This is a genomic window from Marinobacter salinexigens (assembly GCF_008370345.1).
GTDB lineage: Bacteria > Pseudomonadota > Gammaproteobacteria > Pseudomonadales > Oleiphilaceae > Marinobacter > Marinobacter salinexigens.
On sequence record NZ_VTUU01000003.1, the window covers coordinates 1 to 57,671 of the forward strand.

The 57,671-nt window shown below is 57.7% G+C and carries 47 protein-coding genes and 2 riboswitches (1 of these 49 running past the window's edge); of the genes, 21 read left to right on the forward strand and 26 right to left on the reverse strand.

Features of this window, described 5'->3' with window-relative positions; genetic code table 11:
* Positions 1 to 167: 167 nt before the first annotated feature.
* The 4 genes from FWJ25_RS07415 to FWJ25_RS19865 all read right to left on the reverse strand — a co-directional run bounded on the left by FWJ25_RS07415 (position 168) and on the right by FWJ25_RS19865 (position 2,142).
* Positions 168 to 743: an NAD(P)H-dependent oxidoreductase gene (locus FWJ25_RS07415; protein ID WP_149599639.1), complete on the reverse strand. Its 576-nt coding sequence runs from the start codon at positions 741 to 743 to the stop codon at positions 168 to 170.
* A 101-nt stretch (positions 744 to 844) separates the two neighbouring features.
* Entirely contained in the window at positions 845 to 1,132 is a 288-nt protein-coding gene (locus FWJ25_RS07420; protein ID WP_149599640.1) for a helix-turn-helix domain-containing protein, read from the reverse strand.
* Positions 1,125 to 1,436, reverse strand: a complete 312-nt coding sequence (locus tag FWJ25_RS07425) for a type II toxin-antitoxin system RelE/ParE family toxin (RefSeq protein WP_149599641.1) — start codon at positions 1,434 to 1,436, stop codon at positions 1,125 to 1,127. Before FWJ25_RS07425 ends, FWJ25_RS07420 begins: the two co-directional genes overlap by 8 nt.
* Before the next feature lie 151 nt (positions 1,437 to 1,587).
* The gene (locus FWJ25_RS19865) at positions 1,588 to 2,142 is read right to left on the reverse strand and encodes a hypothetical protein (RefSeq protein ID WP_246166695.1); all 555 of its coding nucleotides are present in this window, start codon (positions 2,140 to 2,142) and stop codon (positions 1,588 to 1,590) included.
* A gap of 620 nt (positions 2,143 to 2,762) precedes the next feature.
* On the opposite strand from FWJ25_RS19865, the gene FWJ25_RS07435 reads away from it, so the two are divergent.
* Positions 2,763 to 3,746 carry an integron integrase gene (locus FWJ25_RS07435; RefSeq protein ID WP_149599642.1) on the forward strand — a complete coding sequence of 328 codons (984 nt, stop codon included), beginning with the start codon at positions 2,763 to 2,765 and terminating at the stop codon, positions 3,744 to 3,746.
* A 52-nt stretch (positions 3,747 to 3,798) separates the two neighbouring features.
* Here the strand turns inward: FWJ25_RS07435 and FWJ25_RS07440 are convergent, their stop codons facing one another.
* The 11 genes from FWJ25_RS07440 to urtA all read right to left on the reverse strand — a co-directional run bounded on the left by FWJ25_RS07440 (position 3,799) and on the right by urtA (position 16,922).
* A complete protein-coding gene (locus FWJ25_RS07440) occupies positions 3,799 to 4,857 on the reverse strand; it encodes a ribonucleotide-diphosphate reductase subunit beta (protein WP_149599643.1) in 1,059 nt (352 codons plus the stop codon).
* A 29-nt stretch (positions 4,858 to 4,886) separates the two neighbouring features.
* A complete protein-coding gene (locus FWJ25_RS07445; RefSeq protein WP_149600049.1) occupies positions 4,887 to 7,667 on the reverse strand; it encodes a ribonucleoside-diphosphate reductase subunit alpha in 2,781 nt (926 codons plus the stop codon).
* Positions 7,668 to 7,794: 127 nt separating this feature from the next.
* Positions 7,795 to 8,014, reverse strand: a riboswitch (cobalamin riboswitch).
* 83 nt (positions 8,015 to 8,097) lie between these two features.
* A complete protein-coding gene (locus FWJ25_RS07450) occupies positions 8,098 to 8,451 on the reverse strand; it encodes a zinc ribbon domain-containing protein (RefSeq protein WP_149599645.1) in 354 nt (117 codons plus the stop codon).
* A gap of 3 nt (positions 8,452 to 8,454) precedes the next feature.
* The gene (fmdA, locus tag FWJ25_RS07455; protein ID WP_149599646.1) at positions 8,455 to 9,687 is read right to left on the reverse strand and encodes a formamidase; all 1,233 of its coding nucleotides are present in this window, start codon (positions 9,685 to 9,687) and stop codon (positions 8,455 to 8,457) included.
* 134 nt (positions 9,688 to 9,821) lie between these two features.
* Complete coding sequence (locus FWJ25_RS07460; protein ID WP_149599648.1) at positions 9,822 to 10,865, reverse strand: AAA family ATPase; 1,044 nt, start codon at positions 10,863 to 10,865, stop codon at positions 9,822 to 9,824.
* A gap of 15 nt (positions 10,866 to 10,880) precedes the next feature.
* On the reverse strand, positions 10,881 to 11,927 hold the full coding sequence (locus FWJ25_RS07465) for an aliphatic amidase (protein ID WP_149599649.1): 1,047 nt from the start codon (positions 11,925 to 11,927) through the stop codon (positions 10,881 to 10,883).
* Positions 11,928 to 11,942: 15 nt separating this feature from the next.
* Positions 11,943 to 12,632, reverse strand: coding sequence for an urea ABC transporter ATP-binding subunit UrtE (gene urtE, locus FWJ25_RS07470; protein WP_149599650.1), 690 nt, complete (start codon positions 12,630 to 12,632; stop codon positions 11,943 to 11,945).
* Between the two features lie 2 nt (positions 12,633 to 12,634).
* Entirely contained in the window at positions 12,635 to 13,393 is a 759-nt protein-coding gene (gene urtD / locus FWJ25_RS07475; RefSeq protein ID WP_149599652.1) for an urea ABC transporter ATP-binding protein UrtD, read from the reverse strand.
* A complete protein-coding gene (urtC, locus tag FWJ25_RS07480; RefSeq protein ID WP_149599654.1) occupies positions 13,393 to 14,592 on the reverse strand; it encodes an urea ABC transporter permease subunit UrtC in 1,200 nt (399 codons plus the stop codon). Before urtC ends, urtD begins: the two co-directional genes overlap by 1 nt.
* A 9-nt stretch (positions 14,593 to 14,601) precedes the next feature.
* Complete coding sequence (gene urtB / locus FWJ25_RS07485) at positions 14,602 to 15,528, reverse strand: urea ABC transporter permease subunit UrtB (protein WP_149599655.1); 927 nt, start codon at positions 15,526 to 15,528, stop codon at positions 14,602 to 14,604.
* A gap of 125 nt (positions 15,529 to 15,653) precedes the next feature.
* Complete coding sequence (gene urtA, locus FWJ25_RS07490; RefSeq protein WP_149599657.1) at positions 15,654 to 16,922, reverse strand: urea ABC transporter substrate-binding protein; 1,269 nt, start codon at positions 16,920 to 16,922, stop codon at positions 15,654 to 15,656.
* A gap of 316 nt (positions 16,923 to 17,238) precedes the next feature.
* Between urtA and FWJ25_RS07495 the strand changes: the two genes are divergently transcribed.
* From FWJ25_RS07495 to FWJ25_RS07505, 3 genes are all read left to right on the forward strand, one after another.
* A complete protein-coding gene (locus FWJ25_RS07495; protein ID WP_149599659.1) occupies positions 17,239 to 20,622 on the forward strand; it encodes a hybrid sensor histidine kinase/response regulator in 3,384 nt (1,127 codons plus the stop codon).
* On the forward strand, positions 20,609 to 21,514 hold the full coding sequence (locus FWJ25_RS07500) for a response regulator transcription factor (protein WP_149599660.1): 906 nt from the start codon (positions 20,609 to 20,611) through the stop codon (positions 21,512 to 21,514). The genes FWJ25_RS07495 and FWJ25_RS07500 overlap by 14 nt, the downstream gene beginning before the upstream one ends.
* A gap of 127 nt (positions 21,515 to 21,641) precedes the next feature.
* The gene (locus FWJ25_RS07505) at positions 21,642 to 22,343 is read left to right on the forward strand and encodes a DUF3047 domain-containing protein (RefSeq protein WP_438616562.1); all 702 of its coding nucleotides are present in this window, start codon (positions 21,642 to 21,644) and stop codon (positions 22,341 to 22,343) included.
* A gap of 10 nt (positions 22,344 to 22,353) precedes the next feature.
* Here FWJ25_RS07505 and FWJ25_RS07510 read toward each other — a convergent pair whose 3' ends face one another.
* From FWJ25_RS07510 to FWJ25_RS07520, 3 genes are all read right to left on the reverse strand, one after another.
* Positions 22,354 to 23,223 carry a substrate-binding periplasmic protein gene (locus FWJ25_RS07510; RefSeq protein WP_246166699.1) on the reverse strand — a complete coding sequence of 290 codons (870 nt, stop codon included), beginning with the start codon at positions 23,221 to 23,223 and terminating at the stop codon, positions 22,354 to 22,356.
* A 31-nt stretch (positions 23,224 to 23,254) separates the two neighbouring features.
* Positions 23,255 to 24,760: a sodium/proton antiporter NhaB gene (gene nhaB / locus FWJ25_RS07515; RefSeq protein WP_149599662.1), complete on the reverse strand. Its 1,506-nt coding sequence runs from the start codon at positions 24,758 to 24,760 to the stop codon at positions 23,255 to 23,257.
* A gap of 162 nt (positions 24,761 to 24,922) precedes the next feature.
* Complete coding sequence (locus FWJ25_RS07520; RefSeq protein ID WP_149599663.1) at positions 24,923 to 25,699, reverse strand: enoyl-CoA hydratase; 777 nt, start codon at positions 25,697 to 25,699, stop codon at positions 24,923 to 24,925.
* A gap of 171 nt (positions 25,700 to 25,870) precedes the next feature.
* Between FWJ25_RS07520 and FWJ25_RS07525 the strand changes: the two genes are divergently transcribed.
* The 5 genes from FWJ25_RS07525 (at position 25,871) to FWJ25_RS07545 (ending at position 30,898) form a co-directional block, all read left to right on the forward strand.
* The gene (locus FWJ25_RS07525) at positions 25,871 to 27,535 is read left to right on the forward strand and encodes an AMP-binding protein (RefSeq protein WP_149599664.1); all 1,665 of its coding nucleotides are present in this window, start codon (positions 25,871 to 25,873) and stop codon (positions 27,533 to 27,535) included.
* A 33-nt stretch (positions 27,536 to 27,568) separates the two neighbouring features.
* Complete coding sequence (locus FWJ25_RS07530; RefSeq protein ID WP_149599665.1) at positions 27,569 to 28,336, forward strand: SDR family NAD(P)-dependent oxidoreductase; 768 nt, start codon at positions 27,569 to 27,571, stop codon at positions 28,334 to 28,336.
* Between the two features lie 28 nt (positions 28,337 to 28,364).
* Entirely contained in the window at positions 28,365 to 29,147 is a 783-nt protein-coding gene (locus tag FWJ25_RS07535) for an enoyl-CoA hydratase-related protein (protein WP_149599666.1), read from the forward strand.
* 24 nt (positions 29,148 to 29,171) lie between these two features.
* Positions 29,172 to 30,311, forward strand: coding sequence for a cyclohexanecarboxyl-CoA dehydrogenase (aliB, locus tag FWJ25_RS07540; protein ID WP_149599667.1), 1,140 nt, complete (start codon positions 29,172 to 29,174; stop codon positions 30,309 to 30,311).
* A gap of 83 nt (positions 30,312 to 30,394) precedes the next feature.
* Entirely contained in the window at positions 30,395 to 30,898 is a 504-nt protein-coding gene (locus tag FWJ25_RS07545) for a MarR family winged helix-turn-helix transcriptional regulator (protein ID WP_149599668.1), read from the forward strand.
* A gap of 26 nt (positions 30,899 to 30,924) precedes the next feature.
* Here FWJ25_RS07545 and FWJ25_RS07550 read toward each other — a convergent pair whose 3' ends face one another.
* Positions 30,925 to 31,671, reverse strand: a complete 747-nt coding sequence (locus tag FWJ25_RS07550) for a 5-oxoprolinase subunit PxpA (RefSeq protein ID WP_149599669.1) — start codon at positions 31,669 to 31,671, stop codon at positions 30,925 to 30,927.
* A gap of 181 nt (positions 31,672 to 31,852) precedes the next feature.
* On the opposite strand from FWJ25_RS07550, the gene FWJ25_RS07555 reads away from it, so the two are divergent.
* Positions 31,853 to 33,919, forward strand: a complete 2,067-nt coding sequence (locus tag FWJ25_RS07555; protein WP_149599670.1) for a TonB-dependent siderophore receptor — start codon at positions 31,853 to 31,855, stop codon at positions 33,917 to 33,919.
* A gap of 56 nt (positions 33,920 to 33,975) precedes the next feature.
* Here the strand turns inward: FWJ25_RS07555 and fghA are convergent, their stop codons facing one another.
* Both fghA and FWJ25_RS07565 read right to left on the reverse strand, forming a co-directional pair.
* Positions 33,976 to 34,821 carry an S-formylglutathione hydrolase gene (gene fghA / locus FWJ25_RS07560; RefSeq protein WP_149599671.1) on the reverse strand — a complete coding sequence of 282 codons (846 nt, stop codon included), beginning with the start codon at positions 34,819 to 34,821 and terminating at the stop codon, positions 33,976 to 33,978.
* Positions 34,822 to 34,874: 53 nt separating this feature from the next.
* Complete coding sequence (locus FWJ25_RS07565; protein ID WP_246166741.1) at positions 34,875 to 35,993, reverse strand: S-(hydroxymethyl)glutathione dehydrogenase/class III alcohol dehydrogenase; 1,119 nt, start codon at positions 35,991 to 35,993, stop codon at positions 34,875 to 34,877.
* A 147-nt stretch (positions 35,994 to 36,140) separates the two neighbouring features.
* On the opposite strand from FWJ25_RS07565, the gene FWJ25_RS07570 reads away from it, so the two are divergent.
* Positions 36,141 to 37,013: a LysR family transcriptional regulator gene (locus FWJ25_RS07570; RefSeq protein WP_149599673.1), complete on the forward strand. Its 873-nt coding sequence runs from the start codon at positions 36,141 to 36,143 to the stop codon at positions 37,011 to 37,013.
* Here the strand turns inward: FWJ25_RS07570 and FWJ25_RS07575 are convergent.
* Positions 36,999 to 37,973 (reverse strand): GlxA family transcriptional regulator, encoded by a 975-nt coding sequence (locus FWJ25_RS07575; RefSeq protein WP_246166700.1) that lies wholly within the window; start codon positions 37,971 to 37,973, stop codon positions 36,999 to 37,001. The genes FWJ25_RS07570 and FWJ25_RS07575 overlap by 15 nt on opposite strands.
* 100 nt (positions 37,974 to 38,073) lie before the next feature.
* On the opposite strand from FWJ25_RS07575, the gene FWJ25_RS07580 reads away from it, so the two are divergent.
* Entirely contained in the window at positions 38,074 to 38,676 is a 603-nt protein-coding gene (locus FWJ25_RS07580) for a cysteine hydrolase family protein (protein ID WP_149599674.1), read from the forward strand.
* Positions 38,677 to 38,763: 87 nt separating this feature from the next.
* Here the strand turns inward: FWJ25_RS07580 and FWJ25_RS07585 are convergent, their stop codons facing one another.
* Both FWJ25_RS07585 and FWJ25_RS07590 read right to left on the reverse strand, forming a co-directional pair.
* Complete coding sequence (locus FWJ25_RS07585) at positions 38,764 to 40,875, reverse strand: TonB-dependent siderophore receptor (RefSeq protein ID WP_149599675.1); 2,112 nt, start codon at positions 40,873 to 40,875, stop codon at positions 38,764 to 38,766.
* Between the two features lie 97 nt (positions 40,876 to 40,972).
* Entirely contained in the window at positions 40,973 to 41,953 is a 981-nt protein-coding gene (locus FWJ25_RS07590; protein WP_246166702.1) for a helix-turn-helix transcriptional regulator, read from the reverse strand.
* A gap of 141 nt (positions 41,954 to 42,094) precedes the next feature.
* Here FWJ25_RS07590 and FWJ25_RS07595 point away from each other — a divergent pair, with 141 nt between their 5' ends.
* From FWJ25_RS07595 to FWJ25_RS07635, 9 genes are all read left to right on the forward strand, one after another.
* On the forward strand, positions 42,095 to 43,897 hold the full coding sequence (locus FWJ25_RS07595) for a DUF3604 domain-containing protein (protein ID WP_149599676.1): 1,803 nt from the start codon (positions 42,095 to 42,097) through the stop codon (positions 43,895 to 43,897).
* Between the two features lie 43 nt (positions 43,898 to 43,940).
* Entirely contained in the window at positions 43,941 to 45,812 is a 1,872-nt protein-coding gene (locus tag FWJ25_RS07600) for a DUF3604 domain-containing protein (RefSeq protein ID WP_246166704.1), read from the forward strand.
* 3 nt (positions 45,813 to 45,815) lie between these two features.
* A complete protein-coding gene (locus FWJ25_RS07605; RefSeq protein WP_149599677.1) occupies positions 45,816 to 46,679 on the forward strand; it encodes a peptidyl-prolyl cis-trans isomerase in 864 nt (287 codons plus the stop codon).
* The gene (locus FWJ25_RS07610) at positions 46,660 to 47,631 is read left to right on the forward strand and encodes a HupE/UreJ family protein (protein ID WP_149599678.1); all 972 of its coding nucleotides are present in this window, start codon (positions 46,660 to 46,662) and stop codon (positions 47,629 to 47,631) included. Before FWJ25_RS07605 ends, FWJ25_RS07610 begins: the two co-directional genes overlap by 20 nt.
* A gap of 219 nt (positions 47,632 to 47,850) precedes the next feature.
* Positions 47,851 to 47,960: riboswitch (guanidine-I (ykkC/yxkD leader) on the forward strand.
* A gap of 55 nt (positions 47,961 to 48,015) precedes the next feature.
* Positions 48,016 to 48,741 carry an urea amidolyase associated protein UAAP1 gene (locus FWJ25_RS07615; RefSeq protein ID WP_149599679.1) on the forward strand — a complete coding sequence of 242 codons (726 nt, stop codon included), beginning with the start codon at positions 48,016 to 48,018 and terminating at the stop codon, positions 48,739 to 48,741.
* A gap of 11 nt (positions 48,742 to 48,752) precedes the next feature.
* On the forward strand, positions 48,753 to 49,391 hold the full coding sequence (locus tag FWJ25_RS07620; RefSeq protein ID WP_149599680.1) for an urea amidolyase associated protein UAAP2: 639 nt from the start codon (positions 48,753 to 48,755) through the stop codon (positions 49,389 to 49,391).
* Positions 49,382 to 52,996: an urea carboxylase gene (gene uca, locus FWJ25_RS07625; protein ID WP_149599681.1), complete on the forward strand. Its 3,615-nt coding sequence runs from the start codon at positions 49,382 to 49,384 to the stop codon at positions 52,994 to 52,996. Before FWJ25_RS07620 ends, uca begins: the two co-directional genes overlap by 10 nt.
* A gap of 31 nt (positions 52,997 to 53,027) precedes the next feature.
* Positions 53,028 to 54,107, forward strand: coding sequence for a putative urea ABC transporter substrate-binding protein (locus FWJ25_RS07630; RefSeq protein ID WP_149599682.1), 1,080 nt, complete (start codon positions 53,028 to 53,030; stop codon positions 54,105 to 54,107).
* Positions 54,108 to 54,200: 93 nt separating this feature from the next.
* The gene (locus FWJ25_RS07635) at positions 54,201 to 54,854 is read left to right on the forward strand and encodes a TetR family transcriptional regulator (protein ID WP_149599683.1); all 654 of its coding nucleotides are present in this window, start codon (positions 54,201 to 54,203) and stop codon (positions 54,852 to 54,854) included.
* Here FWJ25_RS07635 and FWJ25_RS07640 read toward each other — a convergent pair.
* Complete coding sequence (locus FWJ25_RS07640) at positions 54,851 to 56,185, reverse strand: ferredoxin reductase family protein (RefSeq protein ID WP_149599684.1); 1,335 nt, start codon at positions 56,183 to 56,185, stop codon at positions 54,851 to 54,853. The two genes, FWJ25_RS07635 and FWJ25_RS07640, sit on opposite strands and share 4 nt — an antisense overlap.
* Positions 56,186 to 56,333: 148 nt before the next feature.
* Positions 56,334 to 57,671, reverse strand: the 3' portion of a protein-coding gene (gene glnT / locus FWJ25_RS07645; protein ID WP_149599685.1) for a type III glutamate--ammonia ligase. Its footprint extends 21 nt past the window's final position; only the last 1,338 of its 1,359 coding nucleotides appear in the window; its start codon lies beyond the right edge, outside the window; the stop codon is at positions 56,334 to 56,336.

Below are 57,671 nucleotides of genomic sequence, written 5' to 3' on the forward strand. Positions count from 1 at the left end.
TCGATGGGCCTGGTGGCTCCATTCCACCGCCTTGACCTTGAACTCAGTGCTGTATTGCTGTGTTTTCTTCCCCGTGATCATTTCCGGCATCAGTTTTCTCCTGCTTCGGAGTTATCGATGCGTGTCCACTAGATCGGGGGAAGTCCAAGTCCCTCTTGAGGCGTTTGTTAGGCTTTTTCACCTAGCTGCTCTGCTACTTTGAGCCATTTTTCTCTTTGCTCTGGCTTTGAGGACCGTAAAGGGGAAAACTCTGAAATTTTGGTCACTTTAATGCCCGAAAAGCCAAGTATTGTCCGCTTCATCTCATTATGTCCCGGACTTCGATAAACCCAACGAAAGTACCAAGGCGGGGTATCCATTGTCACTATGAGTTGCGCGGTTCGATTAGAGAGAAGCTTATCCCATAATTGGGAGTTCTCACGGTACTTGAAAGCAAAACCCGGGAGAAAAATTCTATCGATAAACCCTTTCATCAGCGAAGGAATTGATCCCCACCAAATTGGATAGATAAAAGCTATATGCTCTGCCCACTGAATGTCCTGTTGAGCTTTAATCAAGTCAGGCTCTAATTCTTGGATTTCACGATAACCCTTCCAAAGAACAGGATCAAAACTCAACTCACTCAGCTTAATGGTACGAATATTTGCGCCTGTTAACTCCGCACCTTTGATGTACGAATTGAATAGAGCATCGCAGAAACTACCTGTATTGGGATGCCCAAGGATCACTAGTATTTTTTTCACGGCTCCTCCATAAGCCTAACGCCCGCCATCACCAGTGACAGAACCGCAGCGAAGCGGAGGTTTTGGCATCCGGTGCATGGCCTGGTTACACCTCACTTTGGTCAGTGAAGCTGATTGAAGACTTCCGGGTGTTGCTCAGCAATGCGCAGAAGCGCAACTGCAGGCCCCTGCGGCTCGCGACGACCCTGCTCCCAATCCTGAAGCGTTCGTACACTCACGCCCATAAGACCTGCAAATGCAGATTGCGACATGTTCAACTTCAGCCTGATCACTTTAGGCGGTGAGGGCTCTGCAAGCTCATGAGTTCGTAGAGCCAATTTGCCCTTCTTGAACTGCTTGATTTCATTGATGCCATCAAGAATCTCTGCCCCAAGGTTCCTGTCACCCATTTTTGATTGCCTCCGCTATCTGCTTGAGCGCATGGCCAGGAATGCTGGCCCGCTCTGATTTACTGTACAGCGTGAGCATCCATATCTCGTGGTCAGACTTCTTCCAATAGTAGATAGCTCTGATACCACCGCTCTTTCCCGAACCCGCTGGTGCCCATCGAACTTTACGAACGCCACCCGAGCCTTTGATTAGATCCCCAGCATCCGGTTTCTGCAAAAGGTAGGTTTGAAGCCCACGGTATTCCTCGTCCGTGAGGTAGTTCGGCAATAGCTTGGTGAACGTTGAGGTTTCGATGAATAGCATTGCCAAAATATACGGCGTTGCCGTATGAGCGTCAAGGCAAGATCAGTGAGGTGTAACGCCGTTGTTCAGCGGCAGCCTTGGCAGAGCTAAGCGGCGACAAGGCTGTCCGGTGGAGGGCCCTTCAGGGCCCGGAACGAACTGGAACTATTGGTTAGATTGAGACTAGCTCCCCAGACAGGGCCTCTATCTTTACACCATTGGTTTCAAGCTGAACCTGGCTTGGCTCGCCAGACCAATTACTTATTCGACCGACGTTAAGAACATTCAATCCTGCGTTCTCAATATGACGGACGACACCCGCCTCATAACGACACCTGAGCAATTTATCCGCTTTTTTATCGCCAGTTTTGGGGAGTTCGGCGAAAAAGAGATGCATATTATCGATAAAATCATTGTTGAATTCTTCGCGGTCAATGTGCGCAAAACGAGGAATCATACCGTCGCCCGGGCGATGCATTAAGATGCTTTGGTTTCGACGTAGCCCGTCTAAGCAGTGAGCTTGATAATTACCTTTCAGGCAATCCCTCAGGTGCCTCTTATGCCGTTGCGCCACATCTAATGCTTCACCTACATAGTAAGCTCGGTAGTAAGAAGGTTTGACTTCAACGCACCAAATATAGAAACCGTTTACCCAAGCTTCCGAGTGATCAAAAATTGAATTCTCGCCGCGAAAACTGAATGGGCCGTGAACTTCCAATGTTTCCATGCAATGCTCCTAATCTAACGCCGCGAGCAGCAGCGCGGCTTTTTGCGTCTGCTGCCTTGCCTGGTTAAGTGGTGACACACCAGCCCACCCAAGGAACAAGATGTGAGCCTGCGAACCAGACTACATTTATGGCACCCCGCAAGGACTCAAACCTTGAAGATACCCCCAACCAGGAATGTGGCCGCCCACAACGAATGGGAAAACCGAGCCACACCCTCTTATTTTTCTAACGGCACCGTAAACTTTGATGGTGACACCGACTCAGAATCTAGCTCTGCCATAAATAAAGCAGAACCATTTAACATTTGTATATGAGTCCCAACGACCACTTTCCCCACGACTCATATCTCAATTTTAATTCTTTCCAAAACTAGGCAGAAAATCCCGTAAGGTCAAATACTTCCGTCGCTTTTTGGGTCAGAATCTCAAAATAAAAATATTCACCAAGACGACTATGCTCCACCCAACAACTAGTTTCTATCCAATTGTTTTGTTTGAAAATTCAACCGATTCAATAACACGCCCCCAGTTTACGGTCATCTCGATCGCTTTCCCGTTGCAGCAACACGCCGGCACAACTAAACTGTACGTACATACAGTAATCAGAAAGGAGCGCTGTCATGGATGACATCCCCACCCCACTACCTGCGGTTCCCATCCGGTTTATGGACCGGTTTCGCGCTTTTATCCGCGCTCGTCAGCTGGCTTACCGCACCGAAAAAACCTACTGCCTCTGGGTGCGGGATTTCATTCGGTTTCACGGTGCCCGCCACCCGGAAGCCATGGGCGCAGAGGAAGTGAACGCCTGGCTCAGCCATCTTGCCAACAATCGAAACGTGTCGGTGAACACGCAAAAAACCGCCCTGAACGCGGTGGTGTTTATGTATCACCAGTTTCTCGGCCGTGAACTTGGCAAGCTGCAGTTTACCAACACCACCCAGGCGCGTCGGCTGCCCACGGTGTTCAGCCATGATGAAGCCATGGCGGTTCTGTCCTACATGCAGGGCACCCATAAACTGTTGGCGAGCCTGATGTATGGTTCGGGGCTTAGGGTAATGGAGGCCACCCGGTTGCGGGTTCAGGACGTCGATTTTTCCGAGCAATGTTTGTTCGTACGGGAGACCAAGGGCGATAAGTGGCGCCGATCCCTGTTGCCAACCTCGGTAACCGAGGGGTTACGGAATCAGGTTGAATTCGCGCTGGCGTTGCATCGGCAGGATCTGGACGATGGGTTCGGGGAGGTGTATCTGCCGAATGCCTTGTCGAAGAAGTATCCCAATGCCGCCCGCAGTCCGGCATGGCAGTACGTGTTCCCGGCACATCGCTTGTCAGTGGACCCTCGCTCTGGCGTCCGCCGGCGCCATCATATTGGCGAGCAACAGGTTCGTCGTTCGGTGAATGCCGCCATCCGCGATGCCGGCATTCGTAAGAAGGCGAGTTGCCACACCTTTCGCCACAGTTTTGCGACCAATCTGCTCAAAAGTGGCACAGACATCCGCAGTATTCAGGAGTTGCTGGGCCACAATGACATTTCTACCACCCAAATCTACACCCACGTGATCGGCAGCCATCAGCGTGGGATCAGTAGCCCCCTGGATCCATGAACTTCTGGCTTGGCGGTGGTGTAGTGGGCTGAGACACCCGGTCGGCCGCAGTTCACCACTCCAACTGCGCCCCGGTCTGGTACTCAATCACCCGCGTCTCAAAAAAGTTCTTCTCCTTCCGCATAGTCGCCTGCTCATCCAGCCAGGGTGACACGTTTTTCGCTCCGGGGAACGGTTCTTCCAGGCCCACGGTGCGGGCACGGCGGTTGGCCACGAAGCGGAACTGTTCGCTGTGGTATTCGGCGGAATAGCCCAGGATCGGGTCCCGCAGGATGTACTCGGCGTAGGCTTTCTCGGCGGCTTCGGATTCGTCCCACATCTCGCGCACGGCTTTCGGGTCGAGGGTGATGTTTTCCTCTTCGAGGATCTGGTTCACCACTTTCAGGCCGAACGAGAAGTGCATGGCTTCGTCTCGCAGGATGTACTGCAGTTGCTCGCCGGTGCCGCGCATCAGGCCGCGGCGCTGCAGGGCAAAGATGGGGCTGAATCCGTTGTAGAACCAGCAGCCTTCGAACACAGCGGCAAAGAACAGGTACGACATGATGAATTCTTCCAGGTCGTCCCGGTTGCGCAGGTTCATGTCGGAGCGCATGGCCGCATCCAGCCGGCGGTTGGCGAGCTGGATTTTGCCGTTGATCTCCGGAACGACTCGGTAGCGGTTGTAGATCTCGCTCTGGTCCAGGTTGAGGGTTTCGATGCAGTGCTGGTAGGTCCAGGTGTGCAGGGCTTCCTCATACACCTGCCTCGCCTGGTAGATCTGCAATTCCGGGGCGCTCATTTTCTCCATCACGGCCAGGCCGATGTTGCGCATGGCGAGGATGTCGGAGGTGGTCAGGTACGCCAGCACGTTTTCGTACACGTGCTTTTCCGGAGCGGTGAGGCGGTGGTGGTAGTCGTGAACATCCTGGGCCATGTTGATGTCCAGGGGGGTCCAGTGGTTTTTGTTGGCGTTCATGAAGTACTCCCAGGCCCAGGGGTACTTGAACGGCGCAAGTTGGTTGATGTCGGTCTCGCCGTTGATCACGCGCTTGTCGTCCACGTTCACCGGGGCCGGTCCGCCGGTGGTGGCGGGTTTGTGTTCGGTTTTTGGTTTGTCGTCCCAGTCCAGCATGGTGTTTGCCTCCTGATAAAAGTAAGTGGTTACTGACAGGCTTCGCAGTCCGGGTTGTCGATGCTACAAACCTGGGGCCCGGGTGCGACAGAAGGCGCTGCGACGGGCGCGGTTTTCTCGGCCGCACCGGTGGCACCCAGAGAGCGCAGGTAGTAGGTGGTTTTCAGGCCACGCTCCCACGCCAGCTGGTACAGGGCGTCCAGTTTTTTGCCGCTGGGTTCGGCCATGTACAGGTTGAGGCTCTGGGCCTGGTCCAGCCACTTCTGGCGGCGGGCGGCGGCTTCCACCAGCCAGCGGGCGTCGATTTCAAACGCGGTGGCGTAGCGGGCTTTCAGCTCTGGCGGGATGCGGTCAATCTGCTGAACGCTGCCGTCGAAGTATTTGAGGTCGTTCACCATCACGTTGTCCCACAGGCCTTCGGCTTTGAGATCACGCACCAGTGAGGGGTTCACCACGGTGAATTCGCCGGAGAGGTTCGATTTCACGAACAGGTTCTGGTATGCCGGTTCGATGGACTGGGACACCCCAACGATGTTGGAAATGGTCGCGGTAGGGGCAATGGCCATCACGTTGCTGTTGCGCATGCCGTGTTTGGTCACCAGTTCACGCACCGGGGTCCAGTCCAGATGGGCGTTGGTGTTGAGGGTGATGTCCCCTTCCCTGCGCGCTTTCTGGAGCAGGCTGATGGAGTCGATGGGCAGGATGCCCTGATCCCACAGCGAACCTTCATAGGTCTCGTAGGCCCCGCGTTCACCGGCCAGGGTGGCGGAGGCACGGATGGCGAAGTAGCTAAGCTGTTCCATAGCCACGTCAGCAAACTCCACCGCCTCCGGGCTGGAGTACGGCAGGCCGAGTTTGTAGAGGGCATCCTGGAAGCCCATCAGGCCAAGCCCAACCGGGCGGTGGCGAAGGTTGGAATTGCGGGCCTGGGGCACGGCATAGAAGTTGATGTCGATGACGTTATCGAGCATACGCACGGCGGTGGACACGGTCTGTTCCAACCGTTGCACGTCCAGTTCGCCATCGCGGATGTGGGCTGCCAGATTCACGGAACCCAGGTTGCACACGGCGATTTCGTCCGCGCTGGTATTGAGGGTGATCTCGGTACACAGGTTGGAGCTATGCACCACGCCCTGATGCTGTTGCGGTGAGCGCAGGTTGCAGGGGTCTTTGAAGGTGATCCACGGGTGGCCGGTTTCAAACAGCACGGTGAGCATTTTCCGCCAGAGTTGCTTGGCGGGGATTTTCTTGAACAGGGCGATTTTGCCTTGCTCTGCCAGTGCTTCGTAGTGCTCGTAGCGTTCGCGGAATGCGTTGCCGTAGAGATCGTGCAGGTCCGGCACGTCGCTGGGTGAGAACAGAGTCCAGTCCCGGTCTTCGCGCATGCGTTCGATGAGCAGGTCCGGCACCCAGTTGGCGGTGTTCATGTCGTGGGTGCGGCGGCGTTCGTCGCCGGTGTTCTTGCGCAGCTCCAGGAACTCTTCGATGTCCAGGTGCCAGCTTTCCAGGTAGGCGCACACGGCACCCTTGCGCTTGCCGCCCTGATTTACAGCTACGGCAGTGTCGTTCACCACTTTCAGGAAGGGCACCACGCCCTGGCTTTTGCCGTTGGTGCCTTTGATGTGGGACCCGAGGGCCCGCACCGGGGTCCAGTCGTTGCCAAGGCCGCCAGCCCATTTGGAGAGCAAAGCGTTGTCCCGGATGGCACCGTAGATGTCTTCCAGGTCGTCGCCCACGGTAGTGAGGTAGCAGGATGACAACTGGGAATGGCGAGTTCCACTGTTGAACAGGGTTGGCGTGGAGGCCATGTAATCGAAGCTGGAGAGCAGGTTGTAGAATTCGATGGCGCGCTCGTTGGGCTTGTCTTCCCTCAATGCCAGCCCCATGGCCACGCGCATGAAAAACACCTGCGGCAGTTCCAGGCGGGCCTCGTTCCAGTGCAGGAAGTAACGGTCGTAAAGGGTTTGCAGGCCGAGGAAGCCGAATTGCAGGTCGCGCTCCGGTTTCAGGGCCGCGCCGAGGCGTTCCAGGTCATAGGCCGCAAGCGCCTCATCCAGCAATTCGTAACGAATGCCTGCTGCCACGAAGGCGGCCAGCGCCTGTGGATAAATCTCTTCCAGCGGCAGGCTGATGGGCAGCCCAAGCGCTTTTGCGTTTTCCAGCCGGAGCTGTTCCAGCAGCAGGCGGGCGGTAACGGCGCTGTAGTCCGGCTCCCGTTCGATCCGGCTGCGCGCGGTCATGATCAGGGCAGACAGCACTTCCCCTTCCGCAATGCCGTCGTAAAGGTTGGTCAGGGCACCGTCTACCAGAGATTCGCCGTCGATACCGTCCAGCCCGGTGGCAGCCTGCTCTACCTGTTGTTTCATCAGGCCCAGATCCAGCGGGGCAATGTCGCCGTTGGCCTTTTTCACGGTCAGGTGTGGGTGGGCTTCCATCGGGTCGTCGTGGGCACGCTGCCGGGCATGTTCTTCCCGGTACAACACGTAGGCCCGCGCCACTTTCTGTTCTTCTGCCCGCATCAGGGCCAGTTCCACCTGGTCCTGGATGTCTTCGATATGCACCTTGCCACCGGCTTTGAGGCGACGGCCAATGGCGTGGATCACCTGATCGGTTACGCGATGAACCGCGTCGTTCACTCGGGCGGAGCCGGCAGCGGAATCTCCCTCAACGGCAAGAAACGCCTTGGTGACAGCAACGCTGATCTTGGACGGATTAAAACTGACAAGGGTGCCGTTGCGTTTGATGACCTGAAGGGTCTCGGTTTGGGCAACGGTGGACGGCTGGGCTTCAGCCAGGGCAGTGGCAGACATCTGGGCTCTCCTGATCGCGACGATTCCTTTTGCCTTCGCGAATGCAGGGGCACACCACAGCCGTAGTACGGGCAGGGAAATACCGGTCTGCTCACCCTGAGTCGCGAAGGTGCAGTTCCGGAGCATGAATTGCTCCGCATCCCTGGCAGGTCTTCGGACTCAGGGGCGTGAATCGTGAGATTCGGCCTCGCGGGGCGACTTCCCGGCGTTTGCCAGTGTCGTTGTGCCTCGCTTGTTCCCCAATACCGCTGCGCGTCAGTTCCGGATTCTCACCGGATTCCCGACTACCGCTGTGTTCACAGAATGATCACAATATCTGGTAGTGAACCAAGGATTTGGACACTATATACGGCAGGGTCAGGGAGAACAAGGCAGGCAATAAAAAAGGCCCCCGAAGGGGCCAAACACGTGATCGTTTCACAACGTTCAGTCAGTGACTGATCATCCATGGCCGCATGGACGGGAACATTTTCTTGCCGTCTGCGGTATAGAACAGCATGTGCTTGCCGTCGGATTTCTTCTTGCAGCCGCAGGCCTTGCGATGCTCGGCGTCATGGGCTCGCTGATCCGCTGTGGAGATGATCGGCTCATGCCGTGCCTTCTCGTTGCGCTCTTCTGCCTTGCGCCGGGCCGGGTCCATGCCCACCAGTTCTGGCGGCAGTACAATCACCCGGGGTGACAGGGCCTTGCAGGAAGGGCATGCGGCCGGGCTGCCTGCCTCTGCCATGGTACCCAGCTCCTGGAACAGGCCGTGCTCGCGGCATTTGTAGTCATACAGTGGCATGGCTTACTCCTTGTCTGGAGACAGGGGTACATCGGTGCCCGGCGTGACCTTTTTGGTCGGTCCTTCCGCGGTTGGGTTGATGTCGAAGTCGAAGATCTCGGTGGGCAGCCAGAGGGTGGCACAGGCGTTTGGCACATCGACCACGCCACTGATATGCCCTTCTACCGGCGCACAGCCGAGCAGTGCGTAACTCTGGGCCGGGGTGTAACCGAACTTGCCCAGATACTCGATGGCGTTCAGGCAGGCCTGACGATAGGCCACGTGTACGTCGAGGTAGTGCTGCTTGCCTTCTTCGTCCACCGAGATGCCTTCGAAGATCACGTAGTCTTCGTAACGCGGCTTGATGGTACTGGGCTTGAACACCGGGTTCTTGATGCCGTACTTGGCCACGCCGTCTTTGATCAGATTCACCCGCAGATGAATCCAGCCGGCCATTTCGATGGCACCACAGAAGGTGATTTCACCGTCGCCCTGGCTGAAGTGCAGATCGCCCACGGACAGGCCCGCACCTTTCACATAAACCGGGAAGTACACCTTGGAGCCACGGGAAAGGTCCTTGATATCGCAGTTACCGCCGTGCTCACGGGGCGGTACGGTACGTGCTGCTTCCGCCGCCGCTTCCTTGGCCGCATCGCCGGCCAGTTTGCCCAGGTGAGCAGTGTCAGCAAATGGCAGGTTGGCCAGGCCGGGTACGCGATCCGGCTCGGTGTCGTAGAGTTCTTTCTCACGCTTGTTCCACTCGTCCAGCATCGCTTTCGATGGCAGGCAGCCAATCAGGCCCGGGTGGATCATGCCGGCGAATTCCACGTTCGGAATATGGCGGGATTTGGTGAACATACCGTTGAAGTCCCAGATGGACTTCTGCGCTTCCGGGAAGTGCTCAGTCAGGAAGCCACCGCCGTTCTGCTTGGAGAAGAAGCCGTTAAAGCCCCACTGTTCGTCCTTGAAGGCACCAATATCGAGAATATCCACTTCCAGCAGATCGCCGGGCTCGGCACCTTCAACGCCCACCGGGCCAGAGAGGAAGTGCACCTGGGTGAGGTCCACATCGCGCACGTCGTCTGCGCTGTCGTTGTTCTTAATCTGGCCGCCGGTCCAGTCGTGACACTCCAGTATGAAGTCGTCGCCGGGCTTGACGGTCACCGCCATGGGAATGTCGGGGTGCCAGCGGTTGTGGACCTTTTCGTTCTCGTATGCAGATTTGGTTAAATCGACCTTGATTAATGTTTCAGCCATAGCGGTTGCTCCTGATTCTCGGCTTTGTCTGTCAAAGCATGGTTACGCAGTGACGAGGGCCCCTGCGCTGACGCCATCCACTATCGGAAATTCACGCCGGGGGCGGTATTCGCGAATTGCCCCCGGCACCTACGTCATTCGACGTATTGGCTCACGACCACTTCGCTGCCTCTGAGGTCCGCGCTGAAATCCGTACAATCCGGATGCGCCAGCAGGGCCCTGGCAACCGCCGGTTCCAGCCGCTGGCGAAAAGCACGCAGCATTTCCCGAGCGCCGTAGCGGCTGTCGTACCCCAGGCACAGGTCGGTCCGCAGTTCCGGGGAGAGCGTGAGCCTCGCATGCTTGCGGGCAAGCCGTTTGTTGAGCCCTGCCAGTTCGATGTCCAGAAGGGCATCCAGCCAGTTGTCGGTGAGGTTGTTGAAGGTGAGGATCTGGTCGATCCGGTTGAGGAATTCCGGGTCAAAGTGGCGGCGCAGGGCGGTGTCCCGAATCCGGTCTCCAGCTCCGGGCGAAAGCCCCAGCCATCGCCGCCAGCCCCGCTGGTAACGGTGGTGATGAGCCTCGGCATCCAGCGCCCCGGCGTTGCTGGTCATGAAGATGAGGGTGTTGCGAAAGTCGATCTCGCGGTTGCCGGAGGGAAAGACCAGGCGACCGGTATCGAGCACGTTAAGCAGGGTTCGTGTGACTTCCTTGCTGGCCTTCTCGATCTCGTCAAAGAGCACGATGCCGGGTTTGCCGAACGATCCCTGCACCTTGTCCAGATCAAACAGGCTGTGGCCTTCCTTGCTGCCCACATAGCCCGGCGGGGCGCCGGTGAGTGCAGCGGCGTAGTGTTCCTGGGCCAGGGTGTTCATATCAATCCGGCACAGGCTATCGCGGTTGCCGTGAATGGCCTCGGCAATCAGCCGCACGGTTTCGGTTTTACCCACCCCGGTCGGGCCGAGGAACAGGTGCACGGCCAGCGGACGGTTCTCCTCCCCAATGTCGGCTTTCACTCGCACCAGCATGGATTCCATGGCAGCAAGCGCATCATCCTGCCCCACAATGTTCGCCCGAAGGCGGGTCATCACAGCCTCTGGCTCAAAGCGAAACCGGGAAACACGAACCGGGCCTGAATCGGCCCGGTTCTTTGCAATGGCATCCCGATTGGCTTCGAGCCGTTCATTGATAAACGGCATCCGAACCTCCCGGGCTTAGGCGCCTGCGGCTTTTTCCTTGCCCTCAACAGGCAGTTCTCCCACAGGGCATTCCGCGGTGCCCACGGTTTTGCGGGTCATCGCTTCTACATTCTCCTGCGCCTTCTGGGCGTCCATAACCCAGGTGCGGTAGAACTCGAACGGGCAGTCCGCCACACCCTTGTCGCCGTCACCGGAGTTGTGAACCCCTGTGTACCCCCGGTGCAACAGTTTGAACAGGTGGTTCTGGGACTGGTCATTGGCCCGGGCATCCCGGATCTGGCTCACGGAAAGCTGGGCATACTGCACGCCCATATCCTCTTCACCACATTCACCGAGCGTGCGGCCGTCGAAACCGACGATGGCAGAGTGACCGAAGTAGGAATACACGCCGTCAAAGCCACTGGCGTTGGCGACAGCCACATAGCAGTTGTTGGCCCAGGCCATGCTCTTGGCCATCATGATCTGCTGTTCCTTGGCCGGGTACATATAGCCCTGGCAGCGGACAATCAGCTCTGCGCCCTTCATGGCGCAATCACGCCAGATCTCCGGGTAATTGCCGTCATCGCAGATGATCAGGCTGATCTTCATGCCCTTGGGGCCTTCGGTCACATAAGTGGTATCCCCGGGATACCAGCCCTCTATCGGGCACCAGGGGATGCACTTGCGGTACTTCTGGACAATCTCGCCTTCGTTGTTGATCAATACCAGGGTGTTGTAGGGCGCCTTGTTAGGATGATCTTCATGACGCTCGCCGGTCAGCGAAAACACGCCCCAGGTATTGGCCTCGCGACAGGCCGCCGAGAAGATGGCGGTTTCGTCCCCCGGCACTGTCGCCGCGGTCTCCATCATCTCGTCGTTGTCGTACATGATCCCCATGGTGCTGTATTCGGGGAACACCACCAGGTCCATACCCGGCAGGCCGACCTTCATGCCTTTGATCATGTCCGCAATCTTGCGGGCGTTGTCCAACACCTCGGCCTTGCTGTGCAGCCGCGGCATTTTGTAGTTCACCACCGCCACGCCGACGGTATCGTTACTGCTGGAAATATCACCGTGTCTCATGGTCAGACTCCTGTGTTACACAGCCAGATAACTGGCAATTTTTTCCTGATCGGCCTCTTCCCGACTTTCTTCGTGAACGATCTTTCCCTTCTCGATCACCAGAATCCGGTCTGCCGCGTCCATCACGAAGCTCAACACCTGCTCCGACACCACAATGGACAGGCCCCGCTCATCGCGAATTCGGCGCAGCGTCTTGGCGATGTCCTTGATGATGTTGGGCTGAATGCCTTCGGTTGGCTCATCAAGCAGCAGCACCTTCGGCCGGGTTGCCAGCGCACGGGCAATCGCCAGTTGTTGTTGCTGGCCTCCCGAGAGGTTGCCGCCGCGCCTGTTCTGCATTTCCTTGAGCACCGGGAAGAGTTCGTAGAGGTCCTCGGGAATCTTCTTCTCGCCCACCGCCGCCAGGCCGGTTTCGATGTTTTCCTTCACGGTGAGGGTCGGGAAGATCATGCGTCCCTGGGGCACAAAGCCGATCCCGGCCCGCACCCTCTGGAAACTCTTCAGGTTAGAGAGATCGGTCCCGTCGAGCGTGACCTGCCCTGCTTTGGTGGGTGTCATCCCCACCAGGGATTTCATCAGTGTGGTTTTGCCCATACCGTTGCGGCCCACCACAGCCACAATCTCGTTCTTGCCCACTTCCAGGTTCAGGTCCTGGATGATGCTGCTCTGGCCATAGGCCACCGAATGTTGTTTAACGCTCAGCATGATCAGTGCCCCAGATAGACTTCGATGACTTTCGGGTCCGATTTCACGTGCTCGATGGACCCCTCGGAAAGAACCTTGCCCTGGTGCATCACCGTGACCCGGTCTGCAATGTCGCCCACAAACTGCATGTCGTGCTCAATCACCAGTACCGTGTGGTCTTTGGTGATCCGCCGCAACAGCTCGGCGGTTTTCTGGCGTTCGGCAACCGACATACCGGCCACCGGTTCATCGAGCATCAGCAGATCCGGTTTCTGGATCAGCAACATGCCGATTTCCAGCCATTGTTTCTGGCCATGGCTGAGCAGCGAGGCCGGCTGGTCAAGTGCGTCACTCAGGAAGATGGTTTCAGCCACTTCTTCCACAGCCTCGATCACCTGCGCATCACGCTTGAACGCCAGAGCACCCATCACCGAGTGGCCCTGTGGATAAGACACCTCCAAGTTTTCAAACACAGTCAGGTCTTCAAACACCGACGGGGTCTGGAACTTCCGGCCCACCCCGGAATGCACAATCTGGTGTTCCTTCAGTCTGGTCAGCTCCTTGCCGGCAAATTTGATGGAGCCCGAGGTGGCCTTGGTCTTGCCGCAGATCAGGTCCAGTACCGTGGTTTTGCCGGCGCCATTAGGGCCGATGATCACCCGGATCTCCTTGGGGTCCAGGTAGAACGAAAGGTCATCCACTGCCTTGAAGCCGTCGAAGGACACGGTGAGTCCTTCCACCGCCAGCAGAAAATCCTTGCTCGTGGTCTTGGCTGCGTTCATCAGGATTTCTCCGGGCTGTATTGATCCAGCATCGGGTCGTAATCACGGCCCTCGTCTTTCTTTTCCACCGGTTTTTGCGACACAGGCTCTGCCTTGTCAGCCTTTGGCTTACGCTTGAACAAACGATCTTCCAGCGGCATCACATAGGTCTGGTAAAGGCCGGCCAGGCCGTTCGGGAAGGCCAGAACCACACCGATAAACAGAGCACCCATGGCGAAAGGCCAGAGTTCCGGGAAGGATTCTGAGAATCCACTCTTGGCCGCATTGACCAGCAGCGCTCCGTACACCGCACCAAGGATCGACAACCGGCCACCCAGAGCACAGAAGATCACCATCTCGATAGAGGAGACGATGCCAATGAACGACGGCGACATGAAGCCAACAATCAGGGTGAACAGAGCGCCGCCGATACCCGCGAAAGCGGCGGCCAGGCAGAACACGAAGATCTTGAAGGCAGCTACGTCATACCCGGAGAAGCGCACCCGCATTTCCTGGGCGTTCATGGCCACCAGGATGCGACCCAGCTTGCGGTTCTGCACAAAGCGGGCGGCAAACAGGCACAGGAACAGCATGCCCACACACACGAAGTACAGAATGGTCTTGGCGGAGTCGGTACGAATGTCCCAGCCCGCCAGCGTTTTCAGATCGGTGATGCCGTTCACGCCACCGGTGTAACCCTGCTGACCGATGATCAGAATGGTCAGGATGGCTGCGATGGCCTGGGTGATGATGGCGAAGTACACGCCACCCACCCGTCGGGTGAACATGGCAAAGCCAATGACGAAGGCAAGGATCACCGGTACCGCGATGATGGCGATGAAGGTGAACGAAAGGCTGTGGAACGGTTCCCAGAACCACGGCAATGCGGTCAACTGGTTCCAGTCCATGAAGTCCGGGATTCCCGGTGTGGACTGGATGGCGGTGGCCTCCGGCGTGGAGGCCTCCAGCTTCAGGAACATCGCCATGCAGTATCCGCCAAGACCGAAGAACACGCCCTGGCCGAGGCTGAGAATACCCGCCTTACCCCAGCACATAACCAGACCGATCGCGACAAACGCATAGGTCAGATACTTGCCCACCATGTTCAGGCGGAACGGGTCCAGGGCCAGCGGCAGGATGACAACCAGCAACAGGGCCAGCGCCAGGTAGTAGAGCCCCTCGCGGGAGGCAAACCATTTCAGTGGGGATGAGTTTTTCATGACAGTCTCCTAGCGACGGACCTTGAGGGCCATGAGTCCTTCCGGACGGAGCATCAGGATGCCGACGACCACCAACAGGGTAAGCACCTTGGCCATGGAGCCACTGAGGAAGAATTCCATGGTGGACTGGGCCTGGGAGATGCCGAAAGCGGATACGATGGTACCGATCAGGCTCTGTGCGCCGCCGAACACAACCACCAGGAAGGTATCGACGATGTAGGCCTGGCCAGAAGATGGGCCGGTGGACCCGATCATGGTGAAGGCTGCACCGGCGATGCCGGCGATGCCGCAACCAAGAGCAAAGGTCATGCGGTCCACACCTGCGCTGTTAATGCCCACGGCTTCCGCCATCGGGCGGTTCTGAACCACGGCACGTACCTTTTTGCCCCAGCTTGAGCGGTACATCAGCAGGTAGACGCCGAGTGCAATCGACAGGGCGATGATCATCACAAACAGTCCGTTGATGGGCAGTTCCACCAGATCGGTTACCTGGATAGCCCCCATCATCCATTCGGGGAGTTCGACACCCACTTCACGGGCGCCGAAAATAGAACGGTAGGCCTGCTGCATGATCAGGCTCAGGCCCCAGGTAGCCAATAAGGTATCGAGAGGGCGGTGATACAGGTGTCGTATCATTAACCACTCAATGAGCGCCCCAAGTGCGGCGCAGATCAGGAACGCCAGGATCATGGCGATAAAGAAGTACCCGCCGAACAGGCTGGGCATATAACTCTGGAAAAAGCCGGACGTCAGGTAGGTGGTGTAGGCGCCAAGGATCATGAATTCCCCGTGGGCCATATTGATCACACCCATCTGACCAAAGATGATCGCCAGGCCCAGTGCCATCAGGACGAACACTGAGAACAGGGACAGCCCGGCAAACCCCTGCATGGCAAATATCGACATCAATTCACTGGTGGTGTAGCCATCAAACATGACCCTTACTCCCCTCAGATAAACACAAACCGGTTACTGGAAATCCTGTCATCGGAAACCCGGTCACTGAAAACCGGTCACTGAAAATCACAGGGCCGGTGCCCGAAGGCACCGGCCAACTACGATTACTGATATCCCTCGGGGAACGGATCCGGCTCCATCAGTTCCTGGGTCTCGTAGACTACGTCGTACTGACCGTCTGTCTTGGCGCGACCGATGCGGGTCTTGGACCACAGGTGATGGTTCTCGTGAATGCGCACGTAGCCTTCAGGCGCTTTGTTGAATTCGATGCCGGCGAATACTTCGCGGATCTTGTCGATGTCGAAAGAACCCGCTTTCTCAACCGCGAACTTCCACAGCCACGGGCCGAGGTAAGCAGCCTGGGTAACATCGCCGATCACCATGTCGTCGCCGTAGGCTTCTTTGAAAGCAGCTACGAAGTCTTTGTTGTTCGGGTTGTCCAGGCTCTGGAAGTACTTCATGGAGGCGTAGATGCCTTCGACGTTCTCACCACCGATGCCACGGATTTCATCCTCGGTCACGGAGATGGTCAGCAGCAGTGGCTTTTCTTCGGTGAAGTCGACACCGGCTGCTTTCATCTGCTTGTAGAAGGCCACGTTGGAGCCGCCAACCACAGAGGCGAAGATTACGTCTGGCTTCTTGAGCTTGATCTTGTTGATTACGGAGTTGAACTGGGTGTGGCCAAGCGGGTAGTACTCTTCACCCACCACTTTCAGGCCCAGTTTGTCGATGTGCTTGCGGGCGATTTTGTTGGAAGTACGCGGCCAGATGTAGTCAGAACCAAGCAGGTAGAAGGACTTGGCACCTTTTTCTTTAACAGCCCAGTCAATGCCTGCCAGGATCTGCTGGGTGGCTTCCTGTCCGGTGTAGATAACGTTCGGGGACTGCTCAAGGCCCTCGTAGAAGGTCGGGTAGTAGAGCATGCCGTTGTACTGTTCCATAACCGGCAGTACGGCTTTACGTGAGGCCGACGTCCAGCAGCCGAAAATGGCGGCGACATCATCCTGGCGCAGAAGCTTGCGGGTTTTCTCCGCGAAGGTGGGCCAGTCACTGGCGCCGTCTTCCTGAACAAACTCGATCTGGCGGCCCAGAACACCGCCGGACTCGTTGATCTGCTGGATGGCCAGCTTCTCTGCCTGCACCGAACCGATCTCACTGATCGCCATGGTTCCGGTGATGGAGTGCAGAATGCCGACCTTGACGCTGTCGTCGGTCACAGCCAAACCAGTGGTATTCACTTCTTCCGTTGGCGGTACCGCGGCCTGAACGGAAGTCGCCAGCATTATGGATGCCGCCAGCGTCGCCAGGCTCTTCCGGAGCCCGATGCCCTTACCCAATGGCCGCCTTCCAGCGGCTGTCGTTGTGGTTCCCATGGTCATTCCTCGCAGTGTTTGAAAACCGGTGCCGCGCTCCGTTCCGGAAGCACAGCGCCCACGTCAAACATTCTGCGCACCCCCTTCATGGGTGCCCATTCGGCAATCGCCCCAGCGCACTACGTCATTTGACGCATTCCGGTACCGCCCGGAAAAGGCTAAAACCGCAGGCATCAGGTTAATGAAGGAACAACGCCCTCTGGCGCTATGGCACGTTTCTTGTTCTGCCTTCCTGATCATGTGCAATTCCAGCCCGGAATGCCCCATCGAAGGGCATCATAAGGGGAGCGACTGAAACAGAAAGGTTCGGGGAGTCATGGCAGTCAGACAGAACATTTTCAGGGTTCGGCGCAGCTACAATCAGTGGGTGGCCAACCAGACACTGGAAGACTATGCCCTGCGCTTCACGGCAAAGAGCGCCCGCCGCTGGTCCGCCGGTAGGGTCAGTAATACCGCCCTGGGCGCCATCTCGTTTCTCGCCATGGAAGCCATCGGTGGCTCCATCACCCTGCACTACGGTTTTGACAACGCTGTAGCCGCCATTCTGGTCGCCAGCCTGGTGATCTTCCTGACTGCCCTGCCCATCAGCTACTACGCGGCGCGATACGGCGTCGACATCGACTTGCTGACCCGGGGCGCCGGGTTCGGCTATATCGGCTCTACCATCACGTCGCTGATCTACGCCTCCTTCACCTTCATATTTTTTGCCCTGGAGGCCGCCATCATGGCGATGGCACTGGAGATGCTCTTTGGCATACCCCTGGTAATTGGGTATCTGATCTGCGCAGTGGTCATCATTCCGCTGGTCACCCACGGCATCACCACCATCAGTCAGTTCCAGGTCTGGACCCAGCCGGTTTTTATCCTGCTCCAGATCACGCCGTTTGCGTTCATCATCTATTCCGATGCGTCTTCGGTATCCGACTGGACCCGTTTTGAGGGTATCAATGCCTCCGGCAGCGACGGATTCAATGTGCTGATGTTCGGCGCCGCCGCCGCCGTGGTGTTCTCGCTGATTGCACAGATTGGCGAGCAGGTGGATTTCCTGCGTTTCATACCCGAGCCCAGGAACCCGCGGGAAAAGCGGCGCTGGTGGGCAGCGGTGATGGCCGGTGGGCCGGGATGGATCATTGTCGGCATGCTGAAAATTCTGGCCGGCTCCTTTCTGGCGGTGCTTGCACTCAATCAGGGCGTAAATGCAGCGGAAGCGGCCGATCCGACCCAGATGTATCTCATTGCTTTCAACTACATCACCCATTCACCCGACATTTCTCTGGCGATGGCGGGGATTTTCGTCATTCTCTGCCAGCTGAAAATCAACGTAACCAACGCCTATGCAGGCTCCATTGCCTGGTCCAACTTCTTTTCCCGGCTGACCCACAGTCATCCCGGCCGGGTGGTGTGGCTGTTCTTCAACGTCGCCATCGCTCTGCTGGTTATGGAACTTGGCGTCTACCACGCACTGGAGGAAACCCTGGGCTTCTACGGCATTGTCGCCATTGCCTGGGTGGGTTCCCTGGTCGCTGACCTGGTGATCAACAAACCCTTGGGGCTGAGCCCGTCCTACATCGAGTTCAAACGGGCGCACCTGTATGACATCAACCCGGTCGGTGTCGGCGCGATGATTACCGCATCGGTGGTGGGGATCACCTGTCACACCGGCATTCTGGGAGCCTACCCCCAGGCCCTGTCACACTTTATTGCGCTGGGTGTGGCATTGATCACCGCCCCGCTGATCGCCTGGAAAACCGGCGGGCGCTACTACACCGCCCGGCCGTTTGTCCCCCTCGCCACGGACCACCAGCTGGTGCAGTGTTCCATCTGCGAGCATCGCTTCGAGCCGGAAGACGTTACCGACTGCCCCGCCTACGACGGCACCATCTGTTCACTGTGCTGCTCTCTGGATGCCCGTTGTGCTGATGCCTGCAAACCCGGGGCGGGCTATCAGGAACAGCTGCAGCAGTTCCTCGGCCGGTTACTGCCAGCACCGGCACTGGCCACGCTGAGTTCACGATTGGGGCACTTTCTGTCTTTGTTGGTGCTGGTGAACGGCCTGTCGGGTTTGCTGCTGTCATTGATCTATTCGAAAACGCCGGTCGCTTCGGCGGCCGAGGCCGCGCTGCTATCGGTGACTCTGTGGAAGGTCTTTTTCATTCTGGTGATTGTGACTGGCGTCATCTGCTGGCTGTTTGTTCTGGCTCACGAGAGCCGGCGGGTGGCAGAGGAAGAGTCGAGCCGGCAGACCCGACTGTTGATGGAAGAAATAGAAGCTCACAAACGCACAGACCAGGCCCTGCAACAGGCCAAGGAGCAGGCCGACGCAGCCAACGGTGCCAAGAGTCGCTACCTCACCGGCATCAGCCACGAGTTGCGCTCTCCACTGAATGCCATCCTGGGCTACGCCCAACTCATGGACCAGGACGACAGCATTCCAACACACCGGAAAGAGGCCATTGGCGTCATTCGCCGCAGCGGTATCTACCTGACGGACCTGATCGAAGGCCTGCTGGATATATCCAAGATCGAGGCCGGTCGCCTGGACCTGCACCGGGACCGGGTGCGGATTGGTTTCCTGATGGAACAACTGGTCACCATGTTCCGGCTGCAGGCGGAAGAGAAAGGGCTGTCCTTTGACTACAGCTGCCCGCTGCCCCTGCCCGAGGTGGTCACCACTGACGAGAAGCGCCTCCGGCAGATACTGATCAACCTGCTGTCCAACGCCATCAAGTACACTGACCGGGGGGGTGTCTCGCTGACCCTGCGCTACCGGAATCAGGTTGCCGAATTTACGGTGCGGGATACCGGGGAAGGCATCGCTGAAGAGAACATCGAACGCATATTCCGACCGTTCGAGCGCATCCGGAACCCCGGGCAAAGCCGCACCGGAACCGGTCTGGGCCTGACCATCACCCGCCTGCTGACGGAGATCATGGGCGGTGATATTTCCGTTGAAAGCGAACCGGGCCGGGGCAGCACGTTCAGGGTCAGCCTGATGCTTTCGACCCTGCACGGTATCGGCCACGGCGCCATTGCCACACCAACCCGGCGGATTTATGGCTATCAGGGTCCCCGTCGCAAAGTACTGGTGGTGGATGACGACGACTCCCACCGCCAGGTCATTCGGGCCCTGCTGTCTCCCCTCGGTTTTGAAATCACCGACACCGGTAATGCGCTGCATGTGCTGGATCTGGTGTCGGCGATACAGCCGGATCTGGTCCTTCTGGACGTCAACATGCCTGGAATGAGCGGCTGGGAGGTGTTGCAGCAGCTACGGGATGACAAACGCTCCATGCCGGTCGTAATGGTCTCCGCCGATGCCAAAGAGGGCTACCACGAGGCAGACGCCCCAAGCCTGCACGACGGCTACATTATCAAGCCCGTACGCCTGACCCGGCTACTGGATACCATGGGCCGGATTCTGGGTCTGGAATGGCGCTACGAGAAAAGCCCGGACCCACTGGCTGACATTGCGGTGCCAGAGAACGGTGATCTTCCGCTACCTGAGGTCCGGCACCTCCAGACCCTGATCGGTCTGGCCAGAATCGGTCATCGCAAGGGTCTTCTGGAGGCCCTGGATGCCCTGAAACACGGCGGTGCGGCGGATGAGCAATTTGTTCGGGAACTGACAACACTCACCAATGATTTCCAGTTCGAGAAGATACTCGTACTGCTCGAGGTACCTGAAAATGAAGTCTCCTGATGACCGGAAAACCGTGGTTATGGTGGTCGATGACTCCATCGACTCCATCCGCATGATCAATGACGCTTTGGAAGAAGCCGGTATGACCGTACTGGTCGCACTGGAAGGTAATCAGGCCCTCACCATCAGCCAGAACATCACCCCGGATGTTGTGCTGATGGATGCAATGATGCCGAACATGGACGGCTTTGAAACCTGTCGGCGACTGAAGGAAAATCCCGCCTTTGCCGATGTCCCGATCATATTCATGACCGGCCTCAGTGATACGGAACATGTGGTGATGGGCCTCAATGCGGGCGGCGTCGATTATGTCACCAAGCCAATCAACACCACGGAATTGCTGGCACGGATGGACGTTCACCAGGCCAATGCGAGGATGACCCGAAGCGCTCGAAGCGCCCTGGACACAGCGGGCCAGAATCTGTTCGCGGTGGACTATCAGGGCAACCTGCTCTGGGGCACGCCACAGGTCAGCCGGGCCCTGCCAGAGAACAATCATCCGGCGTATCCGGATCTCCGGGCACAGCTGGAGGCCTGGCTGAAGCACCAACCGGAGCCAGGGCACAGCCTGCCTCTGGATGTTCTGGATTCACCCCGCTCGGTGGAATTCCTGGCATTAGTGGACGGTCGGGAATACCTGCTGCGGCTGAAGACGCCCCAAAACCAGAACAGCGCAACCGCCGCATTACGGGATCGGTTTGAACTGACTCACCGGGAATCCGATGTGCTGCTGTGGATTGCCAACGGCAAGACCAACCGGGAAATCGGCCAGATCCTCGAAATGAGTCCCCGCACCGTCAACAAGCACCTTGAGCAGGTATTCCGTAAGCTCAATGTGGAGAATCGGACGGCCGCCGCGGCCAGTGCCATTCGTCTTCTGGCCACGCTGTAACCCTCAATGCGCTTGTCACAATCGCCGGGTAAACCCGTTTCCAGTGCCTTATCGTATATGATGGCTCATGCCAAACAGTCCGGCGGAGACAGTCGTGTTTCGAAAAACAGCTCCAATACCCGTCCTTGTGCTCACCTCAGCGATAACCGCGGGACCCTATGTCCAGGCAGAGCCACAGCTACCGCCCTTCTCCGGCTTGCCCGCCCTGGATACTACATCCGGCTGGGAACCTCTCGAATTCCCCAAGATCAAGGAACACTCGCGGTACGAGCTGGTAACCGAGGATGGCCAGCAGGTGGTGCGTTCAGACACCGACGGCGGCGCCTCGGGGCTGATCAGCCGGGTGCGGATTGTGCCGGGCCAGGCGTTGATTCTGCGCTGGCGCTGGAAGGTGTCGAATGTATTTGAGAAGGGGGATGCCAGACTGAAGTCCGGGGATGACTACCCCGCCCGAATCTACGTGGCGTTTGAATTTCAGCCCGCTAAGGCCGGCTTCTTCGAGAAGGCAAAACGAAAGGCGGTGGAGGTACTGTTTGGGGAAACCCTGCCCGGGAATGCCCTGAACTACATCTGGGCCAACCAGCTGCCGCAGGGGGATATCGTGCCCAATCCCTACACCGACCGCACCATGATGATCGCCGTGAACTCCGGGCCGGAACAGGCCGCTTCCTGGGTAACCGTTGAGCGGGATATCGTTGCGGATTACCGCGCCGCTTTCGGCGAGGAGCCGCCACCGGTGATCGGCATTGCCATTATGTCGGATTCCGACAACACCGGAGAACGGGCAACAGCGTGGTACGGTGATATCGAGCTGTTACCAGGCTCCTGAAACCTCTGATTCAGCGATACTTTTCGGGAAATCCCGGAACCACAAAACCCTGATTCAATACCCGCACCGGTGGCACTTCACCGCGTTCCGCAAGCCGGACATAGGCATCGTCAAACTCCTCGCGGAGCAGGGCTGCCCGGGGATTCGCCAGGGAAAACAGCCAGGCCAGGTTACGCGATCGCACTTCGGACTCCCGAATCTGACTGTCACCGGGCATGGTCAGGATGTCCCGGACTGGCTGACGATAATCCAGCAGGTAATCGCCCCGGTCCCGTTTGAGCATTTCCAGGGCTGCCCGGTGATTAGGTGCTTCGGTAACCCGGATGGATGGCTGACCTTCCAACCAGTACAGCAGGCCACCGTAGGTGTAGCCTCCAATCACAATCACTCTCTTGTTCTGGAGCTGATCGAAGTGATTCAGGGCAGATCTCCCAGACAGATACCAGGCGCTCAGCTGAACCGGCATCGGGCTCGCCCAGCTCTCAAGCACATGGCCCATCAGAGCAGGGACCCCGGAAACACCCGTCCAGGCGTCAATCTGGCCATTCTCCAGATACAGGTAGGCTCTGCTGACAGGAAGATAGAGAAATTCCGGCGTGTAGCCGGCCTCAAGCGCCACCTTGCGGGTAATATCGATAAACATCCCGGAAGGTTCACCGTCGTCATTACGATAGGTGATCGGTGGGAACTCGACATAGGCGATACGGACTGTATCGCCTGGGTTGCCATTGCCATGAGCCAGCTGGGCAAGAACTAACATGCCTGCCAGTAACAGCAGCCGCGTCAGCCGGCTGACAATGCGAGGGAAACAACGGTACATGGACACCCGTTTTCGTTGGCCATAATTCCCAAAGAGTATCAGACCCACGAAAAACTGCACTGCCGACCACCGCACACTGCCAGCAAGCCGATCAGACGTGATGCATCACCATGTAGAGACCAAGCCCGCCCATAACCACGGTGTATGGAAGCGCCATCATCACCATGCGCCCGTATGACAGCCGCACAAGGGGCGCAATGGCCGAGGTCAGCAGGAACAGGAAGGCGGCCTGACCGTTCGGGGTGGCCACACTCGGAAGGTTGGTACCTGTGTTGATGGCCACCGCCAGATCCTCGAAATGCTCAAAGCTGATGCTTCCGGCATCCAGGGCCTGTTTGACCTCACTGATGTAAACCGTCGCCACAAACACGTTGTCGCTGATCATCGACAATATGCCGTTGGCCAGGAAGAACATACCGGGCTGCTGTTCAACGGGCAGAGCCAGAACGTAATCAATAATGGGCTTGAACAGATGCTGATCGTGAATCACTGCAACCACCGCAAAGAACACCACCAGCAGTGAGGTAAACGGCAGGGATTCCTGGAACGCCTTGCCAATCTGATGTTCATCGGTAATACCGGTAAACGAAGTAATCAGGATGATCACCAACAGCCCGATCAAGCCCACTTCGGCCAGGTGGAAAGCCAAACCGACCACCAGAATACCGGCAGCAATAGCCTGCACCCATAAAGCCGCCTGGTCTGCCTTGGTGCGCTTGGCGCGTTCATTATCCGCAAATTCTTCCAAAACCTTGCGAACCGGCTTGGGCAAACGACCTCCGTAACCAAACCAGCGCAGTTTCTCCAGCGCCCAGCAGGTAAACAGCCCCGCCGCCAGCACTGGCATACTTACCGGCGCCATCTGCAGGAAAAACGCACCGAAATCCCAACCCACCACCTTGGCGATCAGCAGGTTCTGGGGCTCACCCACCATGGTCGCAACGCCGCCCAGCGCAGTACCGATAGCACCGTGCATCAGCAGGCTTCGCAGGAATGCCCGGAAGTTTTCGAGATCTTCCCGGTGTAGTTCAACCACCTGATCATCGTTGTTGGCATTGTGATCAGCGTGCTGATAGCCCTTGCCCGAGGCCACTTTGTGATACACGGAATAAAAACCCACCGCCACGCTGATGATCACCGCAGTGACCGTCAGAGCATCCAGGAAAGCGGACAGCAACGCAGCCGCGCTGCAGAACAGCAGGGACAACGCCGATTTGGAGCGCACACCTACCAGAATCTGGGTGAACGTCACCAGCAGGAGTTCTTTCATGAAATAGATGCCCGCAACCATGAACATCAGCAGCAGGATAACCGGGAAATTCGTCAGCACCTCGTGATAGACCGCATCCGGCGAGGTCAGCCCGATCAACAGGGATTCCACCGCCAGCAAGCCGCCCGGAAGCAGCGGGTAACACTTGAGCGCCATGGCGAGGGTAAAGATGAATTCTGCAATCAGCAGCCATCCTGCCGTTCCGGCTCCGAATACATACATGACGATGGGGTTGGCGATCAGGAACAGCAGGATGACCTGTTTGTACCAGACGGGCGCCTTGCCAAGGAAATTATGGGTGAAGCCGGAGATTACTGTTGTAGGCATTGCAGGATTCTTCTGAGTTTGCGTGCTGAATAAAGTATGTGGCAGCGAGGCCACATCTTCCTTGATATTTGTGTACCGGATAATCGCCCAAAGGTGTCGGGTAACTACCCTTTTGGTCTTACCACCGGTACAAAGCCGCGCCATTATAGCGGAAAACACGTACTACCGGTGTTTCCACTCAGGTTCACGCTTTTCAACAAACGCACTCATTCCTTCGCCACGATCCTCGCTGGCGAAACTTGCCCACAGCAACCGGCGCTCATAGTCCACACCTGCCTTCAGGGTTGTCTCAAACGCCTGGTTTACAGCTTCCTTGTTCAGCATCGTCGCCATCAGGGAATAACCAGCAATGTCCTTCGCGACCTGCAAAGCGGTTTCCAGAAGCCGATCCGCCGGCACCACGCGGCTAACCAGCCCGCTGTGCTCTGCTTCCCGGGCGTCCATCGTCCGTCCCGTCAGGCAGAGGTCCATGGTCTTGGCCTTACCGATGGCCCGGGCCAGTCGTTGGGTACCTCCGGCCCCCGGAAGTGTGCCGATTTTCACTTCCGGCTGGCCGAAGCGGGCATTATCAGCAGCAATCAACAGATCGCACATCATCGCCAGTTCACACCCTCCACCCAGAGCGAGCCCTGCAACCGCAGCAATGACCGGCTTGCGGCACCGGGTAACAGCCTCCCAGTTGGCCGAAATAAAGCCTTCGCGATAGGCACGTGAAAAGTCCAGCGCCTGAAGCTCGGTGATATCGGCACCTGCCGCAAAGGCGCGGTCGTTTCCGGTGATCACCACAGCCCTGATGGCATCGTCTACTTCCAGATCCTCCAGAACGGCCGAGAGCTCGTTCATCAATGCGTTGTTGAGGGCGTTGTGCACCTTCGGCCGGTTGAGCCGGATCAACGCCACCTCCCCATGCATCTCAAGCAATATATTGTTGTATTTCATCAAAGATCTCCAAAGCCTGGCTGCAACCAGAATCTCAATAAAGCTCTTACCTGAATCATCAACCCCAGATTAAAGCCCAATAATTTTTAAATCAACATGTTGACATATAATTCTGGTGAGGCGTATTTTGAAATGGACCACAACAACAATCAGAGATAACAGGAGCATCAGATGGACACGGGCATCTCCCTCAATCCTGAACGCCGCGCCGCGATGATCGAAAGTGGCGCCTGGAATGACAAGCTCATTACCGATTATCTGGCACAGGCGATTGCCAACACTCCCGACCGGGTAGCCATTGTCGGCTATCAGGTCACTTCGGATACCCGAACGAGCCTGACCTACCGGGAGCTGGATCAGAAGGTCACCCGCATGGCAGCCGGCCTTGCCGGCATGGGCATTGAGAAAGGAGACGTCATCGCCTGCCAGCTTCCCAACTGGTGGCAAACCACCGCCTTGCATCTGGCCTGTATGCGTATTGGTGCCATCCTGAATCCGCTGATGCCGATTTTCCGCGAACGTGAGTTGCGCTTCATGCTCCGACACGGTGAGGCAAAGCTGCTGGTGATTCCGAAAGTGTTCAGAGACTTCGATTACGAAGCGATGGTGGATGGTATCCGCCCTGAACTGGACAAGCTGGAGACCGTTCTGGTCATCGGTGGCGAAGGAGAACGCAGCTTCGAGAATCGCCTTCTCGATACCGCCTGGGAAAAGCAGACAGACACCGATGCCCTGTTCCAGGAACGTAAACTCGGCGCTGACGATGTCATCCAGATTCTCTACACCTCTGGCACCACCGGAGAGCCAAAGGGCGTAACCCACACTTCAAACACCCTGTTCTCCAACGTGCGCCCCTACGCCGACCGACTGCATCTGACGTCAGATGACAAGGTGCTGATGGCCTCACCTCTGGCTCACCAGACTGGTTTCCTCTACGGAATCATGATGCCCATTTACCTGGGCACCACCGCCATCCTGCAGGACATCTGGGACGCAGAATTCGTCTGCCGGGTAATCGCCTCTGAAAGACCTGCCTTCACCATGGCCGCAACGCCCTTCCTTGCCGACCTGGTCAAAACAGCACCCAATCACGAAGGCGAGCTGGATTCCCTGCGTATCTTCGTGTCTGCAGGGGCCCCTATTCCCAGCGCCATCGTCGAGCAGGCCAGCCAGGTGCTCGAGGCAAAGATCGTATCCGCCTGGGGTATGACCGAGAACGGGGCTGTCACCATGACCTGTCCGGAAGACCCGGCAGAGCGTGCAAGCCAGTCTGACGGCAAAGCTCTCCCGTGGATGGACGTCAAAATCACCGATTTTCAGGGCAACGACCTGCCCGCTGGCGAGGAAGGCAATTTACTGGTGCGTGGCGCCAGCCTGTTCGTGGGCTACCTCAAGCGCCCGGACCTCTATGGCGTGGACGATGACGGCTGGTTCAGCACCGGCGACCTCGCCCGCATGGACGGCAACAGCTATATCCGTATCACGGGTCGCACCAAAGACGTGGTGATCCGCGGTGGCGAGAACATCCCGGTCGTTGAGGTCGAAAACCTGCTCTACAAGTACCCCGGCCTTGCCGATGTCGCTCTTGTCGGGTGCCCGGATGATCGTCTGGGGGAGCGCCTCTGTGCCTATGTCACCCTCGACGACAACGCCACGGGCGTCACTCTCGACGAGGTGAAGACCTATCTCACCGAACAGCAGCTTGCGAAGAGCTATCTGCCGGAATACCTCGAGGTCATTGAAGCCATGCCCCGCACAGCCTCCGGCAAGATCCAGAAATTCAAATTGCGGGAACAGGCCAAAGCCGTGCGGCTTGATCCCGCCAAGCGCAGCTAATTCATCCGAATCGAAAAACAGGAGCGAACCATCATGAGAGGCCTCAACGGAAAAACTGTGATCGTAACCGGCGGCGGCGGCGGAATCGGCCGCGCCGTATGCCAGCGCTTTGCCGAAGAGGGCAGTCTGGTTGCCGTGCTGGACCGTGACGAAACGGCAGCACAGACCACTGCAGACCTGATTACTGAAGCCGGAGGCAAGGCCAGAGCCTACGCAGCCGACATCACCGACTATGCCGCTGTGATCGCGACCGTGAATGCCATAGAGAGTGACCTGAGCCTTCCGACCGTGCTGGTCAACAATGCGGGGTTTGATCGCTTCATGCCCTTCCTGAAAACCGACCCGACATTGTGGGAGCAACTGATTGCCGTAAACCTCACCGGCGCCCTGAACATGCATCACGTGGTACTGCCGAAAATGATTGAAGCCGGCGGGGGCAAAGTCATCAACGTGGCTTCCGACGCCGCCAGGGTCGGCTCCTCGGGTGAAGCCGTCTACGCTGCCTGCAAGGCAGGCCTGGTGGGCTTCAGCAAGACTGTGGCACGGGAGCTGGCGACCAAAAACGTATGCCTTAATGTGGTTTGCCCCGGTCCGACTGATACCGCGCTGCTGAAAGGCGTAGCGGAAACCGCTCCTAACCCTGAAAAGCTCCTTGAGGCCTTCCGCAACGCCGTACCCATGAAACGACTGGCGCAGCCCGAAGACTATCCCGGTGTTATTGCCCTGCTCGCCAGTGACGACGCCAATTTCATTACCGGTCAGGTCATCAGCGTGTCCGGCGGCCTGACCATGGCTGGCTAACCCCGAATTCAGCAATCTGGAGAACATCATGAACTACGAAGACATCCTCTACGACGAAACCAACGGCGTCGCCACCATCACCATCAACCGCCCGGATCGCTACAACGCCTTCCGGGGGCAGACCTGCATGGAGCTCATTGATGCCTTCAATCGGGCAGGCTGGAACAAGGACATCGGTGTCATTGTCTTCACCGGCGCCGGCGACAAAGCCTTCTGTACCGGAGGCGACCAGGGCGCCCACGAGGGCCAGTACGACGGCCGCGGCCTGATCGGCCTGCCGGTGGAAGAACTGCAGCGCCTGATCCGCGAGGTTCCCAAACCGGTCATCGCCCGGGTTAACGGCTTCGCCATTGGCGGCGGCCACGTACTGCATGTGATCTGTGACTTGAGCATTGCCTCGGAAACCGCCGTCTTCGGCCAGGTCGGCCCGAAAGTCGGCTCGGTGGACCCGGGCTTCGGCACCGCATACCTGGCCCGTGTGGTGGGCGAGAAACGGGCCCGGGAAATCTGGTACCTGTGTCGGAAGTACTCCGCGCAACAGGCTATGGAGTGGGGGCTGGTAAACGCCGTTGTGCCGCCGGAACAACTCGATGAAGAAGTCCAGAAGTGGTGCGAAGAGATCCTCGGCAAGAGCCCCACGGCACTGAGCATTGCCAAACGTTCCTTCAATGCGGACAGCGACAACATTGCCGGTATTGGCGCCCTCGGGATGCAGGCGCTGAGCCTGTACTACAACACCGAGGAATCCCGGGAAGGCGTGAATGCCTTCAAGGAAAAACGCCAACCCGAGTTCCGGAAGTACTACAAGTAACGGCCCTCTGACCCGGAGAACACCATGAATTTCGCATTCAACGAAGAACAAAACGCGATCCGTGAGGCCGTTGCCCGTTTCAGTGCCGAGGTGCTGGCTCCGGGCTACCGGAAGCGGGATCAGGAAGGCGTGATCGAGCGGGAGGTGATCCGCCAGCTCGGCGAGATGGGACTGCTTGGTGGCGAACTGCCGGAAGCTTTCGGTGGTAGCGGCATGGACTGCGTTACCAGCGGCCTGATCATTGAGGAAATCGCCAAGGGTGATTTCAATGTGGGTTATATCCCTCTGCTGACCTCCCTTAACGGCCAGATCATCGCCAGCCATGCCGAACCGGACCTGGCAAAGGAATGGCTACACGCCATGACATCAGGCGAAAAAGTCGCGTGTATCGCTCTGACCGAACCCCACGGTGGCTCTGACGCCGCCAACCTTCGCCTGAAAGCCGAGAAGAAGGGAGACGTCTATGTGCTCAATGGTGAGAAAACCTCCATCTCCATGGCCGACCAGGCTGACGTGGCCGTGGTCTTCGCCCGCACCGGCACCGTGGAACAGCGCGCCTCTGGCATCAGCGCCTTCCTGGTACCGATGAGCACCCCCGGCATCACTACCACCCGATTTGAGGACAACGGCCAGAGGGCCATCGGTCGTGGCTCGATCTTCTTCGATCATGTGGAAGTGCCGGCCAGCCATCGTATGGGAGAGGAAGGCAAAGGCTTCAAGCAGGTGATGCAGGGCTTCGACTACAGCCGGGCGCTGATCGGCCTGCAGTGCCTGGCGGTGGCCCAGCAATCCCTGGACGAAACCTGGCAATGGCTGACAGAACGCACCGCCTTTGGCCAGAACCTGGCGGCGTTCCAGGGCCTGACCCACCCACTGGCGGAATACCAGACCTACGTTCATGCCGCACGCATGCAGTGCTACCATGCGCTCTGGCTGAAGGACAACAACCTGCCCCACAATGCCGAAGCCGCCATGAACAAGTGGTGGGGGCCGAAACTGGCGTTTGATGTGGTCAAGCAGTGTCTGCTGGCCCACGGTCATACCGGCTACGGTGAGGATCTGCCCTTCGCCCAGCGGCTACGGGATGTAATGGGCCTGCAAATAGGTGACGGTACGGCCCAGATCATGAAAAATATCGTCGCACGCGAATACCTGCCGAACTGATGCGTTCCATGCCATCCGCGATTCGGAACGCCGGCGTCCACCTGCCCGGGCCCACCAGCCCCGGCAGACCGACAGGAGTACAGATGATCGTCAACGAATCCGGTGGCATACCCAACCGACTGTTTTTCCGGTTATTCCAGACCGGCAACATACTGCAGCGCCAGATCCAGAATGAGATGGGCATCAGCGCTGTGCAATGGGCGGTGCTGGGGGCGCTGTCCCGGGAAGGCTTTGAGGATGGCACCTCGTTCAACCAGCTCAAAGAATACCTGTATGTAAGTCGCCAGAATCTGGACGGCGTGCTGAAGCGTATGGAGCGGGATGGCCACGTGATCCGCATCCAGGATCCCCAGGATCGCCGTGCGCGCCTTGTGGTATTGACGGAATCCGGCCGGGCGTTCTGGAACCGCCTGCAGGACACCATTGCCGAGTTCTACCGCCAGTCACTGGATGGCATGAGTTTCGATGACAGCGTCAGTTTTCTGCACCTGCTGAAAAAGCTTCAGAAGGATCTGGTGAACGTTTCTCTGAATTCTGATCTGAATTCTGTAGCACAGACCGAGGCCGCTTCGAAGCCAGAGGAATGACCTTCCCGGCAAGTTGCACCCACCTTTTACGGGAGGGCTTTGATAGCCTCCCGGATCGACTGAATCGCCGCGATGGACTCGTTATTATCCCCATGCACGCAGAGTGTGTTCGCCGCCAGAACGATCTCGCTGCCGTCAATTGCCGTCAGCGCTTCACCTTTAGCGATGCGAACCGCCTGATCGACAATCGTTCGGGCATCCTCATGGACCGCACCCGGTACTGATCTGGATACCAGGCGGCCATTGGCGTCATAGGCGCGGTCTGCAAAGGCTTCGAACCAGAGGGTTACGCCGTAACGGCTGGCAATGTTTTCCTCTCTGCTGGTATCGCAGGTAGCCATAGTCATCAGCGGCAGGCTGGCATCAAAATCCCGAACGGCCTTTACCACCGCCTCAAACAGGTTCAGATCCCGGATCATGTCGTTATAGAGCGCGCCGTGGGGCTTGATGTAATGCACCCGGGTGCCCTCAGCCTGACAGATACCCGCCAGCGCCCCCACCTGATAGAGCACCAGATCCTCCACCTCATCCGGGGAACAGGCAATAGAACGCCGACCGAAACCGACCAGATCCGGGTAGGAGGGATGGGCACCGACCTTCACACCATACTGCTTGGCCAGCCGTACGGTCTTGCGGATGACATGGGGGTCCGAAGCATGGAAACCGCAGGCCACGTTGGCCAGATCAACATGGGGCATCACGTGTTCGTCCAACCCCATGACCCAGGGGCCGAAGCTCTCGCCCATATCTGCGTTGATCAACAGTTTACTCACACCCGACTCCCAGCGTCTTGCCCAGTGACTTTGGTTCAGGATACCAGACCTGCAGGATCACACGATTAACTTAAATGATAGTGGTTTGCATTAAGTTTTAATAAGGAATAGTATTCCGGGACATTTCAGGGTGCCGTCACCCGCCCATCCACACCAACCCACACGACCCGGGATTTTCCACATGTCTGCCGTTTCCTTGCCTACCCCGCTTGTTCAGGCCATCCGCCTGGCACTTGGCGCTGGTATCGCCGCACTCTCCATGCCGCTGCTGGCCGATGACAGCGAGCCCACCAGCCTGAATGCCCTGGTGGTTTCTGCAACCGCACTGAAGGTAGAAGCGCCTCTGGCCGAAACACCGCGGCCGGCCTCTGTCGTTAACGAGGAAGAGCTCAAGGAACGCAATGTACAGTCTCTGGACGAGACCTTCCGGTACCGCGCCGGTGTCCTTTCCGGGCACTACGGCTCCGACAACGACACCGACTGGTTCAAGGTACGGGGCTTTGATCAGTCCACCTATCAGGATGGTCTGCGGATCTATCGTGAAGGTTTCTATCAGTGGCTGCCGGAAGTGTACGGTCTGGAACAGGTGGAACTGCTTAAAGGACCGGCTTCTATCCTTTACGGCGAGGCGCCCCCGGGCGGTGTGATCAACGCCATCAGCAAGCGCCCCACCGATGCCCCGCAGGGTGAGATTCAGGTACAAATGGGAACCAACGCCCAGAAGCAGGTGGCTCTTGATACCTCCGGGCCACTGGGAACAGCCGATAACCTGAGCTACCGTCTGGTTGGCCTGTACAGTGAGGCTGAAGGCGACATCGATTTTACCGAGAACGAACGCTACTACATCGCGCCGAGCCTGACCTGGGACATCAGTGACGACACCTCACTGACACTCCTGACCAGCTTTCAGAAAGACGACGCCGTGCCCTACAACGGCTTCAAACTGGCCTACGGTACGGTTCAGGACACACCATTCGGCAAGGTGGACCCGTCGACCAGTTACAGCGAGCCGGATTACGACACCAACGAACGCGAACAGTCATCCATTGGCTACAGCTTCTCCCACCGCCTGAGCAACAACTGGGAATTCCAGCAGGACCTGCGTTACAGCAAGCTCGATCTGTTGCTCAGAAGCAGCTACATCCTGTTTCAGAGTGGTGACAGGCAAGGTATTCGCGGCCTGACTTACCGTGACGGCACACTGGATAGCTGGACTGTGGATAACCGCCTTATCGGCACCTGGTACACCGATCGTACCGAAAACACTCTGTTGATCGGCGTGGACTATCAGGATCTGGAAAACGATGGTCTGGAGGGTAACAACTACGCCTACGGCGATCCGATCGACCTGTTCGAGCCAACTTACGGCAACTACACACCACTGACTGCCGCGGATCTCACCCGCCGCCTGATCACCAAGGAACAGACCGGCTTGTATCTGCAGGACCAGCTACGCCTGGATGATCACTGGGTGTTCCTGGCGGGCGTACGTTACGACCAGGCCGAATCCGAGAACACAGATCAGGGCACCGGCACCGTTCAGCGCGCCGATGACGATGAAGTCTCCTTCTCCGGCGGCATCATGTACCTGGCAGACAACGGGCTTTCCCCTTACGTGTCCTGGACGGATTCGTTCCAGCCGATCGCCGGTACAGACAGCACTGGCAACCTGTACGAACCACGGATCGGGGAACAGCTGGAATTCGGGGTGAAGTATGCGCCGGATGATCTGGATGGCTATGTGTCTGCCGCGATTTACAACATCAAGGAAGAGAACTCACTGGTAACCTCACCCGGTGGCTTCCAGGTTCAGGAAGGTGTTCGCGAGACCCAGGGCTTTGAACTGGAGACTGTTTCCTACCTGACAGACCAGCTCCAGCTGACCGCCGCCTATACCTACAACGATGCCACCTCCGACAACGAGTCAGATGACGCTCCGGAGAGCCCCGTTGCCCTGATTCCCAACCACATGGCGTCAGCCTGGCTGGATTATGCCTTCCAGGACACGGTTCCGGGACTGAAAGTCGGTGGCGGCCTGCGCTACGTGGGTGGCAGCAAGGACGGCACGATCAACGTGCCCTCCTACACGCTGGTGGACCTGATGGCACAGTACGAATTCATGAACAACTGGCTGGCACAGATCAACGTCACCAATCTGGCTGATCGTGAATACGTGGCAAGCTGTGATTACTGGTGCTACTACGGTGAAGCCCGCAGTGTGGTGGGAACCGTCAGCTACCGCTGGTAAACGAAAAAAGGGGCCTGATCAACAGGCCCCTTTTTCAACGATGCAGTCTTTACCGATCAGGCTTCAACCGTCAGGTAGCCTGCATGGAAGCGCAGGTGTTCTTCGATAAAACTGGCAATGAAGTAGTAGCTGTGGTCGTAGCCCTCATGGCGACGCAGCTCCAGCGGGTATTCGCTGGCAGCTGCCGCTGCTTCAAGCGCTTCCGGCTTCAGCTGTTCTTCCAGGAAGTTGTCCGCCTCCCCCTGATCGACCAGAGCCGGAACCTGCTCCTGTGCATCACGCATCAGCAGGCTGGCGTCATAGGCTTCCCAGGTCGCTTTGTCATCGCCCAGATAGGCACTGAACGCCTTCTGACCCCAGGGACAGTTGACCGGGTTACTGATCGGGCTGAACGCCGATACTGACCTGAACTGCGCCGGGTTCCGCAACGCCAGCACCAGAGCACCGTGCCCACCCATGGAGTGGCCCGCAACGGAGCGCTGGTCGCTGACCGGAAATACGGATTCCACCAGCGACGGCAGTTCCTTCAGCACGTAATCGTACATCCGGTAATGCCGGTTCCAGGGGCTCTCAGTGGCATTCACATAGAATCCTGCGCCCTGACCCAGATCGTAGCCATCGTCATTGGCGACATCCTCGCCGCGAGGGCTGGTGTCCGGGGCCACGATGGCAATACCGAGTTCTGCCGCTACCCGATGAGCGCCCGCCTTCTGCATGAAATTTTCATCGGTACAGGTCAGTCCCGACAACCAGTACAGCACCGGCACCTTCTGCCCGTTCGCCACCTGGGGCGGCAGGTAGATGGCGAAACGCATGGTGCAACCGAGGCTCTCGGATTGATGGCTGTATTGCTTGTGCCAGCCACCGAAGCTCTTGTTACTGCTGAGGTTTTCAATGGTCATTGAACACTCCGTCGATGGTGCCGCCCGCCGCCGTGGGCAGGCGGCTGACCGGATCACTTGTCGTAGTGGATTACGCTGCGGATGCTCTTGCCTTCGTGCATCAGGTCGAAGGCTTCGTTGATGTCTTCCAGACCCATGGTGTGGGTAATGAAGTCATTCAGCTTGAACTCACCCTGCAGGTAACGCTCAACAATACCCGGCAGTTCGGAGCGACCTTTCACACCACCGAACGCAGAGCCACGCCAGACGCGACCGGTAACCAGCTGGAACGGACGGGTGGAGATTTCCTGACCGGCTCCGGCAACACCGATGATCACCGACTCACCCCAGCCCTTGTGGCAGCATTCCAGCGCGGAACGCATCACATCCACGTTACCGATACATTCGAAGGAATAATCCACACCACCGTCGGTCAGCTCAACAATCACTTCCTGGATCGGTTTGTCGTAGTCCTTCGGGTTGATGCAGTCGGTGGCACCCAGCTGGCGAGCCAGGTCGAACTTGCTCTCATTGATGTCGATACCGATGATGCGGCTGGCTTTGGCCATGGTGGCACCGATGATGGCAGACAGTCCGATACCGCCGAGACCAAAGATGGCCACAGTCGCGCCCTCTTCCACTTTGGCGGTGTTCATCACGGCACCCATACCGGTGGTGACACCACAACCCAGCAGGCAGACTTCTTCCAGAGGCGCTTCCTTGTTCACCTTGGCCAGGGAAATTTCCGGCAGCACGGTGTACTCGGAGAAGGTGGAGCAACCCATGTAGTGATAGATCGGCTGACCGTCCTTGTAGAAACGGGTAGTGCCGTCCGGCATCAGGCCTTTGCCCTGAGTTTCACGTACCGCCTGGCACAGGTTGGTTTTACCGGAGGTACAGAACTTACACTTGCCACACTCGGCGGTGTACAGCGGAATGACGTGGTCGCCCACTTCAACGCTGGTGACACCCTCGCCAACGGATTCAACAATACCACCGCCTTCGTGGCCGAGAATGGCCGGAAAAATACCTTCGGGATCGTCACCGGAAAGCGTGAAGGCATCCGTGTGGCAAACACCGGTAGCCACGATGCGGACCCGCACTTCGCCTGCCTTCGGGGGCATAACGTCCACTTCTTCGACAGACAATGGCTGGCCCGGGCCCCAGGCAATTGCCGCTTTCGATTTGATGATCTCAGACATAATTCTCTTCACCCCTTTCGTGTGGAAGGCGGAAAACCGCCAGTGGATACCCTCATTGTATTTACTAACAATCCATTGATAATTACCCTTTCTATCAAATCACTTTTACTCAGATGTAATAATCTCGGGCAATAAGCCATGGCTACGTGGGAAGGCGTCAACGAATTTGTAACTGTGGCAGAGACTGGCAGTTTTACCAATGCAGCACGCAGGCTAGGGGTTTCAACAGCCCAGGTAAGCCGGCAGGTAAGCGCTCTGGAAGGCCGGCTGGCCACCAAATTACTGTACCGGACCACTCGCCGGGTATCGGTCACCGAAGCCGGCCAGGTCTACTACCAGCAATGCCGGCAGGTGCTGGATGCGCTGGAAGAAGCGGAGCGCTCGATGACCAGCATGCAGGGCGCCCCGAGAGGTAAACTGCGCATTACCGCCCCGGTGACCTATGGTGAGACCACCATCGCACCGCTGGTCAATGACTTCGTGCTGCGCCACCCGGAACTTGAGGTCGAGATGAAACTCACCAACCAGAAACTGGATCTGGTGGCGGATGGGTTTGATCTGGCGATCCGGCTGGGCAAACTGGAAGACTCCAGCATGATGGCCAGGCGCCTTGCCTCGCGATCGCTTCATGTGTGTGCGGCGCCGAGCTATCTCTCGGCCCACGGTACGCCCCACGCCCTGTCAGAACTGGACCGGCATAACTGTCTGCAGGGAAACCTCGATTACTGGCGCTTCCAGGATCAGGGCAAACCCCGGAACATCCGGGTCAAAGGCAGTATCCGCTGCGACAGCGGGCGAGCGCTGCTGGACGCGGCGTTGAAGGGTATCGGCATTGTCCAGCTGCCGGATTACTACGTTCAGCAGGCTCTGGATGCTGGCGAGCTGATTCCACTGCTCACCCACTACCGGGAGGACGACGACGGTATCTGGGCAATCTATCCCCACAACCGGCATCTGTCGCCCAAGGTGAGGATGCTGCTGGATTTCTTTACCGAATCACTGAGTCAGTGAGTTCTGCCGGACAGGATGCTCCCGAACAAAGCGGTGCTTGAACTCCCTGGGAGTCTGGCCGGTGATCTTGATGAAGGTTTTCCGGAAAGCACTCAGATCCTCATAACCCACTTCTTCCGCAACTCGTTCAAACGGCAGGTTGCTGGTCTCAATCAGATCACAGGCCTTCTGGATACGCAGGTTCTGAAGGTACTGAACCGGTTTTAGCCCTGTCGCCCTGACGAACCGTCGCAGGAACGTCCGCTCGGTCAGATGCGCCCGCTCAGCCAGATCCCCGATCTTTACCGGCTCGTTGTAGCCTCTTTGCAAATGGTGCTGAACCTTCACGATCACGTCATCTCCGTGATCCAGCTTCGGGCTGAAGCTCTGGTAAAAGCTCTGTTCTCTGTCACCGGTATCGACAATCAGGTATTTGCCAAGCTGTCGCATGATCTGTGAATTGCTGAACTGGGCAACCAGTTCGAGGCCAAGATCAATCCAGCTCATCAGGCCTCCCGCCGTGATCACATCGCCGTCGTTAATCAGCAGCCTGCTGCTGTCAACAGTCGCCTTCGGGAACCCTTTCGCCAACTCGTCTGCCAACGCCCAGTGAGTAGTCACTCTGCGTCCGTCCAGCAAGCCAGTCTCGGCCAGTACGAAAGCACCGGCACAAACGGAGCAGATAATGGCGCCATTCCGATGATTCTCTTGCAGCCATTGCACCAGTATTGTCGAGGGAGATGCGTAGGCCTCATCGTCCAGACAGGGGGGCAGGATGATCACCTGCAAGGGAGCAAGCCCATCGCAACCGTTTTCAGGAATATCAAGGCTGTCGCAGAGGTGGGTTTTAAACCGGTCACCCATACCGTGCTGCCGGCAAATCCGGTTGGCCAGGTAAAACTGTTCCGCCAATCCCTGCACGGCAGACAGCATTGCGCCCGGATAATGCACGATACCAATATGGATTCGAGAATCTGTCACTTTTAACCTTTTTTATGCCAGTTTTGCCTCGAGTATAAAACCGGAACCGGCGAAATAATAGAACTCCCTTACTCACACCCAGAGCAAACAGGAGATACCTATGAGTGCTAGCGAAACCCTTCGTAATCTGGTTGGCCTCGGTAATACCGCCAGCCCCATCAGTTCGTCCGCCCTGATCATTATTGATGCCCAGCAGGCTTACCGGGAAGGCGTCATGCAGTTGGAAGGCGTAGAGCCCGCCCTGGAGGAATGCCGGAAACTGCTGGACCGGTTCCGGGCCGCAGGACGGCCGGTCTTTCATATCCAGCACGACGGCGGAGCCGGTTCGCCGTACGACATCACCGCACCCATCGGACAGATTGCAGATATTGTGACGCCGCAGGAAGGAGAAGCCGTTATCACCAAGCACTTCCCCAATTCGTTTGTGGGTACTGAGCTGGATGAGCAACTGAAGACCGCCGGCATCGAAAACCTTATTCTTGTCGGGTTCATGTCCCACATGTGTGTGAACGCTACCGCCCGGGGAGCCTTCTCCCTCGGCTACAACCCAACCGTCGTGGCAGCAGCCACCGCGACCCGAGCCCTGCCATCGCCCATTGACGGCAAGGTCATCAGCGCGCAGCAGATGCATGAGGCTGCTCACACGGCCATTTCAGATCTGCCGTCGGCAGTGGTGGCCCAGGGGGCCGATGTGCCGGATTGACCCCTGCGCATTCTGCCCCCTCTTTTCCGGAAAGCATAAAGCCTCCTCCGACGACTGACCGAAGGAGGCTCTTTATACCCGACCGGATCAGAACCGGTAGGACACCGAGGCAGTCACATTGCGTTCCGCACCGTAGTAACAGTAATCGAGACTGTTGTAGCAGGACGCAACATAGTCCTTATCCAGCAGATTATTCACGTTCAGCCGGGCCGTTACCCCGGTTAACCCCTGCTTGCTGAGATCATAGGCCAGTGCCATGTCTACGAGGGTATAGTCCGGCACTTTCTGTGTATTGGCGTCGTCGGCCTGAATATCCCGCACATGTCTCAGGCCCAGACCCGCCTGCGCTCCGTCCAGAGCGCCGTTCAGGATATCCGGAGAGAACCGGTAGCCTGTCCACAGGGTCAACTGATGTTTTGGCACCTGGCTGGCCTGGTTGCCCTCACGATAATCCTCCGACTTCTCGAAGGTCACATCGGTATAGGCATAGCCCGCCTGAAGATTCAGGTTTTCAGTCAACTGTACTTTGGACTCCAGCTCTACACCCTGGGACTGGATCTCACCAATCGCCCGATAGAACGCTTCCTGGGGCAGCTTAGTGGCCAGATCCTCCTGATTGATCCTGAACAGGGAAAGGGTGTAGCTGTCCTCGGTGCCGGTTGGCTGATATTTCAGGCCGGTTTCAATCTGCTTGCCGGTGCTGGGCGCCAGCAACTCGCCGTTTTCGCCCGTGAAGGCGCTGGGCGAGAATGAGGTGGAGTAGGACACGTAGGGTGCCAGGCCGTTATCAAACAGGTAGAGCAAACCGGCCCGGCCGGTAAACTGACTTTCGTCCAGTTTGGTGACCGTGGCGGTATCGCGGTTGGTGTTCTCGATCTCCACCCAGTCCTGGCGGCCGCCCAGGTTCAGGCGCCAGCCCCCCAGGGCAATCTGATCCTGCAGGTAAACACCGGTTTGCTTCTGCTTGCGCAGATTCCGTTCCACGTAGTAAACCGATGGCACGGGACCATAGACCGGATCGAACGCATCAATTGTTGCGATGGTTCCGTAGTCCCAGACCACATCGTTTTCCCGCTGCTGGTAGTCCAGTCCCACCAATACCCGGTGCTCCACATCGCCGGTAAACAGACTGGCCTCAAGCTGGTTATCCACAGTGATCGCTTCGAGATCCTCTTCACCGCCCGAGTAGTAGCGGGTCAGCTCTGTGTCCGTTGCCCAGCCATAGGCGTACACCTGCTGCAACGAGACATCCGACTCCAAAAAGCGCAGTTTCTGGCGGGCACTCAGGCCAGGGCTGAATTCGTGTTCGAAGTCGTATCCGACCATCGACATATCACGGCTGAACTCATCGTAACCAGGCTCCCCCTCGAAGAAGCTGCGATCAATGGTCTGGCCATTCCTGGAGGTTGCTGTGCCTTCATAAGGCAGCCCCGCGTGGTATCCCCCTTCCGGGTCTTGCTGCAGGTAGGCCAGCAAGGTCAGTGATGTCTGGTCAGTGATATCCCAGGTCAGTGATGGCGCAATGGCCCGGCGCTCTTCTTTGACATAGTCCTGCTGAGCATCCGCCGCCGCGGCAATACCGGTAATGCGGTAGGCAACCCGCTGCTCGTTATCCACGGAGCCGGTCACATCAAAGGCTAAGCTTCGTTGGGCATTGCTTCCAAGCGTTGCCCTTATTTCGCCACCGGACTCGAATTCGGGACGCTTGCTGGTCAGTGCAACAATACCGCCAGGAGAACTTTGGCCGTAGAGCACCGAGGTCGGGCCTTTGACGATTTCCATACGTTCCAGAAACCACGGATCAATGGCGAAGGAGCTGTAGGAACCGCCGTCGTTCATGACCCTCAGGCCATCCAGATAGGTGTTATTGATGCTGCCATCGGAGAACCCGCGCAGAATCAGATAATCGTAGCGGTTGGAGGCGCCAACCTGATTGGTGGCCACGCCCGGCGTGTAACTGGCAGCACGCTGCACCGACCGCGCACCCTTTTCTTCCCATTCTTCCCGCTCGATGACATTGACAGTCTGTGAGGTCTCCACAACCGGGGTCTCGGTTTTCATCGCCCCACGGGTAGCCGTTACGGTCAGCGCTTCAAGGGCCTGTGGTTTCGGCTCAGCAGCGGCAAACACCGGAAGCATGACCGCGTTACCGGAAACGCACAGGGCGATGGATAGAGTGAGTCGTGATCGTCGGAGCATGAATACCTCAGGTGAAACCATTTATGTAATGCGAATAATTGTCGTTTAGATCCGCACAACATTGGTATTCAAAATGACAGAAAAGCTATTGAAAACGCTAAATATGCCGGCGGGTACTACCTCGCTTTGGCGATACACCGAAGTGGCGACGAAAGGCCGTGGCGAAATTGGTGGCGTGGCGATAGCCCACTTTGTGAGCAGTCTGCTGAACACTGAAGCCCCGCTCCAGAAACTGCTGTGCCAGTGCCATACGGCATTGCCTCCGATACTCAAATACCGACACGCCATAGGTCGCGCGGAATTTGGATCGAAGCCCACTCTGACTCATGGCCGCCAACTCGGCCAGTTCCGCCAGGGTGTGATCCTTCTCCGGAGAGAACTCCAGCTGCTGGCGCACCAGTTCCAGCCTCTGTTGTTGCTGATGAGATACCGGAGAGGTTTCCCTCAGTGGCTGGCCCTCGGGGACCCCGAGCCCGACAAGCTGCAATGCCAGGCCCTCCAGCACCAATGCCTGTTGCAGCTCAGGCAAAGCCTGGTCGAAGCTGTCGGATAGCTGGCTCTGCAACGCTTGCGGAACAGACCAGCGATGCAGCGGCTCCTGAACACAGGCCAGCAATCTCTGAAGTGTGGGCGAGGCCGCCCGACCGATATCAGCCCCCTGGGGATCATAGGCCAGTGTGACAGCTCTGAGCCTTGGCTGAGGGTGCTGTACCGCCTGCAGCGCGTAATCGGGATGCAACTGCAGACTCGCGGCCATTCCGGGCTCCAGAGTCAGTTCAACGGCACCGACTTTCAGCTCTACCTGTCCATCCAGCACGATGATCAACAACAGGGGAGCGTGGCCAAAGGATACGGATTCATAGGAATGAAGAATTTCCAGATCGGAGAAGGTGAAGCGGAACCCTGAGTTCAGCGAGTTCTCGTCAATTCTCCCCGCCGCAACTGACATGGAGAGGCCGTCAGCAAGATCTTCGGCGGCGCCCTCTTCCGGCAATAACTCCAGATCCGGAAACCGGTATTCAATATCAAAATGCTGGCCGAAGGCCTGAAAATCGCAGACACGATACTGAGTGATCAAGCGCGCCCCTCGCCAGCCTGGTTCCTGTCGTATTTGAACAAATCTGTGACGCCCTGTAACAAATTTACCGCCCTCTGATCTGATAATTTGCCTGCAATCACAAAAACAAATCCCTGAAAGGGTACACCAGGAGCTAATCAGATGCGGCAACCCGCGCTCGGATTTTTAACCGTCCTTTCCTTATCTGCATTCCAGGCGCATGCAGCCCCCACTCAGCTTTTCTGGGGCGACACGCACTTGCACACCTCTTACTCCGGGGATGCATTTGCCATGGGCAATGAAACCACCGACCCCGAAACCGCCTACCGGTTCGCCAAGGGTCAACCAGTGATTCACCCCTTCAACCGAGCCCGCGTGCAACTACGTCGTCCTCTGGACTTCCTGGTGGTTGCTGACCACGCCGAATACATGGGTCTGATGCAACTGGTCCGGGACAAGAGCCCAGACCTGGACAGCTCAGAGAACGGCCAGCGTCTGATCGACCTCTGGGACAGTAAAAGCCCCAAGGCCGTCTACTACGATATCGCCGGTTCAGTGGTGCGCAAAAGTCCCTACCCAGACCTGCTGACCAGTGCAATCCGGGAACCGGTCTGGAACAAGATCATTGATGCCGCTGAGAACAACAACGAGCCTGGAAAATTCACCGCGTTTATCGGCTGGGAATGGTCCTCCATACCCAATGGATCCAACCTGCACCGCGTGATCTTTACGGACAAAAGTGGTGACACCGCAAAGCAGTATCTTCCCTACGACTCTACCCAGAGTGACAAGCCGGAAGATCTCTGGCGCTGGCTGGAACAAACGTCTGAGAAGACCGGCTCTGATTTTGTGGCCATTCCCCACAACTCCAATATCAGCAACGGGCTGATGTTCAACGATGTGGACAGCCAGGGCCACCCGATCAGCGCCCAGTACGCCCGCACCCGCATGCGCTGGGAGCCGGTTGCTGAAGTCACTCAGATCAAGGGCGATTCGGAAACGCACCCGAAACTGTCTCCGGACGATCCATTTGCGAACTTCGAAACCTATGACCATGTGATGACGTTTGGCGCGGCCAGGGAGAAGGACGTTGATCAGAAAGGTAACTATGCCCGCAGCGCACTGAAACGTGGCCTGGAAATCGAGGAAAGTACCGGCGCCAATCCTTTCAAGTTCGGAATGATCGGATCCACGGATTCTCATACCGGCCTCAGCTCCGCCAGCGAGCCCAACTTCTGGGGTAAGTTCGGTGTCGATTCCATTCCTGAAAACAAAGAAATGGAAACCGCCCCCGATGCCACGGGCTGGGACATGTCGGCGGCTGGCATGGTGGCCGCCTGGGCTGAGGAGAACACCCGGGAATCCCTGTTCGCAGCGTTCAAACGCAAAGAGGTCTATGCCACCACAGGGCCAAGGATGCAGGTCCGTCTCTTTGGCGGGTTTGATTTTACCCCGGATGACCTGGCGCAGAACGACCTTGCAGAGATTGGATACCAGAAGGGCGTACCCATGGGCGGCGACCTGATGGATGCACCGGCAGGCGAAGCGCCGAGATTTCTGGTTCATGCCGTCAGAGACCCACAGGGTGCCAACCTGGACCGGATTCAGATCGTCAAAGGCTGGCTGGACGAACAGGGAAAGAGCCACGAACGCGTGTTCAACGTCGCGCTGTCCGATGACCGGAAAGATGCCGGAAACGACACCCAACCCGTTGGCAACACCGTCGACCTCAAAACCGGCCATTTCACCAACAGCATCGGTGATCCAGAACTCGTGACGCTCTGGACCGACCCCGAATTCGACAGTGGCCAAAGAGCCTTCTATTACGCCAGGGTGCTGCAGATCCCGACCGCTCGCCACTCAACCCTGGACGCACTCGCGCTCGGCAAACCCCGGCAAGAGTGGACCTACCGAACCGTCATACAGGAACGGGCTTACTCGTCGCCGATCTGGTACACGCCCTGAGTCCACCCCGAACCAGACTAACAATAAATAGATCAGGAACCGTATGAAAAAGACACTGCTTTCCATGCTTATCGGCAGCGCCCTATCCGCATCCGCCCACGCAGGGCTGGAGTCCTATTCACCCATGGTCGGTAAAGATTACCCACAACAGGTACTCTGGGGCGATACACACCTGCACACATCCTACTCCTTCGATGCAGCACTGATGGGAGTGAAAGGCCTGACGCCGGAAGACGCCTACCGCTTCGCCCGGGGCGAGGAAGTCGAAGCTGCCGACGGCATGATGGCCAAACTGAACCGACCGCTGGACTTCCTGATGGTGTCGGACCACGCAGAATATCTGGGTCTGCTCCCGATGCTGTCTGCCGGCGACCCCGAGCTCATGAAAGAAGAAACCGGACGACGCTGGGCCAAGATGCTTCAGGAGGGCGGAGAAACAGCGCTTAACGCCATGTTCGAGATTCACCGGGACATCAACTCGAACAACAAGAGCCTCACCAACGCCAAGATCGAAAGCAGTGCCTGGGGCAGCGTCACAGCCGCCGCGGATAAATTCAACGACCCCGGCAAGTTTACCGCCCTGATCGGGTACGAATGGACCACCATGCCCGGCGGCAACAACCTGCACAGAGTGGTTATGTTTGCGGACGACGCGAGTAAAGCCGGCCAAATACTGCCCTTTTCCTCATTCGACAGCGAGGATCCGGAAGATCTCTGGCGCTACCTGCAGGACTACGAACAAAAGACCGACGGCCGGGTACTGGCCATTCCTCACAATGGTAACGTCAGCAATGGCCTGATGTTTGCCCTCACCGACCGCGACGGTAACCCGCTGACACGGGAATACGCCGAAACCCGCAGCCGCTGGGAGCCGGTGATGGAAGTCACCCAGATCAAAGGCGATGGCGAAACCCACCCGAAATTGTCGCCGGATGATGAGTTTGCCGATTTCGAAACCTGGGACAAAGGCAACCTGACCGGATTTGAAGCCAAACAGGACGACATGCTGCCATTTGAGTATGCCCGCTCGGCCCTGAAACTGGGTTTGCAGCAGGAGGCAGAACTGGGCGTAAACCCCTTCAAGTTAGGCATGATTGGCAGCACCGACGCTCACACCAGTATCTCAGCCGTTGAAGAGAACAACTTCTGGGGCAAGTTTACCGTCTACGGCCCTTCGGCCAAGCGGGCAGAGATGACGCCCTACGTGAAAGGAAAAAAGGGCAAAGTCTTTAATCTGGGCGTCGATGAAGCCGCAGCCTCGGGATACGCGGCGGTCTGGGCAAAAGAGAACACCCGGGCGGCGTTGTTTGACGCGATCAAACGCCGGGAAACCTATGCCTCCACTGGCCCCCGGATCACGCTTCGCTTCTTCGGCGGCTGGGACTACAGCGATCAGGAAGTGAATTACCCCGACTACGTAGATCGCGGCTACGAAAAAGGCGTTCCTATGGGCGGCGACCTGACAAGCGCGCCGGATGGCAAGGCACCCCGATTCATGATCTCGGCAACACGTGATCCCGAAGGTGCCAATCTCGACCGGGTTCAGATCGTCAAGGGCTGGCACGCCAACGACGGCACCCTCCATGAAAAAGTCTACGACGTCGCCTGGAGTGATGATCGCCAGGCCAACGCCGCGGGCAAACTGCCCCCGGTGGGCAATACGGTGGATGAAGACACGGCCACCTGGACCAACACCATCGGTGCTGCTGAACTGGCCACTGTCTGGACCGACCCGGACTTCGATCAGTCCGAGCGGGCGTTCTACTACGTCCGGGTGCTGGAGATTCCCACTCCGCGCTGGCCAAACTACGACGAAGTTCATTTCGGCGAGAAAGTCGACACAGACCTTCCGAGATCCATTCAGGAACGGGCCTACAGTTCACCAATCTGGTACACACCCGGAAAGGAGAAGTAAATCGTGTTCAAATCATTGCTTCGAGACCCCCTGCTGCACTTCACTCTGGCAGGGGTGGCATTATTTGCCGGCTTTACCCTGTCGGGTTCCCAGGCCGACAGCCCGGACGACCACACCATCGTGGTCGACCGGAATGCGCTGCTGACCTTTATCCAATACCGCTCAAAAGCCTTTGAGCCCGGGCAGGCAAACGAACAGCTTGATGCCATGGACGAAGCACAACGTGACAAGCTGATTCGCAAGTATGTTCGCGAAGAAGCCCTGTTCCGGGAAGCCAAAAACCTGGGCATGATTGAAAGTGACTACATCGTTCGCCGCCGCTCGGTGCAGAAGCTCGAGTTCATTGCCCAGGGCATTGCAGAAGCGGTCAAGGACGTCACCGAACAGGACCTTGAGGCCTACTTCGAAAGCCATCAGAGTGACTACTACGAAGATCCCTTCTACAGCTTTACCCACGTGTTCCTGAAGGCAAACGGCGGCGCCAGCGAGCAGGCGGATGCACTGTTGCGGGAGCTGAACGAGGAGCACGTCGGGTTCTCCGATGCCCTGCCGTTCGGTGATCGCTTCCTGTACCACCGGAACTATGTCGAGAGAACGCCGGACTTCATCTCCAGCCATTTTGGCGAAGGCTTCACCGAGGAACTGGCGCAACTGGCCAGGGACGATAGCAGGTGGCAAGGCCCCATCGCCTCCGAGCATGGCTTGCACCTGGTCAGAATCAGCGACTACCGTGCCGGCGGAGTGCCGCCACTGGCAGACATTCGCTCCCGGGTAGAGAAAGATTTCCTGCGCTGGCAGCAGGTGAAGAACCAGGAAGTGGCCATTCAGCAGATCGTGGAGCAATACGATGTTGAAAATCGTCTGTAAATCGCTTCTGGCGATTCTGCTGCTGATTCCTGGTCTGTCGCAGGCTCACGATGCCCGACCTCTGTACCTGCAGATCAACGCGTTGGCGACTGCTTCATCCGGGGCTTACCAATACACCGTAAAAATGCAGGTGCCGCCTTCCGTGGAGGCGAACAACCGACCCTACCTGACCCTGCCGGACAACTGTACCCATGAGTCCATGGGCATGGTTGTCCGGGTTGAGTGCGGCCAGGCCCTGTCCGGCCAGACGCTCCGGATCGACTGGCCGAAGTACAACCCATCGATCACCACGCTGATCAGTGCGGAGCTGGGTTCGAAGGAACGCTATCAGCAACTCCTTCGCCCTGGCGAAAGCAGTTGGCAGGTACCGGCAGAACGGGATTCACTGAGCGTTGTCACCGACTACAGTATTCTTGGCGTCGAACACATACTGATCGGCTGGGATCATCTGCTGTTCCTGCTCTGCCTGATATGGATCGCCGGCACCTTCAAGCGACTACTGATCACCATATCCGGATTCACGGTTGCCCACTCTCTGACACTGGTTCTGACCACCCTGGGCTACATCCGCCTGCCCATCGCCCCGGTGGAAGCGGTGATTGCCCTGAGTATTCTATTCCTGGCGACGGAGATCATACGCAACCGCCGTGACACCCTGGCCTGGCGCTTTCCGGTAGCGGTGTCGACACTGTTTGGTCTTATTCACGGGTTCGGCTTTGCCTCTGTACTACAGGACATCGGCCTGCCTCAGGGCGATCTTGGCATCGCACTGCTGTTCTTCAATGTGGGTGTGGAGATCGGGCAGGTTCTGTTTGTCGGCGCGGTCGTGGCCATATTTACAGTGCTCAAACGTGTCGAGAAATTCCCCCTGGCTCAAGCCCAGACAATGATGGTGTATGGAGCCGGCAGCCTGGCTGCCTTCTGGACTCTGGAGCGGGTTTCAGGGTTCTGACACGCTGCCCCCCATCGGGACAAGGACCGCCCCGAAATTGTGCGCGATCACAATATCAACGCACCAAGATCGCGCACAAACCATTTTCCCTCATTCCCTGAAAGTTCATCAAGTTCCTAAAAAACAACAGCTTGCTAACACTGGCACAGAACCTGATGTGTCTACTGTGCGCAACGAGAAGTCGGTGTCTGTTACCACCATCGAAGCGACACAATCTGAAAAATGGTCAACTAGGGTTCCGGCCTGTCGAACATCCGAAAGACAGGTGACTGGTCCGAGAGTTGACGGCCTTTTCCAAGGCTACACGGCGGGACAAAAGCCCGGGAGAAACGTTCAGTAACTGACGCCTCTCGTGTATTTGTTTGACCGGAAAAGGAAAAGGCAATGCTCCAGTCCGTATCTCCCCTCTACGATGACCGTATTCCCGGCGGTTCCCACTGGTCCATGCTGATCAAGCGTGGTCATGTCCTGCGTCTGATCGACGAAGAAGGTGGCGCCAACGTTGGCATGCTGATGTACAACCCTGCCAACCCGCTGGAACGCTACAACATGCCGGATACTTTGAAAAACCAGCACACATTCCACCTGACCCAGGGCCATGTGCTGCTATCCGATATGGGCCACGTATTTGCGTCTGTCATCCGCGACGATCTGGACTGGCACGATACCGTCAGCGGCACCTGCAGCGCCGCTCTGGTGGAAAAGCGCTGGGGCACAAAAACCTATCAGGACGCCCACAACCACTACCACCGGAACGGTACCCACAGTTTCCTGAATGAACTGGCCAAGTATGGCCTGGGCAAAAAAGACCTGACGGCCAACCTGAACTGGTTCAGTAAAGTGGCGACCAACGATGAAGGCGATATGCGCTTTGTGGAAGGCCACAGCCATGCCGGTGCCAGTGTCGATCTGCGTTTTGAAATGGATACCCTGGTAGTGCTGCATACCTGCCCGCACCCGATGAACCCTGCCAGCGAGTATCCCCGATTCCCCTTGCGTTATCAGCTATTCAAGGCAGCACCGGTCAGCGATGCCGACCAGTGCAAGACCTCCTCTCCGGAGGCGACCCGCGCCTTTGCCAATAACGCCGTCTACCACATGTTCGAGTGAGGGGAATCACCATGATCAAAGAAAGCACCCTGCATCCGGAAACCGCCAGCTTCAGCGAAACCGTCCTCGCCGGAGACTACTTCCTGAAGGTCGTGAAAGCCGGCCAGACTATCCGTATCCTCGACCTGGAAGGCAACCAGGCGGCCGATACCCTGTTCTACAATGCTCACAACCCGACGGAACGGTACAGTGCCGTGGACACCATTCGCGAACAGGGCAACGTCTACCTGACCGCGGGCTCAAAGCTGATGTCCTCCGAGGGCAACGTGATGCTGGAAATCACCGCAGACACCTGTGGTCGTCACGACACCCTGGGTGGCGCCTGTGCCGCCGAGAGCAACACCACCCGCTATTCCCTGGACAAGAAATGCATGCACGCCTGCCGCGACAGCTGGCTGGTGGCCGTTACCGAACACGATGAACTGGGCCTGACCAAGCGGGATATCACCCACAACATCAACTTCTTCATGAACGTTCCGGTCACTGCTGAAGGCGGGCTGACCTTCGCCGACGGCATCTCCGACGCAGGCAAATACGTTGAGCTGAAAGCCGAGATGGACGTGCTGGTGATGATTTCCAACTGCCCGCAGCTCAACAACCCCTGCAACGCCTACAACCCGACTCCGGTGGAGGTGCTGTTGTGGGATTGAAGAAAGTACTCATCGCAAACCGCGGTGCTATCGCCTGCCGGGTAATCCGCACGCTCAAGTCCATGGGCATCGCCTCAGTGGCCGTCTACAACGACGCCGATGCGGACTCCCTGCATGTGCGTCAGGCGGACGAAGCCATCGCCCTGGGCAAAGGCACCGCTGCCGACACCTATCTCGATCAGGACAAGCTGTTCGCCATCATCCGGGAAACCGGCGCCCAGGCCATCCATCCGGGCTATGGTTTCCTCAGTGAGAACGCAGACTTTGCCCGACGCTGCGAACGTGAGGGCGTGGCCTTCCTGGGACCGAAGCCGGAACAGATGGAAGCCTTCGGCCTCAAGCACACGGCGCGGCAACTGGCCGAGGACGCCGGTGTGCCACTGCTGCCCGGTACCGGACTGCTGGACTCTCTTGATACCGCACTGGCTGAAGCCGACCGTATTGGCTACCCGGTGATGCTGAAAAGCACCGCCGGTGGTGGTGGTATCGGCATGTCCCGTTGCTTCAACCCGGAGGATCTGGAAAAGTCCTTCGCCTCGGTACAGCGCCTGAGCCAGAACAACTTCAGCAACAGCGGCGTATTCCTGGAAAAGTTCGTCGAGCGCGCCCGCCACATTGAGGTCCAGATCTTCGGTGATGGCGAAGGCAAGGTCGTCACTCTTGGTGAACGGGATTGTTCAGCCCAGCGCCGCAACCAGAAAGTGATTGAAGAAGCACCGGCCCCCGGACTCTCCGATGAGGTTCGTCAGAGCCTGCACGATACCGCCCGTCGTCTGGGTGAACAGATCAGCTACCGCAATGCAGGCACCGTGGAGTTCATCTATGATCCGGACACCTCCGAGTTCTATTTCCTGGAAGTCAATACTCGCTTACAGGTTGAGCACGGTGTCACCGAAATGGTCTACGGTGTCGATATCGTCCAGTGGATGGTGGAGCTGGGTGCCGGACCGATCAGCGATCTGAATGAGCGTGCCGCTGCACTGACACCGAACGGCCATGCCATTCAGACCCGGATCTATGCAGAAGACCCTAACAAGGACTTCCAGCCAAGCGCCGGCCTGCTGACCCAGGTGGAATTTCCTACCGGTGAAGGCGTCCGCATCGATCACTGGCTGCAACCGGGGCTTGAAGTCTCGCCACTGTTCGATCCAATGCTGGCCAAAGTGATTGTTCACGGATCAGATCGTGAACAGGCACGGACACAGCTGATCGCTACGCTCGGCGACTGTCGTCTCTATGGCATTGAGACCAACCGCGCCTATGCCACCCAGGTGCTCGCTGATGAGCGCTTTGTCGAAGGCCGCCTTTATACCGCCAGCCTCAACGATTTCCAGTACCAGCCACAGACCATTGACGTGGTTTCCGGCGGAACCCTGACCACCATTCAGGACTATCCGGGCCGCAGCGGATACTGGGAAGTGGGGGTGCCACCCTCAGGTCCATTTGACGCCTACAGTTTCCGACTTGGCAACCGTCTGTTGGGCAACGAAGAAGGTGTCGCAGGGCTCGAGATCACTCTCCGCGGCCCTACCCTGATCTTCAACACCGCCAGCCAGATTGTGCTGACCGGCGCAGACATTGACGCCACTCTGGACGATGAACCACTGGCCATGTGGTCTGTGGTGAACGTCGCTGCTGGCAGCAAGCTGGTGCTTGGGTCGGTCCCAGGTGCTGGCGCCCGTGCCTACCTGCTGGTCCGTGGTGGCATTGACTGCCCGGAATACCTGGGCTCCCGTAGCACCTTCACCCTTGGCCAGTTCGGTGGTCACGGTGGCCGTGCGCTGCGTGCCGGTGATGTGCTGGCCGTGAACGACCTCGAACCTGTTTCAGCCCGGGAACTGCCTGTTGAACTGCGGCCGGACATCGCCCGCGAATGGACCCTGCACGTAACCTATGGTCCCCACGGCGCCCCGGATTATTTCACCGATGGCGATATCGACACCTTCTTCGCCAGCGAGTGGGAAGTGCACTACAACTCCAGCCGCACCGGCGTACGCCTGATTGGCCCAAAACCGGAGTGGGCCCGCAGTGACGGCGGCGAAGCCGGCATGCATCCGTCCAACATTCACGACAATGCCTACGCCATCGGCACCGTGGACTTCACCGGCGATATGCCGGTCATCCTCGGACCTGACGGCCCCAGCCTGGGAGGCTTTGTCTGCCCGGTAACGGTGATCAGCGCCGATCTGTGGAAACTGGGCCAGCTCAAGGCGGGTGACAAAATCCGCTTTGCGCCGGTCAATCAGGATCAGGCCGTCGCCCTGCGTCGCGCCACCGAGGCGTCTATTTCTACCCTGGAAGTCGTTGCCGCTGAACCGGCACCGGTGTCTGCCCTGTCACCGATCCTTGCCAGCCTCAGCACCGATGAGCACGACACCGGCGTGGTCTATCGCGCCGCCGGTGATAACTACGTGCTGGTTGAATACGGGCCCATGGAGCTGGATATCCGCCTCCGTTTCCGCGCCCATGCGCTGATGCTCTGGCTCAAGGACGAGGCTGTCGACGGCATCCTTGAGATGACCCCGGGCATCCGCTCCCTGCAGGTTCATTACGACAGCCTGCGCCTCGACCAGAGCGCGCTGATTGAGCTGCTGATCGGCGCTGAGCAGGCGCTGTCGGAACAACCGGACTGGGATGTGCCTGCCCGTGTGGTACACCTGCCGCTATCCTGGGACGACGAAGCCTGCCAGACGGCGATCCAGAAATACATGCAGTCGGTTCGCAAGGATGCCCCATGGTGTCCAAGCAACCTGGAATTCATCCGCCGCATCAATGGCCTGGACAGCATTGATGACGTCAAGAAAACCGTTTTCGACGCCAGCTACCTGGTGATGGGCCTGGGCGATGTCTATCTCGGAGCCCCGGTCGCAACCCCGATGGACCCGCGCCACCGTCTGGTCACCACCAAGTACAATCCGGCCCGTACCTGGACCGCCGAGAACTCGGTAGGCATCGGCGGCGCCTATCTCTGCATTTACGGCATGGAAGGCCCCGGTGGCTACCAGTTCGTGGGTCGCACCCTGCAGATGTGGAATCGCTACCGCACGACAGAAGTGTTCAAGCAAGGTACACCCTGGTTACTGCGCTTCTTCGATCAGGTGCGCTTCTACGAAGTCAGTGCCGAAGAGTTGCAACAGATTCGCCGGGATTTCCCCAACGGCGACTACCCGATCCGCATCGAGGAAACCCGATTCAACCTCAAGGACTATGAGCAATTCCTGGCCGACAACGACGACGAAATCCAGGATTTCACCGGCAAACGTCAGCAAGCCTTCGATGAGGAACTGCAACGCTGGATCGAGTCCGGCCAGATCAACTTCAGTTCCGAAGCGCCCATAGAAGACACTGGCGCCGACGACATCGACAACCTGCCCGAAGGCCAGCACGCGGTGGAAAGCCACGTTGCAGGCAATCTATGGGAATGCCTGGTGAAACCGGGTGACACCATCGAAGCCCAGCGCCCGGTGGCGATTATCGAATCCATGAAGATGGAAATTGAACTGCTCAGCCCGGTCAGTGGCCGGGTCGTGGAAGTAAGACGAGAAGCCGGCCAGGCGGTATCGCCCGGTGCGCCGGTGGTTATTGTGGAAGAAATTAACGAGTAACAGCAACGACGCTCATCGCGAGGAGAACTCCATGAAACAATCAAAACTGATCAAACGTCTGGGCTCCACTCTGGGAGCGGGTGTGCTGGCTGCAGGGATGTCCCTGGGCGCTTCCGCCGAAGAGAAGGATTCATTCACCATTGCCTGGACCATCTACGCTGGCTGGGTGCCCTGGCAGTATGCCGAGGACAGCGGCATCATGAAAAAATGGGCCGACAAATACGGCATTGATGTGGATATCGTTCAGGTAAACGACTACATCGAGTCCATCAACCAGTTCACCGCTGGCCAGTTTGATGGCGTGGTCGCCACCAGCATGGATGGCCTGTCCATTCCGGCCGCCTCCGGTGTCGACACCACCGCACTGATCGTTGGCGATTACTCCAATGGCAACGATGGCCTGGCATCAAAGGACGCCAAGAGTATTGCTGACCTGAAAGGCGAAACAGTACACCTGGTTGAACTGTCGGTTTCCCATTACCTGCTGGTACGTGCCCTCAACACCGTGGGACTGGAAGAACGTGACATCAATGTGGTGAACATTTCCGATGCCGACCTGGTCTCAGCCTATCAGACTGATGACGTTCGTCACGTGGCCACCTGGAACCCTCTGCTGGCGGAAGTGGAAGCCTTCCCCGGCACCACCAAACTGTTCGATTCCAGCCAGATCCCGGGCCACATCAAGGATCTGACCCTGGTCGACACCAACACCCTGGCTGACAACCCCAAATTGGGTAAAGCCCTCGTCGGCGCCTGGTACGAAACCATGAGCGTTCTGGAATCCGACAGCAAAGAAGGTGAGGAAGCCCGTGCGTTCCTCGGTGAGCTGTCCGGTACCGATCAGGCCGGATATGAAGCCCAGCTGGCTGGTATGAATATGTTCTGGGAACCGAAGATGTCTGTGGACTTCATCAACAGCAAAGAAGCACATGACGCCATGGACAGCGTCCGTCAGTTCTCCTTCGAAAAGGGTCTGCTGGGCCAGGGTGCCATGAGCCCGGACTTCGTCGGTATCGAATTCCCGGACGGTTCCGTGATGGGTGATGAGAGTAACGTGAAGTTCCGCTTCAACGATGACTATATGCAAATGGCCGCTGACGGCGAGCTTTAAACCTCGCCCGCTTGCCTGAGCACGCATCAAAGGGCACGATTGTCGTGCCCTTTTTTATTTCCGGTTTTCGTTTCCAGAGAATGAACAGACTCCATGCGCCGAACCAAGGAAGACGCTGAAAAAACCCGCAAGACCGTGCTGGAAGCAGCCCTCACGCTGTTCAGCCGCGATGGGTATTCATTAACGACCCTGAGCAGGATCGCCAAGGAGGCCGGGTGCAGCCGCGGCCCGATTTACTGGCATTTTGAAACCAAGGACGACCTCTACGAGGCTGTTCTGGCCTACTCTCAGGAGCCGCTGGAAGCCCTGGTGGCCCAATGTATCGGTATGTCCGATCAACCCGTTGAAGCGATGGAACACTTTCTGGATCGCTGGCTGTCACTGCTGGTAAATGACCGCTGCTACCGGCAATCCTTCGAGATTCTGCTGAATAAGACGGAAATGACCGATGCGATGAGCCGCACCCTGAAGCGTGAGCGGGAACTGACCCACTCGATCGTCGCCATGTTTGCGAAACTGGTGGCTACCGCCCAGTCCTGTGGACAACTGGAAAGTGAAGAACAGCCCGAAGATCTCGGACTGCTCTGCTACACCTATCTGATGGGAATCACCCAGAGCTGGCTGTTCGCGCCAAAGCTGTTTTCCCTGAAAAAGAAGATGCCGTTTTTCAAACGTCAGTTCCGGCACCTGCTGCGCATTGACACCGTCGCCTCCATCGACAGCCACCAGAAGGTAACCGGCACCTAACGCATCTGGAACAGCTCCTGGTGGAAGTGGTCCGCTGAATGCCCTTCTGCCACCAGGGCCTGGCGTAGCTGCTGGCCAAACGGTGCCGGGCCACAGAACCAGAAGCTGGCCTCGTTCCATTGCGGTACTGCCTCGCGGATTTTGCCGGCATCCAGCCGTCCGTCACGGCCACTGATAATCAGGTGCAGGCGCACACCCGCCGCCGCTGCATCCGTTTTCAGTTTATACAGGGCCTGTTCATCCACATCGGCGGTCACATGGAACAGGTCTACCGGTTTTTCACCCGGGTGCGTGGCCAGTTCTTTCATCCGCGCAATGAATGGCGTGATGCCAATACCCGCGCCAACCCACACCTGATGCGGGCGGTCATCCCGAAAATCGAAACAGCCATAGGGTCCCTCGACCTGGATCGCCTTACCTTGCTCCAGTTCTTCGGGCAGGCGGGCGGTGTAATCCCCGAGATCCTTGGAAATGAATACGATCTGCCGATCATCCGGGTTCCAGGATGACGCAATGGTGAATGGGTGAGGGCCTTCATGAGGGTCTGCGGTAACAAAGGCAAACTGGCCCGCCCGGTGCCCCGGCCAGTGGTCATCAAGAACCGCAAGGGTTTCAAGCACCTTGAGATTGGGATACCAGGTTAGCTCCCGGATGGTTCCCGTCACCCGGCGGCTGGCGCCGATACGTCCGGCTATGGAATAGACCGCAGCAAGGCAGCCCCCCGCCAGCAACAGCGCCATCAGCCAACCTACGGGCCGTGACCAGTAGTCGAACTCCATCAACACCACACTGTGGAACGCCAGCAGCAAGTAGGCCGGTGCGATAAACCGATGCGTTTTGGCGAAGAACCGATAAGGAATGCGCTTGAGCAACGCCAGCACAATCAACACGACCGCCGCATAAAAGGCCCATTCGCCGATACTTTCCGCCAGCCCTCGCTGGCTACGAAACGCCGCCTCCACGGCGCCGAGTGTCTCTTCCGGTCGCGGCCCCCGTTCCGGCCGTTCGAGCCAGCCCCAGCCAACCATCCACTTGGTGCCCCGGGCCCACCACCAGTGCAGGGTACCGATCACCAATGCGGTGATACCCAGCCATTTATGCAGGCGGTACATTTTATCCAGACCACGCAGATGAGGTTCCAGCCACGTTGGACGCAGGGCAAGAATCATCACCAGGCTCATAACCCCCATGGCAATAACGCCGCTGTACTGGATAAAGACCGAACGAAAGGAGAAGTAAGTCAGAGGCTCAGGCAGAAGGGAATCCGCCATTAACCAGACGACTGTCAGGACAAGCAGAAAGCCTGCGAATACGTACTTGATGTTCTTCATGATAAGCAGCCGGGTGGGTGGGATCGTGGTTCCTTCACCCGGCTGATTATAGACCTGCCGGATGTCCGGCAAGGCCACTGACGTCAACTTTTACACAGCTTTTACGCTGCCTTGCACGGGCTGACAGCCGCCTTCAGAGAACACCTGCTCAGAACAGTTTCAGGTAGCGCTCGACTTCCCAGGAAGACACGTGGTTCTGATAGCTGTCCCACTCTCCGCGCTTGTACTCGATAAAACTGTTGAACATCGCTTCACCAAAGACTTCCTTCGCCAGCGGGTCGGCTTCGAAGGCATCAACCGCTTCGCCCAGGTTGCGCGGCAGGTATTCGATGCCCTGCTCGGCAATTTCGGCATCGCTGTAGTTGTACATGTTCTCGTGGTGCGGAGCGCCTGCGTCCAGACCCTCACGGATACCTTCCAGACCCGCCGCCAGAATCAGGGCACTGCCCAGGTACGGGTTACAGGCGATATCCGCAGCGCGACATTCAATGCGGCCACCCACGCCCGGAATACGGATCATGTTGGTGCGGTTGTTGGAGCCATAGCACATGAATACCGGCGCCCAGGTGGACCCGGACATACTGCCCTGACGCACCAGACGCTTATAGCTGTTCACCGTCGGTGCAATCACCGCACTGATGGCAGCGCCGTGCTTGAGCACACCGGCGATGAAGTGATAGGCCAGCTTGCTGATACCGCAGTTGTGGGGGTCATCACCTTTCGGTTCAAACAGGTTTTCACCGGTTTTCAGGTCCGCCAGGGACATGTTGTAGTGCGCGCCACTGCCGGTACGGTCGGCGAACGGCTTCGGCATGAAGCTGGCAAAGGCACCGTGTTTACGGGCAATTTCGTTGGCCATCATGCGGAAGAACACCAGTCGGTCAGCCATGGTCAGACCGTCGGCGTATTTGAAGTCGGTTTCGAACTGGCCGTTAGCATCTTCGTGGTCAAAGGAATACACATCCCAGCCCAGTTCGTTCATGGCCTCGACCAGCTCGTCGAGAATTTCCAGGTTGTCCATCAGGGTACGAGGGTCATAGCAGGGCTTACCAAGCGTATCGCGATCACTCAGAGGCGCAAAACCGCCATCTTCAGTGTCCTTGAACAGGAAAAATTCGGTTTCGATACCCAGGTTGAACTGATAGCCCATATCCGCGGCGGCGCTCAGCTGGCGGCGGAAAATGTTACGGGAACAAGCTTCAAACGGCGCACCGTTCAGGTAAAGGTTGCCAGGGAACCACGCCAGCTGGCGATTCCAGGGGCAAATAGCGACGCCGTTTGCGTCTGGCATGGCGGCTACTTCATCGTCGGATATATCCTGAGGTACACCATCCAGTGCCGCACCGGTATACAGCTCGGAACCTTCCATCATCTGGCCCAGGTGAGCAACCGGTACGAATTTGCCTTTTGATACGCCATGGATATCCACATAGCTGGCCATCGCATATTTAACGCCCGCGTCTGTGAGTTTCTCTTTCAGGGCCTG

What these genes read in the sequence shown, in the direction of transcription:
- FWJ25_RS07425 (WP_149599641.1), bottom strand. Translation starts at nt 1,436, where the DNA reads ATGCTATTCATCGAAACCTCAACGTTCACCAAGCTATTGCCGAACTAC.
- FWJ25_RS07635 (WP_149599683.1), top strand. Translation starts at nt 54,201, where the DNA reads ATGCGCCGAACCAAGGAAGACGCTGAAAAAACCCGCAAGACCGTGCTG.
- FWJ25_RS07610 (WP_149599678.1), top strand. Translation starts at nt 46,660, where the DNA reads ATGTTGAAAATCGTCTGTAAATCGCTTCTGGCGATTCTGCTGCTGATT.
- FWJ25_RS07585 (WP_149599675.1), bottom strand. Translation starts at nt 40,875, where the DNA reads ATGCTCCGACGATCACGACTCACTCTATCCATCGCCCTGTGCGTTTCC.
- FWJ25_RS07495 (WP_149599659.1), top strand. Translation starts at nt 17,239, where the DNA reads ATGGCAGTCAGACAGAACATTTTCAGGGTTCGGCGCAGCTACAATCAG.
- FWJ25_RS07630 (WP_149599682.1), top strand. Translation starts at nt 53,028, where the DNA reads ATGAAACAATCAAAACTGATCAAACGTCTGGGCTCCACTCTGGGAGCG.
- FWJ25_RS07535 (WP_149599666.1), top strand. Translation starts at nt 28,365, where the DNA reads ATGAACTACGAAGACATCCTCTACGACGAAACCAACGGCGTCGCCACC.
- FWJ25_RS07615 (WP_149599679.1), top strand. Translation starts at nt 48,016, where the DNA reads ATGCTCCAGTCCGTATCTCCCCTCTACGATGACCGTATTCCCGGCGGT.
- nhaB (WP_149599662.1), bottom strand. Translation starts at nt 24,760, where the DNA reads ATGCCTACAACAGTAATCTCCGGCTTCACCCATAATTTCCTTGGCAAG.
- FWJ25_RS07600 (WP_246166704.1), top strand. Translation starts at nt 43,941, where the DNA reads ATGAAAAAGACACTGCTTTCCATGCTTATCGGCAGCGCCCTATCCGCA.
- FWJ25_RS07465 (WP_149599649.1), bottom strand. Translation starts at nt 11,927, where the DNA reads ATGAGACACGGTGATATTTCCAGCAGTAACGATACCGTCGGCGTGGCG.
- FWJ25_RS07555 (WP_149599670.1), top strand. Translation starts at nt 31,853, where the DNA reads ATGTCTGCCGTTTCCTTGCCTACCCCGCTTGTTCAGGCCATCCGCCTG.
- FWJ25_RS07420 (WP_149599640.1), bottom strand. Translation starts at nt 1,132, where the DNA reads ATGGGTGACAGGAACCTTGGGGCAGAGATTCTTGATGGCATCAATGAA.
- fghA (WP_149599671.1), bottom strand. Translation starts at nt 34,821, where the DNA reads ATGACCATTGAAAACCTCAGCAGTAACAAGAGCTTCGGTGGCTGGCAC.
- FWJ25_RS07450 (WP_149599645.1), bottom strand. Translation starts at nt 8,451, where the DNA reads ATGCCACTGTATGACTACAAATGCCGCGAGCACGGCCTGTTCCAGGAG.
- urtB (WP_149599655.1), bottom strand. Translation starts at nt 15,528, where the DNA reads ATGTTTGATGGCTACACCACCAGTGAATTGATGTCGATATTTGCCATG.
- urtE (WP_149599650.1), bottom strand. Translation starts at nt 12,632, where the DNA reads ATGCTGAGCGTTAAACAACATTCGGTGGCCTATGGCCAGAGCAGCATC.
- FWJ25_RS07545 (WP_149599668.1), top strand. Translation starts at nt 30,395, where the DNA reads ATGATCGTCAACGAATCCGGTGGCATACCCAACCGACTGTTTTTCCGG.
- FWJ25_RS07580 (WP_149599674.1), top strand. Translation starts at nt 38,074, where the DNA reads ATGAGTGCTAGCGAAACCCTTCGTAATCTGGTTGGCCTCGGTAATACC.
- urtD (WP_149599652.1), bottom strand. Translation starts at nt 13,393, where the DNA reads ATGAACGCAGCCAAGACCACGAGCAAGGATTTTCTGCTGGCGGTGGAA.
- FWJ25_RS07500 (WP_149599660.1), top strand. Translation starts at nt 20,609, where the DNA reads ATGAAGTCTCCTGATGACCGGAAAACCGTGGTTATGGTGGTCGATGAC.
- aliB (WP_149599667.1), top strand. Translation starts at nt 29,172, where the DNA reads ATGAATTTCGCATTCAACGAAGAACAAAACGCGATCCGTGAGGCCGTT.
- urtA (WP_149599657.1), bottom strand. Translation starts at nt 16,922, where the DNA reads ATGGGAACCACAACGACAGCCGCTGGAAGGCGGCCATTGGGTAAGGGC.
- FWJ25_RS07440 (WP_149599643.1), bottom strand. Translation starts at nt 4,857, where the DNA reads ATGCTGGACTGGGACGACAAACCAAAAACCGAACACAAACCCGCCACC.
- FWJ25_RS07595 (WP_149599676.1), top strand. Translation starts at nt 42,095, where the DNA reads ATGCGGCAACCCGCGCTCGGATTTTTAACCGTCCTTTCCTTATCTGCA.
- FWJ25_RS07460 (WP_149599648.1), bottom strand. Translation starts at nt 10,865, where the DNA reads ATGCCGTTTATCAATGAACGGCTCGAAGCCAATCGGGATGCCATTGCA.
- FWJ25_RS07640 (WP_149599684.1), bottom strand. Translation starts at nt 56,185, where the DNA reads ATGAAGAACATCAAGTACGTATTCGCAGGCTTTCTGCTTGTCCTGACA.
- FWJ25_RS07445 (WP_149600049.1), bottom strand. Translation starts at nt 7,667, where the DNA reads ATGTCTGCCACTGCCCTGGCTGAAGCCCAGCCGTCCACCGTTGCCCAA.
- urtC (WP_149599654.1), bottom strand. Translation starts at nt 14,592, where the DNA reads ATGAAAAACTCATCCCCACTGAAATGGTTTGCCTCCCGCGAGGGGCTC.
- FWJ25_RS07525 (WP_149599664.1), top strand. Translation starts at nt 25,871, where the DNA reads ATGGACACGGGCATCTCCCTCAATCCTGAACGCCGCGCCGCGATGATC.
- FWJ25_RS19865 (WP_246166695.1), bottom strand. Translation starts at nt 2,142, where the DNA reads ATGGAAACATTGGAAGTTCACGGCCCATTCAGTTTTCGCGGCGAGAAT.
- FWJ25_RS07620 (WP_149599680.1), top strand. Translation starts at nt 48,753, where the DNA reads ATGATCAAAGAAAGCACCCTGCATCCGGAAACCGCCAGCTTCAGCGAA.
- FWJ25_RS07520 (WP_149599663.1), bottom strand. Translation starts at nt 25,699, where the DNA reads ATGAAATACAACAATATATTGCTTGAGATGCATGGGGAGGTGGCGTTG.
- FWJ25_RS07530 (WP_149599665.1), top strand. Translation starts at nt 27,569, where the DNA reads ATGAGAGGCCTCAACGGAAAAACTGTGATCGTAACCGGCGGCGGCGGC.
- fmdA (WP_149599646.1), bottom strand. Translation starts at nt 9,687, where the DNA reads ATGGCTGAAACATTAATCAAGGTCGATTTAACCAAATCTGCATACGAG.
- FWJ25_RS07435 (WP_149599642.1), top strand. Translation starts at nt 2,763, where the DNA reads ATGGATGACATCCCCACCCCACTACCTGCGGTTCCCATCCGGTTTATG.
- FWJ25_RS07570 (WP_149599673.1), top strand. Translation starts at nt 36,141, where the DNA reads ATGGCTACGTGGGAAGGCGTCAACGAATTTGTAACTGTGGCAGAGACT.